This is a genomic window from Pseudoduganella flava, from assembly GCF_007830495.1.
GTDB lineage: Bacteria > Pseudomonadota > Gammaproteobacteria > Burkholderiales > Burkholderiaceae_D > Rugamonas > Rugamonas flava.
Window position 1 is genome coordinate 1 of sequence record NZ_VLKW01000014.1, and the last position, 56,677, is coordinate 56,677.

Annotated in this window: 52 protein-coding genes (1 of these 52 cut by a window edge); 29 read left to right on the top strand and 23 right to left on the bottom strand. The window is 67.1% G+C overall.

Features of this window, described 5'->3' with window-relative positions; genetic code table 11:
• On the bottom strand, positions 1-389 hold a 389-nt coding region (locus IP92_RS26835; RefSeq protein WP_145876619.1), incomplete at its 3' end, for a DUF4372 domain-containing protein.
• Positions 390-1,022: 633 nt separating this feature from the next.
• Here IP92_RS26835 and leuA point away from each other — a divergent pair.
• A complete protein-coding gene (gene leuA / locus IP92_RS26840; protein ID WP_145881159.1) occupies positions 1,023-2,720 on the top strand; it encodes a 2-isopropylmalate synthase in 1,698 nt (565 codons plus the stop codon).
• Between the two features lie 42 nt (positions 2,721-2,762).
• Here leuA and egtB read toward each other — a convergent pair whose 3' ends face one another.
• Positions 2,763-4,016: an ergothioneine biosynthesis protein EgtB gene (gene egtB / locus IP92_RS26845; protein ID WP_145881161.1), complete on the bottom strand. Its 1,254-nt coding sequence runs from the start codon at positions 4,014-4,016 to the stop codon at positions 2,763-2,765.
• Between the two features lie 9 nt (positions 4,017-4,025).
• Positions 4,026-5,039 (bottom strand): L-histidine N(alpha)-methyltransferase, encoded by a 1,014-nt coding sequence (egtD, locus tag IP92_RS26850; RefSeq protein ID WP_145881163.1) that lies wholly within the window; start codon positions 5,037-5,039, stop codon positions 4,026-4,028.
• Positions 5,040-5,193: 154 nt separating this feature from the next.
• Here egtD and IP92_RS26855 point away from each other — a divergent pair, with 154 nt between their 5' ends.
• From IP92_RS26855 to IP92_RS26895, 8 genes are all read left to right on the top strand, one after another.
• Entirely contained in the window at positions 5,194-6,060 is an 867-nt protein-coding gene (locus IP92_RS26855; protein WP_145881165.1) for a putative selenate ABC transporter substrate-binding protein, read from the top strand.
• A 15-nt stretch (positions 6,061-6,075) separates the two neighbouring features.
• Positions 6,076-6,936: a phosphonate ABC transporter ATP-binding protein gene (locus tag IP92_RS26860; protein ID WP_229418992.1), complete on the top strand. Its 861-nt coding sequence runs from the start codon at positions 6,076-6,078 to the stop codon at positions 6,934-6,936.
• The gene (locus tag IP92_RS26865) at positions 6,936-7,781 is read left to right on the top strand and encodes a PhnE/PtxC family ABC transporter permease (RefSeq protein ID WP_145881406.1); all 846 of its coding nucleotides are present in this window, start codon (positions 6,936-6,938) and stop codon (positions 7,779-7,781) included. The genes IP92_RS26860 and IP92_RS26865 overlap by 1 nt, the downstream gene beginning before the upstream one ends.
• A 2-nt stretch (positions 7,782-7,783) precedes the next feature.
• A complete protein-coding gene (phnE, locus tag IP92_RS26870) occupies positions 7,784-8,563 on the top strand; it encodes a phosphonate ABC transporter, permease protein PhnE (RefSeq protein ID WP_229419003.1) in 780 nt (259 codons plus the stop codon).
• Positions 8,564-8,585: 22 nt separating this feature from the next.
• Positions 8,586-9,266: an ABC transporter ATP-binding protein gene (locus IP92_RS26875; protein WP_145881169.1), complete on the top strand. Its 681-nt coding sequence runs from the start codon at positions 8,586-8,588 to the stop codon at positions 9,264-9,266.
• A gap of 197 nt (positions 9,267-9,463) precedes the next feature.
• Positions 9,464-9,751, top strand: a complete 288-nt coding sequence (locus IP92_RS26880; protein WP_145881171.1) for a hypothetical protein — start codon at positions 9,464-9,466, stop codon at positions 9,749-9,751.
• A 280-nt stretch (positions 9,752-10,031) separates the two neighbouring features.
• Positions 10,032-11,237, top strand: coding sequence for an efflux RND transporter periplasmic adaptor subunit (locus IP92_RS26890; protein WP_145881176.1), 1,206 nt, complete (start codon positions 10,032-10,034; stop codon positions 11,235-11,237).
• 3 nt (positions 11,238-11,240) lie between these two features.
• Positions 11,241-14,483 carry an efflux RND transporter permease subunit gene (locus tag IP92_RS26895; protein ID WP_145881178.1) on the top strand — a complete coding sequence of 1,081 codons (3,243 nt, stop codon included), beginning with the start codon at positions 11,241-11,243 and terminating at the stop codon, positions 14,481-14,483.
• Between the two features lie 16 nt (positions 14,484-14,499).
• On the opposite strand, the gene IP92_RS26900 is transcribed toward IP92_RS26895, so the two are convergent.
• From IP92_RS26900 to IP92_RS26945, 10 genes are all read right to left on the bottom strand, one after another.
• Positions 14,500-15,054, bottom strand: coding sequence for a TetR/AcrR family transcriptional regulator (locus IP92_RS26900; RefSeq protein WP_145881180.1), 555 nt, complete (start codon positions 15,052-15,054; stop codon positions 14,500-14,502).
• A 10-nt stretch (positions 15,055-15,064) separates the two neighbouring features.
• On the bottom strand, positions 15,065-15,532 hold the full coding sequence (locus tag IP92_RS26905) for a nuclear transport factor 2 family protein (protein WP_145881182.1): 468 nt from the start codon (positions 15,530-15,532) through the stop codon (positions 15,065-15,067).
• 106 nt (positions 15,533-15,638) lie between these two features.
• Positions 15,639-16,412, bottom strand: a complete 774-nt coding sequence (locus IP92_RS26910) for a GNAT family N-acetyltransferase (protein ID WP_145881184.1) — start codon at positions 16,410-16,412, stop codon at positions 15,639-15,641.
• A gap of 164 nt (positions 16,413-16,576) precedes the next feature.
• A complete protein-coding gene (locus tag IP92_RS30755) occupies positions 16,577-17,323 on the bottom strand; it encodes a hypothetical protein (RefSeq protein ID WP_307724877.1) in 747 nt (248 codons plus the stop codon).
• A gap of 84 nt (positions 17,324-17,407) precedes the next feature.
• Positions 17,408-17,869 (bottom strand): response regulator, encoded by a 462-nt coding sequence (locus IP92_RS26920; RefSeq protein ID WP_145881187.1) that lies wholly within the window; start codon positions 17,867-17,869, stop codon positions 17,408-17,410.
• A complete protein-coding gene (locus IP92_RS26925) occupies positions 17,866-21,267 on the bottom strand; it encodes a response regulator (protein WP_145881189.1) in 3,402 nt (1,133 codons plus the stop codon). The genes IP92_RS26920 and IP92_RS26925 overlap by 4 nt, the downstream gene beginning before the upstream one ends.
• Positions 21,264-22,124, bottom strand: a complete 861-nt coding sequence (locus tag IP92_RS26930; protein ID WP_145881192.1) for a substrate-binding periplasmic protein — start codon at positions 22,122-22,124, stop codon at positions 21,264-21,266. The genes IP92_RS26925 and IP92_RS26930 overlap by 4 nt, the downstream gene beginning before the upstream one ends.
• Before the next feature lie 147 nt (positions 22,125-22,271).
• Positions 22,272-23,726, bottom strand: a complete 1,455-nt coding sequence (locus IP92_RS26935; protein ID WP_145881194.1) for a Ppx/GppA phosphatase family protein — start codon at positions 23,724-23,726, stop codon at positions 22,272-22,274.
• Positions 23,727-23,817: 91 nt separating this feature from the next.
• Complete coding sequence (locus tag IP92_RS26940; protein WP_145881196.1) at positions 23,818-24,993, bottom strand: GGDEF domain-containing protein; 1,176 nt, start codon at positions 24,991-24,993, stop codon at positions 23,818-23,820.
• Position 24,994: 1 nt separating this feature from the next.
• Positions 24,995-25,270 carry a hypothetical protein gene (locus tag IP92_RS26945; RefSeq protein WP_145881199.1) on the bottom strand — a complete coding sequence of 92 codons (276 nt, stop codon included), beginning with the start codon at positions 25,268-25,270 and terminating at the stop codon, positions 24,995-24,997.
• 142 nt (positions 25,271-25,412) lie between these two features.
• On the opposite strand from IP92_RS26945, the gene IP92_RS26950 reads away from it, so the two are divergent.
• Positions 25,413-26,192 carry a spermine/spermidine synthase domain-containing protein gene (locus IP92_RS26950; RefSeq protein ID WP_145881201.1) on the top strand — a complete coding sequence of 260 codons (780 nt, stop codon included), beginning with the start codon at positions 25,413-25,415 and terminating at the stop codon, positions 26,190-26,192.
• A 153-nt stretch (positions 26,193-26,345) separates the two neighbouring features.
• Complete coding sequence (locus IP92_RS26955) at positions 26,346-29,204, top strand: bifunctional diguanylate cyclase/phosphodiesterase (RefSeq protein WP_145881203.1); 2,859 nt, start codon at positions 26,346-26,348, stop codon at positions 29,202-29,204.
• A 119-nt stretch (positions 29,205-29,323) separates the two neighbouring features.
• Here IP92_RS26955 and IP92_RS26960 read toward each other — a convergent pair whose 3' ends face one another.
• Positions 29,324-29,815 (bottom strand): acyl-CoA thioesterase, encoded by a 492-nt coding sequence (locus tag IP92_RS26960; RefSeq protein WP_371860989.1) that lies wholly within the window; start codon positions 29,813-29,815, stop codon positions 29,324-29,326.
• 63 nt (positions 29,816-29,878) lie between these two features.
• On the bottom strand, positions 29,879-30,412 hold the full coding sequence (locus tag IP92_RS30305) for a PEP-CTERM sorting domain-containing protein (protein ID WP_199271839.1): 534 nt from the start codon (positions 30,410-30,412) through the stop codon (positions 29,879-29,881).
• Between the two features lie 197 nt (positions 30,413-30,609).
• Here IP92_RS30305 and IP92_RS26970 point away from each other — a divergent pair, with 197 nt between their 5' ends.
• From IP92_RS26970 to IP92_RS26990, 5 genes are all read left to right on the top strand, one after another.
• Positions 30,610-31,926, top strand: coding sequence for a M16 family metallopeptidase (locus IP92_RS26970; protein WP_145881205.1), 1,317 nt, complete (start codon positions 30,610-30,612; stop codon positions 31,924-31,926).
• Entirely contained in the window at positions 31,926-33,332 is a 1,407-nt protein-coding gene (locus IP92_RS26975; RefSeq protein WP_145881207.1) for a M16 family metallopeptidase, read from the top strand. The genes IP92_RS26970 and IP92_RS26975 overlap by 1 nt, the downstream gene beginning before the upstream one ends.
• Before the next feature lie 242 nt (positions 33,333-33,574).
• Positions 33,575-34,165, top strand: coding sequence for a winged helix-turn-helix domain-containing protein (locus IP92_RS26980; RefSeq protein WP_145881209.1), 591 nt, complete (start codon positions 33,575-33,577; stop codon positions 34,163-34,165).
• Between the two features lie 131 nt (positions 34,166-34,296).
• Positions 34,297-35,388 carry an extracellular catalytic domain type 2 short-chain-length polyhydroxyalkanoate depolymerase gene (locus tag IP92_RS26985; RefSeq protein ID WP_199271838.1) on the top strand — a complete coding sequence of 364 codons (1,092 nt, stop codon included), beginning with the start codon at positions 34,297-34,299 and terminating at the stop codon, positions 35,386-35,388.
• Positions 35,389-35,399: 11 nt separating this feature from the next.
• On the top strand, positions 35,400-35,849 hold the full coding sequence (locus IP92_RS26990; RefSeq protein ID WP_145881214.1) for a hypothetical protein: 450 nt from the start codon (positions 35,400-35,402) through the stop codon (positions 35,847-35,849).
• A gap of 25 nt (positions 35,850-35,874) precedes the next feature.
• On the opposite strand, the gene IP92_RS26995 is transcribed toward IP92_RS26990, so the two are convergent.
• From IP92_RS26995 to IP92_RS27010, 5 genes are all read right to left on the bottom strand, one after another.
• The gene (locus IP92_RS26995; protein ID WP_145881216.1) at positions 35,875-36,546 is read right to left on the bottom strand and encodes a phytanoyl-CoA dioxygenase family protein; all 672 of its coding nucleotides are present in this window, start codon (positions 36,544-36,546) and stop codon (positions 35,875-35,877) included.
• A gap of 51 nt (positions 36,547-36,597) precedes the next feature.
• Positions 36,598-38,829: an SAM-dependent methyltransferase gene (locus IP92_RS27000; protein ID WP_158206839.1), complete on the bottom strand. Its 2,232-nt coding sequence runs from the start codon at positions 38,827-38,829 to the stop codon at positions 36,598-36,600.
• 8 nt (positions 38,830-38,837) lie between these two features.
• The gene (locus tag IP92_RS30030; RefSeq protein ID WP_158206838.1) at positions 38,838-40,688 is read right to left on the bottom strand and encodes a hypothetical protein; all 1,851 of its coding nucleotides are present in this window, start codon (positions 40,686-40,688) and stop codon (positions 38,838-38,840) included.
• A 70-nt stretch (positions 40,689-40,758) separates the two neighbouring features.
• Positions 40,759-42,480 carry a hypothetical protein gene (locus IP92_RS27005; protein ID WP_145881220.1) on the bottom strand — a complete coding sequence of 574 codons (1,722 nt, stop codon included), beginning with the start codon at positions 42,478-42,480 and terminating at the stop codon, positions 40,759-40,761.
• A gap of 308 nt (positions 42,481-42,788) precedes the next feature.
• Positions 42,789-44,189 carry a hypothetical protein gene (locus IP92_RS27010; RefSeq protein WP_145881222.1) on the bottom strand — a complete coding sequence of 467 codons (1,401 nt, stop codon included), beginning with the start codon at positions 44,187-44,189 and terminating at the stop codon, positions 42,789-42,791.
• 176 nt (positions 44,190-44,365) lie between these two features.
• Between IP92_RS27010 and IP92_RS27015 the strand changes: the two genes are divergently transcribed.
• The 6 genes from IP92_RS27015 (at position 44,366) to IP92_RS27040 (ending at position 48,687) form a co-directional block, all read left to right on the top strand.
• The gene (locus IP92_RS27015; protein WP_145881225.1) at positions 44,366-44,959 is read left to right on the top strand and encodes a DUF2589 domain-containing protein; all 594 of its coding nucleotides are present in this window, start codon (positions 44,366-44,368) and stop codon (positions 44,957-44,959) included.
• Positions 44,956-45,234, top strand: coding sequence for a hypothetical protein (locus IP92_RS27020; RefSeq protein ID WP_199271837.1), 279 nt, complete (start codon positions 44,956-44,958; stop codon positions 45,232-45,234). Before IP92_RS27015 ends, IP92_RS27020 begins: the two co-directional genes overlap by 4 nt.
• Positions 45,227-45,802, top strand: coding sequence for a hypothetical protein (locus IP92_RS27025; protein WP_145881227.1), 576 nt, complete (start codon positions 45,227-45,229; stop codon positions 45,800-45,802). The genes IP92_RS27020 and IP92_RS27025 overlap by 8 nt, the downstream gene beginning before the upstream one ends.
• A gap of 162 nt (positions 45,803-45,964) precedes the next feature.
• On the top strand, positions 45,965-46,645 hold the full coding sequence (locus tag IP92_RS27030) for a DUF2589 domain-containing protein (RefSeq protein ID WP_145881229.1): 681 nt from the start codon (positions 45,965-45,967) through the stop codon (positions 46,643-46,645).
• Between the two features lie 84 nt (positions 46,646-46,729).
• The gene (locus IP92_RS27035) at positions 46,730-47,383 is read left to right on the top strand and encodes a glycoside hydrolase family 19 protein (RefSeq protein WP_145881230.1); all 654 of its coding nucleotides are present in this window, start codon (positions 46,730-46,732) and stop codon (positions 47,381-47,383) included.
• A gap of 92 nt (positions 47,384-47,475) precedes the next feature.
• Positions 47,476-48,687 carry a hypothetical protein gene (locus IP92_RS27040; protein ID WP_145881233.1) on the top strand — a complete coding sequence of 404 codons (1,212 nt, stop codon included), beginning with the start codon at positions 47,476-47,478 and terminating at the stop codon, positions 48,685-48,687.
• 100 nt (positions 48,688-48,787) lie between these two features.
• Here IP92_RS27040 and IP92_RS27045 read toward each other — a convergent pair whose 3' ends face one another.
• Positions 48,788-49,147, bottom strand: a complete 360-nt coding sequence (locus tag IP92_RS27045) for a hypothetical protein (protein WP_145881235.1) — start codon at positions 49,145-49,147, stop codon at positions 48,788-48,790.
• A gap of 84 nt (positions 49,148-49,231) precedes the next feature.
• Entirely contained in the window at positions 49,232-49,354 is a 123-nt protein-coding gene (locus IP92_RS30680) for a hypothetical protein (RefSeq protein WP_260071846.1), read from the bottom strand.
• A 192-nt stretch (positions 49,355-49,546) separates the two neighbouring features.
• On the opposite strand from IP92_RS30680, the gene IP92_RS30310 reads away from it, so the two are divergent.
• Positions 49,547-49,720 carry a hypothetical protein gene (locus IP92_RS30310; protein WP_199271836.1) on the top strand — a complete coding sequence of 58 codons (174 nt, stop codon included), beginning with the start codon at positions 49,547-49,549 and terminating at the stop codon, positions 49,718-49,720.
• On the opposite strand, the gene IP92_RS30035 is transcribed toward IP92_RS30310, so the two are convergent.
• Entirely contained in the window at positions 49,721-49,891 is a 171-nt protein-coding gene (locus IP92_RS30035) for a hypothetical protein (protein ID WP_158206836.1), read from the bottom strand.
• A gap of 164 nt (positions 49,892-50,055) precedes the next feature.
• Here IP92_RS30035 and IP92_RS27050 point away from each other — a divergent pair, with 164 nt between their 5' ends.
• From IP92_RS27050 to IP92_RS27075, 6 genes are all read left to right on the top strand, one after another.
• Positions 50,056-50,901, top strand: coding sequence for an HTD2 family dehydratase (locus tag IP92_RS27050; protein ID WP_145881237.1), 846 nt, complete (start codon positions 50,056-50,058; stop codon positions 50,899-50,901).
• A gap of 17 nt (positions 50,902-50,918) precedes the next feature.
• Entirely contained in the window at positions 50,919-52,079 is a 1,161-nt protein-coding gene (locus tag IP92_RS27055; RefSeq protein ID WP_145881415.1) for an acyl-CoA dehydrogenase family protein, read from the top strand.
• Positions 52,080-52,088: 9 nt separating this feature from the next.
• On the top strand, positions 52,089-53,267 hold the full coding sequence (locus IP92_RS27060; RefSeq protein WP_145881240.1) for a CaiB/BaiF CoA transferase family protein: 1,179 nt from the start codon (positions 52,089-52,091) through the stop codon (positions 53,265-53,267).
• An 11-nt stretch (positions 53,268-53,278) separates the two neighbouring features.
• Positions 53,279-54,625 carry an MmgE/PrpD family protein gene (locus IP92_RS27065; RefSeq protein ID WP_145881242.1) on the top strand — a complete coding sequence of 449 codons (1,347 nt, stop codon included), beginning with the start codon at positions 53,279-53,281 and terminating at the stop codon, positions 54,623-54,625.
• On the top strand, positions 54,622-55,422 hold the full coding sequence (locus IP92_RS27070; protein ID WP_145881244.1) for an HpcH/HpaI aldolase/citrate lyase family protein: 801 nt from the start codon (positions 54,622-54,624) through the stop codon (positions 55,420-55,422). The genes IP92_RS27065 and IP92_RS27070 overlap by 4 nt, the downstream gene beginning before the upstream one ends.
• A gap of 280 nt (positions 55,423-55,702) precedes the next feature.
• Positions 55,703-56,677, top strand: partial view of a TRAP transporter substrate-binding protein gene (locus IP92_RS27075; RefSeq protein WP_145881246.1) — the 5' portion only. It continues 39 nt past the right edge of the window; the window shows 975 of its 1,014 coding nt (coding positions 1-975); the start codon lies at positions 55,703-55,705; the stop codon falls past the right edge of the window.

A 56,677-nucleotide genomic window follows, 5' to 3' on the forward strand; every position in this document is an offset into this window, starting at 1 on the left:
GAATCAAAGGCGTACACCGTCGCGTCGAGGTCCACGCCGAACGGATCGCTTGCGTACAGCGGCCTGGCGATGCCGATCAAGTGCTGGGCCAGATCGGCATAGATTTGCCAAGGTCTCGTCGCGTTGGCATTGGCCAGCGTATTACGGGAAATCGTCGAGCAGCGAAAGCCCATGTGATACAGGCGCGCCCCTTGAGCTCTGAGATTGAGCTCGATGTCACGAAGGGACTCACGGTACGTGAGCTGGGCGAACGCCATCGCGAAGAACTGGTCCAGGCAAGTGAATTCCTTCACCTTGAAGTCTCCGCGATGCGCGGCGACGCAGCGCCTAAACGTAGTAAGCGGCAGATGCGTCATGACCTGCGCGAAGACGAGTTTGCCCTTGTGCATAGGAGCCCTTCGCGGTTTCCCGCAAAGGCTCCAAGTCTGCGCCAGAAATTGAAATCGAGACCAGACTAAAAGGGCAAAATCCCTCTTCGAATCAGACGGTTACGGCGTCCGACCGCTGCTACGTTGGGACACTACTGGTGTCAGACACCAGTTTTCCGGCAACTGATTGCCTGGAAAACGGTGTCTGACACCGATTTTATCTTTTATCTTGACAACCGCTTTCATGTTCTCTTACATTGGGAGCATGTTCACGCATCTGCAACTATCCGCTTTCCTGCTATCGCTTGCCGGCCTACCGCTGGCAACGCGCCTACTAGCACGCGCCTGAGCTTCACCCCTGCGCGCGTCGCAACAAGCTGTACTCCAAGCCGGCCACGAGCCGCACCAGTCTCAACAGGAAAGATTGCACCGATGTTCATCACGGCCATCCATAGTCCATCCGTCGCACCCGTCGTGCCTGCTGCACGCGTGGCATCGCGCGCCCTCGCGCTATCGCTACCGATCGGTTGCCTGGTCTAGCGCCCCGTGGCCCACCAGGCAGCCCGCCGCCACACGCACTACAGCAATCCGGATTGAAGCAATCGCAGGACCGTCCGCGGTCCTCCCCCCCATTCGAGAACTCAGGAGTACACCATGATGTTGCAGAACCCTGCCGCGAAATACCGCGCCTTCCCGCCCGTCCAGCTCACCGACCGCACGTGGCCGAACAATACGATCACCAAGCCGCCGGTCTGGATGAGCACCGACCTGCGCGACGGTAACCAGGCGCTGATCGAACCGATGAGCATCGAGAAGAAGCTGCGTTTCTTCGACCTGTTGATCAAGACGGGCCTGAAGGAAATCGAAGTGGGCTTCCCATCGGCGTCGCAGACGGACTTCGATTTTGTCCGCAAGCTGGTCGAGGAAAACCGCATTCCGGACGACGTGACGATCATCGTGCTGACGCAGTCGCGCGATGAACTGATCCGCCGCACGGTGGCCGCGGCCGCGGGCGCGAAGCGCGCGATCGTCCACCTGTACAACTCGGTGGCGCCGGTGTTCCGCAAGGTGGTGTTCAACATGTCGCGCGAGGAGATCGTCAACATCGCGACGACGGGCACGAAGCTCGTCAAGGAACTGATCGCGCAGCACCCGGAAACCAACTGGGGCTTCGAATACACGCCCGAATCGTTCTCGACGACGGAGCTGGACTTCTCGAAGCGCATCTGCGATGCCGTCACGGCGATCTGGCAGCCGACGCCGCAGAAGAAGATGATCATCAACCTGCCGTCGACCGTCGAATGCAGCACGCCGAACGTGTACGCGGACCAGATCGAATGGATGTCGCGCAAGCTGGAACGCCGCGATTCGATCATCATCAGCGTCCACCCGCACAACGACCGCGGCACGGCTGTCGCCTCTGCCGAACTGGCCGTGATGGCGGGCGCCGAGCGCGTCGAGGGCTGCCTGTTCGGCAACGGCGAACGCACCGGCAACGTCGACCTGGTGACCCTGGCGCTGAACCTGTACACGCAGGGCGTGCACCCGGGCCTGGACTTCTCCGACATCGACTCGGTACGCAAGGTCGTCGAGGAATGCAACCAGTTGCCCGTGCACCCGCGCCATCCGTACGTGGGCGACCTGGTATTCACAGCGTTCTCCGGTTCGCACCAGGACGCGATCAAGAAAGGCTTCGCCCAGCAGAAGGAAGGCGCGCTGTGGGAGATCCCGTACCTGCCGATCGACCCGCAGGACCTGGGCCGCAGCTACGACGCGGTGATCCGCGTGAACAGCCAGTCCGGCAAGGGCGGCATGAGCTACCTGCTGGAGCAGGACTACGGCCTGGTGCTGCCGCGCCGCCTGCAGATCGAGTTCTCGCGCGCCGTGCAGGCAGTGGCCGACGAGACGGGCCTGGAGATCACGTCCGAAGGCATCCACGCGATCTTCGAGCGCGAATACCTCGCGCAGTCGGCGCCGTATGCCTACGTGTCGCACAAGATGACGGAAGACACCAGCAGCGACGAGCCGGTGCAGATCGACATCGCGCTGCTGCACCGCGGCGCCGCGATGGCGCTGCAAGGCGGCGGTAACGGCCCGATCGACGCGTTCGTCGACGCGCTGGGCCTGGACGTGAAGCTGATGGACTACCACGAGCACGCGATCGGCCATGGCGCCAATGCGAAGGCGGCCTGCTACGTCGAGCTGCGCCTCGATAACGGCCCTACCCTGTTCGGTGCGGCGATCGACAGCAATATCGTCACCGCGTCGTTCAAGGCGGTGCTGTCGGCGGTGAACCGGCAGTTGCAGCAGAAGGAAGTGGCGGGTGCGCCGGCGGCGAGCGCCGCGGCCTGATCGCACTACTAGCGCTAGTGCCGGTGCGGCGCACCGGCACCTTTACCGCGCCAGCCGTATCCCCGTGAACTGCCAGCGCGCGCCGGCAGGGAAGAAATTCCGGTAGCTGGCGCGCGTGTGGCCGGCCGGGGTCGCGCACGACGATCCCCGCAGCACGTACTGGTTCACCATGAACTTGCCGTTGTATTCGCCGATCGCGCCGGCCGCGGGCTTGAAGCCCGGGTACGGCGTGTAGCTGCTGCTGGTCCACTGCCAGCAGTGGCCGAACATCTCTTGCAAGCCTTCCGCAAGCCGCTCCCCGCCGGGATGCGGCAACTGCAGCGGCGCGCCCGGCACCACGCCGGCGACGCGCACCGCGTGTTCCCACTCCGCTTCGGTCGGCAGCCGCGCCCCGGCCCAGTGCGCATACGCGTCCGCTTCGAACAGCGACACGTGCGTCAATGGCCGGTTCAGGTCCAGCGGCTGCAAGCCCGTCAACGTGAATTCAAACCAGTTGCCGGCGTCGTCCCGGCGCCAGTACAGCGGCTGCTGCAAGCCCTGCGTGCACACCCAGTCCCACCCTTCCGCGAGCCACAGGCCCGGGTCGCGATAGCCGCCCGCCTCGATGAACGCCAGGTAGTCGCCGTTCGTCACGAGGCGCGAGGCCAGTTCGAAAGGTTCCACGTATTGACGGTGGCGAGGCAGCTCGTTGTCGAAGCAGAAGCCGTCGCCTTCATACCCGACGTCCGTCACGCCGCCGTCGAACGGCAGCCACGTCAGCGCCGACGCCGCGGGTGCGGGTGGCAGCGGCACGTCCAGGTAGGCCGGGTTCAGGCCATTCTGCGCCAGCAGGTGCTTCACGTCCGTCAGCATCAGCTCCTGGTGCTGCTGTTCGTGCTGCATGCCCAAGGTCAGCAACGTGGCCAGGCGGGCGCGCGCATCGCTATCGAGGCCGCTGCCGATCAGCGCGGCGATGCGCGCATCGACGTCGGCCCGGTAGGCACGCACCTCGTCCAGCGACGGCCGCGTCAGCAGGCCCCGCTGCGGGCGCGGGTGCTTCTCGCCGACGCCGTTGTAGTAGGAGTTGAACAGCACGCGGAACGCCGGGTGGAACGGCGCGAAGTCGCGCTCCATCGTCTCGAGGATGAAGGTCTCGAAGAACCACGTCGTGTGTGCCAGGTGCCATTTGATCGGACTGGCGTCCGGCATCGACTGGGCGCAGCAGTCCTCGATGGACAGCGGCGCGGCCAGCGCCAGCGAATGTTCGCGCACGGCCCGAAAGCGCGCGCTCCAGATGGCGGGATCGTTCAGCTGCATGGGCGGCTCCTATGCGGCGGCGGCACGCGCGTGGATGACGGCGAACCAGTGCGCATCGTCCGTCCACACGGTGTCCGTCGTGAAGCCGGCCTGCGCCAGCACGTCCGTGAAGCTGGCCGGCGTATACTTGTAGCTGTCTTCCGTGTGGATGCGTTCACCGCGCTCGAAGTGGCGCTCGCCGCCGCACCAGCGCACCGTCAATGCCGTGCGCGCTTCCAGGTGCATCTCGATGCGGCTTTCCTCGGCATTGAAGAAGGCCACGTGGCGCCACTGGCGCACGTCGAAATCGGCGCCGGCCAGGTGGTTCAGGTGGCGCAGCATGTTCAGGTTGAACGCGGCAGTGACGCCGATCGCGTCGTCGTACGCCGCGTCGAGCACGGCCGCATCCTTGATCAGGTCCACGCCGATCAGCAGGCCGCCGTCGGCGGACGTGTTCTCGCGGATGCGGCGCAGGAACGCGATCGCTTCGTGCGGCGCGAAATTGCCGATCGACGAACCGGGGTAGAAGAACACGCGGCGCCGCGCGTCCACCGATGCCGGCAACGCGAACGGCTTGGACAGGTCCAGCGCCAGCGGCGTCATCTCGATGCGCGGGAAGCGCTGGCGCAGCCGGCTCACGGCCTCGTTCAGGAAATCGCGCGAAATGTCGATGGGAACGTAATGTTTCGGCTCGAGCAAGGGGAACAGGCTGGCTGCCTTCGCGCAGTTGCCCGCGCCCAGGTCGACCAGCGTACTGCCCTGCCCAACGTGGCGGGCGATGTCGGCGCCGTAGCGGGCGAAAATCGCCGCTTCCGTCCTTGTGGGATAATACTCGGGCAGTTCGCAGATCGCTTCGAAGAGCCGCGAACCCAGGCTGTCGTACAGGTATTTCGGCGATGTCGCCGCGTGCGGCGCCAGCAGGCCGGCAGTGATTTCCGCGATCGTCGCGGCATCGCCGGCGGGTTGGCAGTGCTGGGCGTCGGATACTTCGGCCGGGACTACGCGCAGGGCCGAGGTTCCGCGCAAGGTTCGGGTCGGTGGCATGGCGTCTCTTTCTTTTGGTGTTACTGACAGTCAGGACCGCGAAGGCAGTTTTGCTATGATAGCCCATTACCGAAAGTCGGGCGCCCCGCAGAAGAGCGAGACGCGCGGCGTTCGCGAGCAGCACTTTCAATAATAATCTTTTACTTTCTTACCAATGACTTCCATTTCCCGTCGCGCGTTCGGCGCCGTTGTCGCCGCTGGCGCCCTCCTCCTTTCCGTTCCATCCCATGCCCAGCAGGTGCTGCGCGTTTCCGCGATTCCCGACGAAGCGCCGACCGAACTGCAGCGCAAGTTCAAGCCGCTCGGCGAATACCTGGAGAAGAAGACCGGCATGAAGGTCGAGTTCACGCCGGTGACCGACTATGCCGCTTCCGTCGAAGGCCTGATCAACAAGAAGCTCGACATGGTGTGGTTCGGCGGCTTCACGTTCGTGCAGGCCAAGGACCGCAGCCACGGCCAGGTCGTGCCGCTGGTGCAGCGCATGGAAGACGAAAAATTCCGCTCCGTGTTCATCACCACGTCGCCCGCCATCAAGTCGCTGGCGGACCTGAAGGGCAAGACGCTGTCGTTCGGCTCCGAGTCGTCGACGTCCGGCCACCTGATGCCCCGCTCGTTCCTGCTGGCCGCGAAGATCGATCCGGACAGCGACCTGAAACGCATCGCCTTCTCCGGCGCGCATGACGCCACCGTGGCAGCCGTCGCCGGCGGCAAGGTCGATGCGGGCGCGCTGAACATCTCGGTATGGGAAAAGCTCGTCGCCGAGAAGAAGGTCGATACGAACAAGGTGCACGTGTTCTACACGACGCCGCCGTACTACGACTACAACTGGACGGTGCGTGCCGACATGCCGGCTGACCTGAAGAAGAAGATCACCGACGCCTTCCTGGCGCTGGACGCGAACACGCCGGAAGGCAAGGAAATCCTCGCCCTGCAGCGTGCCACCAAGTTCATTCCCACCCGTGCCGAGAACTACACCGCGATCGAAGCGGCAGCAAAGAACGCCGGCCTGTTGAAGAAGTAATCCGGGAAATAAGCAATGATGCAAGACCGCGCCGCCCCCACGGCTGCCGCCCCTGCCCACCCTCCCGTCTATCGCCTGGCGGGCGTCACCGCCCGCCACCAGGGCGGCACCCGCGCGCACGCGCTGCACGACATCGCGCTCACCGTGCATGCCGGCGAGCAGATCGCGCTGATCGGCCCTTCCGGGGCCGGCAAGACGACCCTGCTCGCCACGCTCGCCTGCAGCCACCGGCCCGACACGGGCACCTTCGAGGTGTTCGGCACCGATCCGTGGACGCTGAACGAGCGCGAGCGCCACAAGCTGCGCGGGCGCCTGTTCCTGGCGCCGCAGACGCCGCCGCTGCCGCCGCGCCAGCGCGTCGTCACGGCCGTGCTGGCGGCGCGGCTGCCGCAATGGAGTTTGTGGCAGGCGCTCGTCTCGCTCGTCAAGCCGGCCGACCCGGAAAGCGCGTGGCGCGCGCTGTCGCGCTTCAACCTGGGCGACAAGCTGTATGCGCGCGTCGACCGCCTTTCGGGCGGGGAACGCCAGCGCTGCGGCCTGGCGCGGCTGCTGCTGTCCACCGGCCAGGCTCTCCTGGTCGACGAGCCGCTGTCCGCGCTCGACCCCGCGCTGTCCCAGCTGACGTTGACCACGCTGCAGCAGGAAGCGGCCGCCCGCAACGCGGCGCTCGTGTGCAGCCTGCACCAGGTGGACCTGGCGCTGGCGTACTTCCCCCGCATCGTCGCGCTGAAGGATGGCCGCGTCGCGTTCGACCTGCCGCGCGAGCGCGTCACGCAAGCGATGATCGACGAGTTGTACCTGAACGAACAGCCGCCGGCCAATACGCCGGCGCCTGGCGACCTGCCGGCGAAACTGGCCGTCGGTGCCTGCCTGTGATGCACCCGATCGCCACCGCCCCCTATTCCGCCCGCCACCCCGACCCCGCCTGGCGCGGCCGCGTCACGGCCACCGTGCTGGCGCTGCTGATCCTGTGGCCGATGGTCGTGGCCAGCGAATTCAAGCCCGCGACACTGTTCGACCGCGACAGCATCGCGGCCACGCTGCACTTCCTTGCCGCGTTCGTGCCGCCGGCGCACGATCCCGCCTTCCTCGCGCTGGTGCTGCGCGAGACGTGGCAGACGGTCGCCATCGCCACGTGCGGCCTCACCCTCGCCCTGGCCGGCGCCATTCCCGCCACGTTGCTCGTCACCGAACGGTTGTCGATCTCGCGCCTGGGCACGGGCCGCATGGGCCGCCTGCCGGGCGCCGTGCGGCAAGCCGTGCGCTGGCTGCTCGTGCTGCTGCGCAGCGTGCCGGAACTCGTGTGGGCGCTGCTGTTCGTGCGCATCATCGGCCTGGGCCCGACGGCCGGCGTGCTGGCCATCGCGCTGACCTATTGCGGCATGCTGGGCAAGGTGTATGCGGAAATCCTCGAATCGTCCGAGCGCCATGCCAGCGACACCTTGCTGGCCAACGGCAGCTCGCGCCTCGCGGCGCTGCTGTATGGCGCGCTGCCGGAATCGGCGTCCGAACTGGTGTCGTACACCGTGTACCGCTGGGAGTGCGCGATCCGCGGCTCCGTCGTGATGGGCTTCGTCGGGGCCGGCGGCCTGGGCCAGCGGATGGATGAATCGATGAAGATGCTGGCCGGCGGCGAAGTGGCGACGATCCTGCTCGTGTTCGTGCTGCTGGTGGCCGGCGCCGACTTCGTGTCGAAGCAATTGCGGAGGCGCCTCGGATGACGATGCCTTCGCCGCCGCCGCGCCGCTGGTCCGGCGCGCTGTTCGCGCTGCTGCTGGCCGGCCTCGTCGTGGCCAGCTTCGCCAGCCTGCCGCTGCATTTCGGCGCCTTCTTCACGGCCGACGCGCTGGGCAGCACGGCCGAGTTCATCGCCGGTTTCGCGCCGCCGGAAATGGCCAGCGGCTTCCTGATGAAGACGGCGACCGCCACGGCCGAGACGCTGGCGATGTCCGCGCTCGGCACGCTGCTGGCGCTGGCGGCCGGGCTGCTGCTGGCGATCCCCGCCGCGGGCCGCTTCGGCCGGCCGCTGCGCGGCTTCGTGCGCGCCGTGCTGAACGTGCTGCGCTCGATTCCGGAACTCGTGTGGGCCTCGGTGCTGCTGATCGCCGCCGGGCTGGGGCCCTTCCCCGGCACGCTGGCGCTGGCCGCGCACACGGCCGGGGTGCTGGGCCGGCTGTTCGCGGACGCGCTGGAAAACGCCGCGCCGCTGCCGGAGCAGAGCCTGCGCACCAACGGCGCCTCGCCGATGGCCGCGTTCTTCTACGCGACCCTGCCGCAGACGTTGCCGCAGATGCTGTCGTACACGCTGTACCGCTGGGAGAACAATATCCGCGCGGCGGCCATCCTCGGCGTCGTCGGCGCCGGCGGGCTGGGGCAGATGCTGAAGTTCCACCTGTCGCTGTTCCAGATGCAGAAGGCGGCGACCGTGATCCTGGCGATGCTGCTGCTCGTCGCGCTGGTCGATGCGATCAGCTTCGCGCTGCGGCGCGCGCTGACGCGCTAAGCCCCACAAATTGGACTCCCCCATGCTCGAACTGCGCCACCTCAGCAAATCCTACGCGCCAGGCCACCCCGTGCTGGCCGGCCTGTCGTACCGCTTCGACGCGGGCGAATTCGTCGCGATCATGGGCGATTCCGGGGTCGGCAAGTCGACCTTGCTGAACCTGATCGCCGGCCTGGACCACCCCGATCCAAGCGCGCAGCCGGCCATCCTCGTCGACGGGGTGGCGATGGCGGCGCTGGACGACGACGCGGCCACGCGGCTGCGCCGGCAGCGGATGGGCTTCATCTTCCAGGCCTTCCACGTGCTGCCCCACCTGACCTTGCTGCAGAACGTGGCGCTGCCGCTGCTGCTGAACGGCCTGCCGCGCCAGCGCGCCGCCGAGATGCTGGCGGCCGTGGGCCTGGCGGGCCGCGAACAATCGTATCCGCATGAGCTGTCCGGCGGCGAAATGCAGCGGGTGGCGATCGCCCGCGCGCTGGTGCACCGCCCCGCCCTCGTGCTGGCGGATGAGCCGACCGGCAATCTCGATCCGGAAACAGCGCATGCCGTATTGGCATTGCTGCGCACGGAAATTCGCGCCAGCGGCGCCTGCACCATCATGGTGACGCATTCGGAAGCGGCCGCGGCAATGGCCGACCGTACTCTCATCCTTACGCGCGCTGGATTACAAGACGCTTCAGTCGTCAAGCGCCAGCGTCATTAACGCGTCATATTTTTCGTCTAGAACGCGCGCTTTTTTTCGCAGCCGTAGTATGATTTAAATAACTTGCTTGGTTATTAATACCACTGTATTTTCCATCAAGCCAACGAAAGTAGCCACTAAGTCAGCAATTCAGTCGCAAATCAAAGTGGCCGACAAAGCCTTCTTCACGCATTTTTCTTTTATCAGGGAGGAGCAAAATGAGCGTAAGGCAAAAAAAGCTGGAGTTAATTGAGGCAATGAACCGGGCACGGGCACTGGAGCCGCCGAGCTTCGTCCCGAACAAGCTGCTGGACACGCTGATCGAACGGATGAATCTGAAGAACGACGCGGAACTGTGCCGCGTGCTCGAGGTGCAGCCGCCGATCATCAGCAAGATCCGCCACCGCAAGCTGGCAGTCGGGGCGACGATCCTGCTGAGGATGCATGAGAAATCGGACATGAGCATCCGCGAATTGAAAGAACTTTCCAATGCGTCCGTGCATTGAACAGCAATCGCTGATCATGCAATGCCTGGCGCCGGCATCGCACCCCCGGCGCCCCTGATTCCCCTCCGCTTTACTCTGCCGCTGCCGCTTCCACCGCTTCTTCCACTTTCTCTGCCGCTTTCTCTTCCGCTTTCCCTGCCGCTGCCCGTTCCGCCGCACCCTCCACTGTCCCGTTCATTGTTTTCCCGGCTGCTCAACCTCTCACTTTAGGGAGATGCTTGCATCCCCCACCGTGCCTACACTGGCCCATTGGCATGCCTGCCGTATTCGGAGGGTAGCAATGACGAAGCGAGTCCACCGTGCGCTGCGCCTGTGCGCCGCGCTGTCCCTGCCGTTGTCGCTGGTCCTTGTCGCCGGCTGTGACCAAGCCAAAAGCGAGGCCGGCAGCACGGCCGCCGCCGGGGCGCCGCAGGCCGCCCCCGTGTCCGCCGCGACCGTCGTCGAGAAGGAAATCGTTGAGACGCAGGAATTTTCCGGGCGCCTCGAAGCGATCGAGCGGGTCGAGATCCGCCCGCGGGTGCCCGGCTACATCACGGCCGTGCAGTTCTCGCCCGGCGCCCTCGTCAAGAAGGGCCAGCCGCTGTTCACGATCGATGCCCGCCCCTACCAGGCCGAGCTGGCGCGCGCGGAAGCGAACGCGAATTCGGCGCGCGCCCGCGCCGGCCTCGCCAAGGTGGAACTCGAGCGTGCCGAACGGCTGCTGGCCGACCGGGCCATCGCGCGGCGCGAGTTCGACGAGCGCTCGGCCGGCCTGAAGGACCTGGAGGCGGCCGCCCGCTCCTCGCAGGCCGAAGTCGAGACGGCGCGGCTGAACCTCGCCTATACCCGCGTCACGTCGCCGATCGACGGCCGCGTCAGCAAGGCCGAGATCACCGTCGGCAACCTGGTCGACCAGACCGCCGTGCTGACATCCGTCGTGTCGACCGACCGCATCTACGCCAGCTTCGACGGCGACGAGGACACCTACCTGCGCGTGCGCGGCCGGGCGCAGGGCGGCAAGCCGGTGGCCGTGAAGATCGGCCTCGCCAACGAGACGGGCTTCCCGCACGAAGGCAAGCTGGAATTCATCGACAACCGCCTCGACACGGCCACCGGCAGCGTGCGCATGCGCGCCACGTTCGCCAACACGGACGGCACCCTGGTACCGGGCCTGTTCGCCCGCGTGCAGCTGTCCGGCGGCAGCACCGGCGCCGGCGGCACCTCGCGCGCCCTGCTGATCCACGACCGCGCCGTCGCCACGGACCAGGACCGCAAGTACGTGTTCGTCATCGGCAAGGACAACAAGGCCGAGTACCGCCCGGTGACGCTGGGCCCGGCCGCCGACGGCTTGCGCGTCGTGCGCAAGGGCCTGGCGCCGGGCGAGAAGATCGTTGTCGGCGGCCTGCAGCGGGTGCGCCCCGGCGCGCCGGTGGCACCGAAGCTCGTGCCGATGGATGCGGACCCGGATGCGCCGGCCCAGGCAGGCGCCGCGCCGAAAGCGGGGTAAGCGATGAACCTGTCGCGCTTCTTCGTCGACAAGCCGATCTTCGCGGCGGTCCTGTCGATCATCATTTTTGTCGCCGGGCTGATCGCGCTGACCCGGCTGCCCGTGTCCGAATACCCGGAGGTCGTGCCGCCGTCGGTCGTCGTGCGCGCGCAGTACCCGGGCGCGAACCCGAAGGTGATCGCCGAGACGGTGGCCGCGCCGCTGGAAGAGCAGATCAACGGCGTCGAGCACATGCTGTACATGGACTCGAAGGCGACGTCCGACGGCTCGCTCGCGCTGACGATCACGTTCAAGGTCGGCACCGACGTCGAACAGGCCGAGACCCAGGTGCAGAACCGCGTGCAGCGCGCGCTGCCACGGCTGCCCGAGGAAGTGCGGCAGATCGGCGTGACGACGGCGAAAAGCTCGCCGAACCTGACGATGGTGGCCCACCTGGTGTCGCCGAAGGGACGCTACGACGACGTCTACCTGCGTAACTACGCGGTGCTGAACGTGAAGGACCAGCTGTCGCGCATCCCCGGCATGGGCGAGGTGATCCTGTTCGGCGCCGGCGACTACGCGATGCGCGTGTGGATCGATCCGCAGAAGCTGGCCGCGCGCGGCATGACGGCCAGCGACGTCGTCGACGCGGTGCGCGAACAGAACGTGCAGGTGGCGGCCGGCGTCATCGGCGCCTCGCCCACCAAGGGCGCGGAGTTCCAGCTGACCGTGAACACGACGGGCCGGCTGCGCACCGTCGACGACTTCGGCGCCATCATCGTGCGCACCAACGCCGACGGCGCCGTGACCTTGCTGCGCGACGTGGCGCGCGTGGAACTGGGCTCGAACTCGTACGCGCTGCGCTCACTGCTGAACAACAAGTCGGCGGCGGCGATCGGCATCTTCGAGGCGCCCGGCGCGAACGCGCTGCAGCTGTCCACCGATGTGCGCAACACGCTGGCCGCGCTGCAGAAGGACTTCCCCGAGGACGTCGAGTTCCAGATCGTCTACGACCCCACGCAATTCGTGCGCGAATCGATCAGCGCCGTGATCCACACGCTGCTCGAAGCGGTGGCGCTCGTCGTGCTCGTCGTGATCGTGTTCCTGCAGACGTGGCGCGCGTCGATCATTCCGCTGCTGGCGGTACCCGTGTCGATCGTCGGCACATTCGCCGTGATGCTGCTGTTCGGCTTCTCGATCAACACGCTGTCGCTGTTCGGCCTCGTGCTGGCGATCGGCATCGTCGTCGACGACGCGATCGTCGTCGTCGAGAACGTCGAGCGCAATATCGCGTCCGGTCTGTCGCCGCACGACGCGACGATCCAGGCGATGCGCGAGGTGTCCGGACCGATCGTCGCGATCGCGCTGGTGCTGTGCGCCGTGTTCGTGCCGATCGCCTTTGTCAGCGGCCTGACGGGCCAGTTCTACCGCCAGTTCGCGCTGACGATCGCGATCTCCACCGTGATCTCGGCCGTGTGCTCGCTGACCCTGGCGCCGGCGCTGTCGGCCGCGCTGCTGAGGAGCCACGATGCGCCGAAGGACAAGCTGACGCGGGCGATGGACAAGGTGCTGGGCCCGTTCTTCGGCTGGTTCAACCGCTTCTTCCACCGCGCGTCCGAATCGTATGGCCGCGGCGTCAAGGGCGTCATGGCGCGCAAGAGCGTCGGCATCGGCGTCTACCTGGCGCTGACGGTGGCCGCCGTGTTCGCATTCCGCGCCGTGCCGTCCGGCTTCGTGCCGCAGCAGGACAAGCAATACCTGGTCGGCTTCGCCCAGCTGCCCGATGCGGCATCGCTGGAGCGCACCACGGAAGTCATCCACCGCATGTCCGACATCGCCAAGGGCGTGCCGGGCGTCGAGGCGTCGGTGGCGTTCCCCGGCCTGTCGATCAACGGCTTTACCAATGCGCCGAATGCCGGCATCGTGTTCGTCACGCTGAAACCGTTCGACGAGCGCCGCTCGAAAGACCTGTCCGGCCCGGCGATCGCGGCGGAGGTCAACAAGCGGATGGGCGCGATCGAGGAAGCGTTCATCATGATGTTCCCGCCGCCGCCCGTCAACGGCCTGGGCACGATCGGCGGCTTCAAGATGATGGTCGAGGACCGCGGCAACCTGGGTTACGACGCGCTGTACCAGGCCACCCAGGCGCTGCAGGCCAAGGCGTGGCAGAACCCGCAGCTGGCCGGCGTGTTCTCCAGCTACCAGATCAACGTGCCGCAGCTGATGGCGGACGTGGACCGCACCCGCGCCAAGCAGCTGGGCGTGCCGCTGCAGAACGTCTACCAGACCTTGCAGATCAACCTCGGTTCGCTGTACGTGAACGACTTCAACCAGTTCGGCCGCACCTACCAGGTCGTCGTGCAGGCCGATGCGCCGTTCCGCTCGCAGCGCGAGCAGATCGCCCAGCTGAAGGTGCGCAACGACAAGGGCGAAATGATTCCGCTGTCATCGCTGATGCGCGTGTCCGATACGTACGGGCCGGACATGGTCAACCGCTACAACGCCTACCTGGCGGCGGACCTGAGCGGCGGCGCGGCGCCGGGCGTGTCGTCCGGGCAGGCGCAGGCGGCGATGACGGCGCTGGCCCGCGAGGTGCTGCCGAAAGGGATCGGGTTCGAATGGACCGACCTGACATACCAGGAGATCCTGGCCGGGAACACGATGGTCTACGTATTCCCGCTGTGCGTGCTGCTCGTGTTCCTCGTGCTGGCCGCGCAGTACGAGAGCTGGAGCCTGCCGCTGGCCGTGATCCTGATCGTGCCGATGTCGATCCTGTGCGCCCTCCTGGGCGTGAAGCTGACGGGCGGCGACAACAACGTGTTCACGCAGATCGCGCTGTTCGTGCTGGTGGGCCTGGCCTCGAAGAACGCGATCCTGATCGTCGAATTCGCCCGCGAGCTGGAAGACCATGGCCGCAGCGTCGTGCAGGCCGCGCTGGAAGCGTGCCGGCTGCGGCTGCGGCCGATCCTGATGACGTCGATCGCGTTCATCATGGGCGTGCTGCCGCTCGTGTTCTCCAGTGGCGCGGGTGCCGAGATGCGCCATGCGATGGGCGTTGCCGTGTTTGCCGGCATGCTGGGCGTGACGTTCTTCGGCCTGTTCCTGACGCCGCTGTTCTACGTGATCCTGCGCGGCCTGGCGCTGCGCTTTGCCGGCACGCCGCACAAGCGGCACCATGCCGATACGGGCCTTGGCGGCGCCGGCGACCCGGGTGCCGGCGGCGGTGCGCCGATCCATTCGCCGATGGGGCGCGACGCCGGGCGCTGAATCACAGGAAGCGCGCTCAGAGGAGGCGCTCGCGCAATCGCGCCAGCGCGTCGCTGAAGACGGCAGGCCGGTCCAGCGCGCGCGCCAGCACCAGCGCGCCCTGGATGCCGGCCACGGCTTCCTCGGCCAGCGCGGCGGCCGACTGCACGTCCCGGCCGGCACGCACCAGCGCCGCCGTCAGCGCGCCGATCCACTCGGCGAAATAGCCCTGCACGCGGGCCGCGAAACGGTCACGCTCGTTCCCCAGCGCAAACATGCCGACCAGGCAGACGCGCTTGCCGGCATCGAAATAGCGCTCGACGGCGTCGAACATCGCGGCGATACCCTGGCGCGCATCGCCCGCCGCGCGCAGCGGTTCGAACACCTGCTCGCGGAACCATCGATCGATCTCGGCCAGCACGGCGGCCGCCATCTCGTCCTTCCCGCCGGGGAAGAAGTGATAGATGCTGCCCTTGCCCAGCCGCGTGCCTTCGCACAGCCGCGTGAGGCTGGCGCCTTCGAAGCCATGGGTACGGAACACTTCCGCCAGCAGCGGGATCACGTCGCCGCGTTCGGCCACGATGCGCGCCATCTGTCTTCCTTCAGAAGCCCAGCGCCGTCAGGCCGGGATGGTCGAGCGGACGGGGGCCGCTGGTATCCCACAGCAGCTTGCGTTCGTCCGCACGGATCGGGTGCTCGTTGATGCTGGCATGGCGATGATGCATCAGGCCCGCGTCGTCGAACTCCCAGTTCTCGTTGCCGTAGGCGCGGTACCACTGGCCGGAATCATCGTGGTATTCGTAGGCGAAGCGCACGGCGATGCGGTGGCCGTCGAAGGCCCACAGTTCCTTCACGAGGCGGTAGTCCAGCTCGCGCGTCCATTTGCGGCGCAGCAAGGCGACGATCTGCTCGCGGCCCTGCACGAACTCGGCGCGGTTGCGCCACCAGCTGTCCGGCGTATAGGCCAGCGACACCTTCTCGGCATCGCGCGTGTTCCAGGCGTTTTCCGCGAGGCGGACTTTCTCGATCGCGCTCTCGCGCGTGAAGGGGGGATACGGAGGACGGGACATGGCGGCACCTTTCATGGATGTACCGATCGATACACAATGTACCGATCGGTACACACAGGATACGACAACGACCGGCGCGGCACAAGCCCCCGGCCGCCCTGCCCCATCAGGCCGCGATCGCCAGCTCGCCGACGCCGTAGTGGCGCGCGTAGCGCACGTCCAGGTTCGCCAGCGGCATCAATACGAACAGGTCGGCGCTGTCGAAGTCCGGGTCCCAGGCCGGGTCGCCGCAGACCCACGCGCCCGAGCGCATATAGCCCTTCAGCAGGGCCGGCACGGAAGCGTCCAGGGCGGGCGCGATCTTCTCGTGCGGGAACGGCAGGTGTGGCGTGACGCGGTATTCCGGCGGCGCCAGGCGCGTTTCGCGCAGCTGCCGGTAGACGGCGACGGCATTGTGGCCGCCATCGGCCAGGCTGATGCTGGCGCAACCCACCAGGTAGTCGCAGCCCTGGCGGCGCATGTAGTCGGCCAGCGCGGCCCACAGCAGCATGATGACGCTGCCGCCCCGGTAGTCCGGGTGGATGCAGGCGCGACCCGCCTCCACCATGCGGCTGCGCAGGGCGTTCAGGCGGCCCAGGTCGAATTCGTTTTCGGAGTAGACGCGGCCGAGACGGCGCGCACCGGCCGGCGGCAGAACGCGGTAGGTGCCGACGACTTGCAGGCTGCTCGCGTCACGCACCAGCAGGTGGTCGCAGTGTTCGTCGAACTCGTCGCAATCGAGGCCGTCCGCGCGCTCCAGTGCGGTCAAGCCCATGTCCTCGATGAAGACGCGATAGCGCAGGCGCTGCACTTCGCGCAGTTCCTCCGCCGTGTTGGCGATGCTGGTTACGAGGCGGGGGCGCGGGGTGCGGCCGGCCATCGCCGTAGTCGTCTGCTGCATGCTTCGTCCTCGGTGAAGTGGAGACGAGGCACAGCGTAGCGGCCGATTGCTTCAACAACGTGACAGGCAGGTGTCAGAAAGATGACTGCGGCGGCGGCGCAACAGCCGCCCCGTGCAGCGCATCGCGCGATGGTTGCGCGATGGTTGCTGGATGATTGCCGGGCTCAGTCCTTCTTCGGGCGGCCCGTCTTCAGTTGCGGCAGCGAGGCCAGCACGTTCTGCAACGTGGCCATGTCGATCTGGCTGATCAGCGCGACGCCGATGCGCAGCAGCTCGCTCTTCTTGATCTCGAAGCCGGCCTTCAGGCACGCCTTCTTCACCTGGCCCAGCACCGCGTATTCCGCTTCCGGCATCGTGAAGCTGTCGCGCACCAGGCGCTCCTTGCGGGGCTTTTCCTTCAGGATGTCGGTGGCTTTCTCGACGGGTTTCGCGGCCTTCGCGGGCTTGGCGGCGGCCTTCGTGGCCGGCTTGGCGGCGGGCTTTGCGCCTGCTTTCGCGGCGGGCTTCGCTGCCGGTTTTTCAGCCGCTTTTCCAGCGGCTTTCGCCGTCGTCTTCGGCTTGGCGGCCTTGGCAGGCTGCACCGCTTCCTTCGCCTTGGCGGCCGGCTTGGTGCTGTCCTTGGCGGCGGTCTTCGTGCCCTTGGCCGTGGTGGCCGCGGCCGGCTTCTCCGCCGCCTTGGCCGGTTTCTTCGCGGGCGCTGCCGGCTGCACCGCCGGCGCCGTGTCCTTCGCGGTGGCGCTCTTGCGCGCGGTCTTCGCGGCCGGCTTGTCGGCTTGCTTACTGGTTGCCGGCTTCTCGGCCGCCGGCTTGTCGGCCAGCTTTTCGGCCTGCTTGTCAGCCTGCTTGTCGGCCGGTGCGGCTTTCGTGAGGGTGTCGGCGGAGGTCTTGATCACGTCGGTCTTGGCATTCATGGATGCTCCTGAAAGTTGAACTATATAAATAATATATACGATTTTCCCGGAAAGAGCACCAACCCTTACATTTCTTAAGAAACGTCAAACTTCCGGTACTTGCCCGTGGCTGCGTTGCGCCAGCAGCGCTTCCAGTTCCGCGTTGCGCCGTTCCAGCTCGCGCCGCGCGTCGCGCAGCGCCAGGTGGGTGGACACGCGGGCAAACAGGATCGGTGGGCTGATCGGCTTCGTGATGTAATCGACGGCGCCCGCCGCCAGGCCTTTCGCCTCGTCCTCCGGCTGGCTCTTCGCCGTCAGGAAGATCACCGGCACTTCGGCCGTGCGCGGCTCGTGGCGGATGCGCCGGCACACTTCATAGCCGTCCATGTCCGGCATCATCACGTCCAGCAGCACCATGTCGACGCCGCCCGCCAGCAGGATCTGCAGCGCCACATTGCCGTTGGTGGCGACTTTCGTGTTGTACTTCTCCTTCAACAGCGCCGACAGCAGCATGATGTTGTCCGGCGTGTCGTCGACGATCAGGACGGTGGAACGGGGTGCATTCATGAAGCCTCCTGGGCGGCGGCGTCCAGCACCTGCCGGGCCGCGTCGAACTCGTAATTGGCGATGTGCGCGGCCAGGCGCTCCAGCGCGGCGGGCGCCAGCACGTCCGCCAGCGCGGCGCGCACGCCGGCGAAGTATTCGGTGCTGTCGCCGTTGTACTCGGCCAGCAGCGTGCGCAGGCGGGCCAGCGCCTCGCCCGCTGTCACGTCATCCGCGCCGGCGCCCGGCACGCCGGCTTCGATCGTGGCGAAATGCACGTCCAGGCTGCCGATCGTCGTGCACAGCGTGGCGGTCAGCTCGCTGACGAGGGTGGCGGCAGGCACCTCGCCCCGCTCCAGCAGCTCCTCGACGGCGCGGGCGGACGCCTCGACGCCGTTGGCGCCCACGTTGCCGGCCACGCCCCGCAACGTATGGGCGCGCCGGCGCGCGGCAGCATGCTCGCCGCGCGCCAGCTCCGCCGCGATGGCGGCGGCGGCGTCGCGCTGCGACAGGCGGAAGCGGTCCAGCAGCTGCAGGTACAGCTCCTGGTTGCCGGCCACGTGGCGCAGGCCGCGCGCCGTGTCGATCCCCACCAGCAGCGGCGCGCCCCCCTCTTCACCGTCGCGCGGCGCACGCGGCGCCACCGGCGGCATCGGCCGCCCCAGCCAGCGCGCCAGCGTGGCATACAGCAGGTGCGGGTCGATCGGCTTCGTCACGTAATCCTGCATGCCTTCGGCCAGGCAGCGCTCGCGCACGTCGGCCAGCGCGTGTGCCGTCATCGCGATCACGGGCAGGCTGTCGAAGCGCCGGTCGCGGCGCAGCTCCGACGTCGTCTCATGGCCGTCCAGCGCCGGCATCTCCAGGTCCATCAGCACCAGGTCGTAATACGCCGGGCCGGCGGCGGCCAGCAGGTCGAGCGCCTCGCGGCCGTTGCCGGCCGTCTCGACGGCGATGCCCTGCACCTGCATCAGTTCCGCGGCGATCTGCTGGTTGACGGGATTGTCCTCCACCAGCAGCACGCGGCCCGTCACCTCCAGCCGCGTGCCGTCGTCGGGCCGGCCCGCATGCCCGGGAGGCGCGGCCAGCGTCACGAGCGTATCGACGAGCGCGGACTGGGCGATCGGCTTGAAGAGGTAGCCGATGAAGCCCGCCTCGTCGGCCTCGCGCTGCACGTCCTCGTTCCCGAACGCCGTCACCAGCACCATGCCGGGCCGGCGGCGCAGGGGTTCCGCCGCGATCCTGCGCGCCAGCTCGATACCGTCCAGGCCGGGCATCTGCCAGTCCGTCAGCACCAGCGCATACGGGTCGCCGGCCGCATCGGCCGCGCGCACGTCCGCCAGCGCGGCCTGGCCCGATCCCGCCGTGCCGACCCGCAGCGGCAGCGCGCGCACCGCCGCGGCCAGCACGTCCAGCGCCACCGGGTTGTCGTCGACCAGCAGCACGCGGGCGCCGTGCAGCGCCGCCGGCACCACCGCCGCGCGCTCGGCCTCGCCGGACATCCCGAACTCCAGGTCGAACGTGAACACGGAACCCTTCCTTTGTTCGCTGTGCACGGTGATCGTGCCGCCCATCAGCCGCACCAGCTGCTGCGAGATCGACAGGCCCAGGCCCGTGCCGCCGAACTGCCGCGCGGCGCCGCCTTCGCCCTGGCTGAACGCGCGGAACAGCTTGCCCATCTGCTCTTCCGGCATGCCGATGCCGGTGTCGCGCACGGCAAAGCGCAGCGCAACGCGGTTGGACTGCGGGCCGGACGCGGGATCGGGCAGCTGGGTGCACGACAGTTCCAGCTCGCCCTGGGCCGTGAACTTGACGGCATTGTTGACGAGGTTGATCAGCACCTGCCCCAGCCGCAGCGGATCGCCGACCAGCCGGCGCGGGATCGCCGGTGGCACGTTGAACAGGTATTCGAGCTGCTTGTCGGCCGCCTTCTGGCTCGTCACGCTGGCCACGTTGGCCAGCACGTCGTCGAGGAAGAACGGCACCTCCTCCACTTCCAGCCGGCCCGCCTCGATCTTCGAGAAGTCGAGGATGTCGTTGATGATGCCCAAGAGCGCCAGCGCGGCGCGGTGGATCTTGCTGACGTAGTCGTGCTGCTTGGCGTTCAGGTCGGTGCGCAGCGCCAGGTAGGCCATGCCGATGATCGCGCTCATCGGCGTGCGGATCTCGTGGCTCATGTTGGCGAGGAATTCCGATTTGGCGATATTGGCCGCCTCGGCGCGCACGTTCGCCGCCACCAGCTTCTGTTCGCGCTCGCGCCGCTCGGAGATGTCGCGGATGAAGCCGCAGAATTCGAAGTCCTCGGCATCCAGGTCGATGCGGGTGATCGACAGCTCGATGGGAAATTCGCTGCCGTCCGCCCGCAAGCCTTCCAGTTCGATGCGCCGGTCCAGCACCGCGCCGCTGCCCTGGCCGGCCAGGTAGCGCTCCATGCCCTTGCGGTGGTCCATCCGGTAGCGCGGCGGGATGATCAGCGTATCGAGCGGCTGGCCCAGCGCCTCGTCGCGCCCGTAGCCGAAGATGATCTCGGCCTGCCGGTTCCAGCCCACCACGCGGCCCTTGCGGTCCATCGTCACGACGGCGTCCAGCGCCGTGTCGACGATCGCGCGCAGCTTCCGCTCGCTGTCGCGGGCCACCTGGATCGTCGTCTTCAGCTCCTGCGTGCGGGCGTCGATCTTCTGTTCCAGGTCGCCGTTCAGTTCGCGCAGCTCGCTCTCGGCATAGCGCAGCCGGGTCAGCGTGTCGCGGAAGCTGCGCACGGCGATCGACAGCCGGCCCACCTGGTCGGTCCGGCCGATGCCGGACAGCTCGATCTCCGTCTTGCCCTGGGCGAGCTTTTCCAGCGCCTTCTGGATGTCGGCGAACGGCCGCACGGTCTTGCGTGCCACGAGGAAGATCGAGACGACGATCGTCAGCGCCAGCAGCAGGTTGATGCCGAGCGCCTGCAGCAACTGGCGGCGCAGCTCCTCGTCCGCGCCGCGGCGCGAGTACGACAGGTCGATCGCACCGACGAGGAAGGTGCGGCTGCCGTCCTGGAAGCTGATGTCGCGGTGCACGGTGACGGCCTTCTTCTCGTCGATCTTCGTCGTCGTGAAGCTGGCCAGCTCGGCGCCGTTCGGCGCCAGCACGCGCAGCATCAGCACTTCGGGGGTGGCGCGCATCGCGTCGACGACGCTGGTGATCGCCGCGCCGTTGATGTCGAACAGCGGCCGCGCCAGCGCCTGCGACAGCACGGTGACGAGCCGCTCGGAGCGTTCCTGCAGGTGCAGCTCCGCCTCGGCGCGCAGGGTGCGCACCGCATACGTGGTGTACGCCGCTGTCGCCAGCGCGACGGCCAGGAAGATCGACACCGCCAGGCGCAGTACGATGTCGCGTTGCCAGACGTCGCGCAGGCGGCGCAGCGCGTTCAAGCCTTTGTGCGTCAAGGCTGCTTGCCCTTGCCGGCCTCCGGCACCTCGAGCTTCTCGAGCTTGCGGTAGGCCGCGCTGTTGCGTGCAGCTTCCACCGCATCCCAGATGCGCCGCGCCAGTTCGGGGCGGCGTTCGACCATCTGGTGCGACAGGAGCAGGAAATACGGTTTCTCGATCAACGGCCGCGGCAGCGCTTCGATCTGCGGGCCATACGGGCCGGCCAGCAACGTGCGCGCATCGCTGCCGCCGACGGCCGCGGCGGCCACCCGGCCCGCCAGCAGCTTGCGCACCAGTTCATCGGCGCGCTGGCTGCCTTCGTCGACCGTAACGTTCAGGCTGCGCAGCACGTCGGTGACGGAATAGCCCAGCTGCGCGCCGATGGCGCCGTCGACGTTGTACAGCGCCTTGCCGTCCCACTCGACGTTGCTGCCCTTGCGGCGCAGCAGCACGTATTTGTCGATGTGCATGCGCTTGGCGACGTCCGGCGTGGCGCCGCCCGGGTATTCGCCGATCTCGCGGCGGTCCGTCTTGAAGCTGACGGCGAACGCGCCATCCACCGCATTGGCCTTCAGCTGCGCAAGGCAGCGCTTGAACGGCATGCTCTGGAAATCGAAGGTGACACCGGCGCGCTCGCCGGCCAGTTTCAGCAGCTCGAAGTTCAGGCCGCGGCCATCCTCGGTGCGCCACGGCCGCACGTCGGCCCGTTCGTAGCACAGTGTGACGACCTGGGCGGCCTGCGCCGGCACGGCCGTCATCACGGCCATAAGCGCAGCCGAAAGCGCGCCGGCCACGCCCAGCGCCACCGCGATGATCGCCCTGCCCGCGCGCCCCGGCGAATGTGCCGCCCGGTGCGCCGCTCCCTGTACCGCCATGCCCGTCTCCATGCTGCGCCGCCGATGTGCGGCTACCCTATAGTGTAAGCAAAAGTGCAAGGCAGGGGTACATTCTGATTAACAATATTTTTGCCGAGCTGCAATCGGCGCAACAGGTGCCAGGTCAGGTGTCTGACACCGGCTGCTTCAGGTGCTGGTGCGCACGCTGAGGTCCACGCCCACTTCGTCCCACTGTTCCTGTTCCTTCTCGATCCAGTACGACAGCGTGGGGTGGCCGGCCACCCATTCGCGGCGCAGTTCCAGCTCGATGCGGTTCTTCATCCTCAGCTTCGGCTGCACTTCGTCGGCCGTGACGCGGGCGTGCATGAACACGATCGCCAGGCGCAGCGCGACGACGGCGCGGGCGAAGTCGGTGTCGGCCAGGAACTCGCCGACCTTGCGCAGATTGCCCTTCTGCGCCATCAGCAGGCGGCTCATCATGCGCTGCTCGCGCGTCGTGAAGCCCGGCAGGTCGGCATTTTCCACCATGTAGGCGGCGTGCTTGTGGTGGCCCGTCTGCGAGATCGCCTGGCCCACCTCGTGCAGCAGCGCGCTCCAGTACAGCAGCCGCGGCGTGGCTTCGCTGGCGGGCTTCAACTGTTCCAGCAGCGCCAGCGCGTCGTCCGCCACGCGGGCCGCGCGCGCCTCGTCGACGTGGAACTTGCGGGCGAAGTCGCGCACCGACTGCTCGCGCCGGTCGCGCCGCATCTCGCGCAGGTACAGGTCCCACATCACGCCGATGCGCAGGCCCGCTTCGATGGGGAAGATCTCGTCGATGTCCAGCTCGTGCATCACGCCGATCAGGATCGCCAGGCCGCCGATCACGGTCGACGCGCGGTCCGGGCGCAGGCCCGGCATGTCGATCTTCGACACGTGGCCGAACGCGATGAAGCGCTGCTGCAGCGCGGCCAGGCTGTCCGGCGTGATGCCCTTGCCCAGGCCGTTCTTCTCGATCGCCTCGGCGATCGCGCGGATCGTGCCGGACGAGCCGTACGCGCGCTTCCAGTACTGCGGCATGTACGGCGGCGCGCCGTCCTCGAAATGGCTGCGCGCGGACAGGATCGCCGCCTCGAACGACGGCGCGTCGACGTAGCCGCCGATGAAGAACGACAGGCTTTGCTTGACGCTGCCGACGCTGAACGACTCGACCCGCTCGATGTCCGGGCCGCGGCCCAGGATCAGCTCCGTCGAGCCGCCGCCGATGTCGACGACGAGGCGCCGCTCGGCCGGCTGGGCCAGCGCATTCGCCACGCCCATGTAGATCAGCCGCCCCTCCTCCTCGCCGGAGATGATTTCAATCGGATACCCGATGGCCTGCTCGGCCAGCGGCAGGAACGCCGCGATGTTGCGGGCCTGCCGCATCGTCGACGTGGCGACGACCCGCACCGCGTCGAGCTGGTAGGCCGCCAGCAAGGCGGCAAAGCTCTTCAGGCACGCCAGGGCGCGCTGCTGGGCCGCCTCGGTGAGGTTGCCGGCCGCGTCGAGCCCCGCCGCCAGCCGGATCGGCTCGCGCATGCTCTTGGCCACCCGGATCGTGTCGCCGTCGTGCTTGCCTATCGAAAGGCGGAAACTGTTCGATCCCAGATCGACCGCTGCGTACATCGGGTATTCCATTTATATTGTTTATATCGAAAATCCTATCACATTAGTCCGTCATGATGACCGGATGATGACAGGATCCCGTGCGGCGCCGTCAGCTGTCGGTGCCGGTGCCCTCGGCCGCGGGCGGCGGCGCCGCCACGACCTGGTTGCGGCCGCGCAGCTTGGCGGCCTGCAGCGCCTCGTCGGCGCGCTTGAACAGGCTGACGGTGGAATCGTCGGCGCGGATCGTCGTCACGCCCAGGCTGGCCGTCAGGTTGATCACTGCGCGTTCCGCCTTGACGGGCAGCGCCTCGAGCGCCGCGCGGATGCGCTCGGCCACGTTGACGGCGTCCGCCAGCGTCGTGCGCGGCAGCAGGAGCGCGAATTCGGCACCGCCCAGGCGGCCCATCTGGTCGCTGTCGCGCAGCTGGCGGCGGCAGGCATCGACCATCGCTTTCAGCACCTTGTCGCCGACCGCATGGCCGTAGTGGTCGTTGACGCGCTTGAACTGGTCCAGATTGAGGATCACCAGCGCGGTCGGCTGGCCGGGCCGGCGCGCCAGCGCCAGCCACGGCGCCAGCGCCTGGTAGAAGCCGCGCCGGTTCGGCACGTCCGTCAGCGGGTCGACCACTTCCAGCCGCGCCAGCTGCTGGCGCAGCGATTCGCGCTCGAGCAGCAGGTAGCCGCCGGCCGCGAACAGCATCGCCAGGTAGAAGGCCGCATAGCCCAGCCCCTGCAGCTGGGCCGGGCCGACGCCGGGCCAACCCTGCGGCAGGGCCCACGTCAGCAAGCCGCGGCCGGCGATGGCCAGCGCCAGCACGGCGGTGGCCACGGCGAGGAAGCGGCGCAGCATGCTGGCCTCGCGCCAGCCGACGGCCAGCGCGGCGGCGCCGGCCAGCAGGAAGGCGCCGGCAATCGCCGAGCCGGCGGCCACGCGCAGCGCCGGATCGATGTCGAGCACATAGCAGGCCACGAACGCGGCGCTGGCCAGGCCGAGGGCGGGCAGCAGGATGCGGCGCCAGCCCGGGCGGCCGGCGCGTTCCCACAGTGCGCCCGCGTCCAGCGCGATGCCGGCGAACAGCGCCACGTTGGCGACGGGGCCGGCCAGCAGTTCGGGGATCACGCCGCGGAAGTACAGCAACAGCCACGCGCAGGCCTGGACCTGGCGCGCCAAGGTGAACGTGGCGAAGCGGCCGCGGTGACGGTTGTCGATGTCTTGAAAGAAGAGCGCCGCGGTGAGCGCCAGGTTGCCAAGCGCCAGGGTCAGGACCAGCGTCTTGACGTCCACGTCAGATCTCGTGCTCGACGTTCGTGGTGCCGTCGCCCACTTTCGAGGCCCAGGCTTTGGCGAAGATCTCCTTCTCGTCCTCGGTGGGCGCCTCGTGCCAGAACACGATCAGCGTGCCCTTGTGGTCGTGCAGCTGCGAGAACTTCTGGATGAAGAATTCCTTGCCCGCCAGGTCGGCCAGCGCGGCTGCGTAACCGTACACGCGGTTCAGGCGTTCGATGCGGTCAGGCTCCGTGAAGCTGTTGGTCGCGGTAATGGTCGGGTGATCCAGAAACATTCGATTCCTCCATCGGGGCCGGCCGCCCGGTGACGGCAATGTACCCACAAAACGATTTCATGTAAATCCAGCCGCCGGGGTACACTCTTGCGGCGAACCCGAGAGCTTAGCAGAACCTCGCCCCCGATAACAAGTTGGCACCATGTCTTCCACCATCGACAACCGCAGCGCGCCCGCCCTCGGCCGTCCCATCCTCAGCCGCCGCGACGGCCGGCTGACGCTGGAGTTCGTCCCCGGCGAAGTCCAGAGCCAGATGGACCTGGCCGATCCGGACCGCCTGGTGCTGGCGTATGCCCGGGCGATGATGTGCTTCACGCTGTTCAAGCCGCGCCCCGCCCACATCGTGATGGTGGGCCTGGGCGGCGGCTCGCTGGCCAAATTCTGCCACCGCTACCTGCCGCACGCCCGCATTACCGTGCTGGAACTGTCGGCGGACGTGATCGCGCTGCGCGAACACTTCGCCGTGCCGCCGGACAGCGAGCGCTTTCGCGTGATCCATGCCGACGCCGCCCGCCACATGCCGCAGCTGGCCGACAGCGCCGACGTGCTGCTGGTCGACGGCTTCGACTCCTCCGGCCTGCCGCCGGCGCTGGGCAGCGCACGCTTCTACGCCGACTGCCGCCGCGCGCTGAAAGCCGACGGCCTGCTGGTGGCGAACATCTTCAGCTACGACCCGCACTACCGCCCGATGCTGCGCCGCCTGCGGCAGACGTTCGGCGACAACGTCTGCCAGTTCCGTGGCATCGCCGGCAACAACCATATCCTGTTCGCGCTGCGGCCGGCGCCCGGCCCGGCAACGCCCGCACTGCGGCTCTTGCAGCGCGTCGCCTGCGCCGGGGCGCTGTGGCCAGGCCTGGCCCCGCTGAACCGGCTGCTGGCCCGCTGGGTCGTGGCGCGGCTGCGCCGCAACAGTCCGGCATGAGCGCCAAGCACCAGCACAAGACAATAAGCGTGCAATAAGACAACGGTCGGTTCAATTCCGACACGTTCCGTTCGGAAACTTTCTGGATTTGTGACACACTAGCGGGCGCGGACAATTCCGCACGGCAAGTATTGTTCAAACGACAGGAGCTTCATGGCACGCACAACCAGGGTATCGCTTGCAGCGGCAGTGACGCTGGCGGCCGGCCTCGGCGTCACCGCCGCCCTGTTCGTTGCCGTCAGCGCGCTCGAGTACGGCAAGATCGCGGACAGCTTCCAGCAGCGCGCCAACCTGCGCGTGGCGGCGATCCGCAGCGGGCTGGAGGATGCGGTCGAAGTGTTGACCGTCACGAACCAGCTGTTCCGCACCGTGCCCGGCGTCACGCAGGAACAATTCGGCCACTTCGCCCGCCCGCTGCTGCAGCGCTACCCGTTCGTGCTGTCGTTCGTGCACCAGCGCGCGATGACGCATGCCGACCGCCTGGCGTTCGAGGCGCGCATGCAGGCCGAGCACCCCGGCTTCACGGTACGAGAGCGCCGCGACGGCCGCTTCCAGCCGGCGCCGGCGCGCGACCTGTACGTCGTCAACGAATACCTGGCCCCGCTGCACGGCGCCGAGTCGGGCCTGGGCCTGGACGTGTGGCCGCTGGCCTCGACGCAGCCCACCGTCGACCGCATGCTGCGCACCGGGAAAGCGTCGGCGACGCCGCTCGTCAGCATCGCCGCCGCCCCGGCGCAGCGCAACAGCTTCGTGCTGCTGATGCCGCTGTACCGGCCCGGCATGCCGGCCGGCACACCGCAGGAACGCCTGGCGGCATGGATCGGCCAGACGGCGGCGATGGTGCGCGCGCCGCACCTGGTGCACACGATCCTGCAATACGGCGGCCTGCTGGACGACCCGTACCTGCTGCTGCGCGTGTACACGGGCGAGCGGCTTGACGACGGCCAGCTGATCTACTCGACGGGCCAGGAACCGGCGCCACCCGGCTGGTGGGCTTACCTGCCGCGCTGGCTGTCGTTCTACTTTGTCGAGCAGCAGACGAAGAGCATCGACCTGCTGGGCCAGACGTGGCACGTGCGCATCGACGCGCTGCCACGGCCCTTCCTGACGGACCATGCTGGCTCGCTGATCGCGCTCGTCGGCGGCCTGCTGTTCTCCGTGCTGGCCGGCGCATTGGTGCACACGCTGGAGCAGCGCTCGCGGCGCGTCCAGTGGCTGGTGGAGGCGCGCACCGCGGATCTGCAGCGCAGCAACGAGCGGCTGAACGCCGACGTGGCGGCACGCAAGCGCACCGAGCGCGCGCTGCAGGAAAGCGAACACCGCTTCCGGCGCCTGCTCGCGCTGTCGTCCGACTGGTACTGGGAGATGGACGTCAACTACTGCTTCACCAGCATCACCAACGGCTTCTTTGAAAAGGCGCACGTCGACCGCGACGACTACATCGGCCGCACGCGCTGGCAAGTCAACCCGGAATTCCTGAACACGAAAACGGGCCGCGACCACTTCGCACAGCTGGAGGCGCGGCTGCCGTTCACGGAGCTGGAGCACGAGATCACGGGCAAGGACGGCGTATCGCGCTGGTTCCAGTCCACCGGCGAACCGGTGTACGACGCGCAGGGCGAGTTCCGCGGCTATCGGGGCACCGGCACGGAGATCACGGAACGCAAGCTCACCGAGCAGCGCATCCGCCACATCGCCCACCACGACGCGTTGACGGGACTGCCGAACCGGATGCTGCTGCAGGACCGGCTGGCGCAGGCGATCGCGTACGCCAACCGCACCGGGCGCCAGATGTGGGTCCTGCTGATCGACCTGGACCGCTTCAAGTTCGTCAACGACAGCCTGGGCCACAAGGCCGGCGACCAGCTGCTGCAGACCATCGCCGGCCGCCTGCGCGCATCGGTCCGCGAGACGGACACGGTGGCGCGGCTGTCCGGCGACGAATTTGTCGCGATCCTGTCCGAGCACCCGGACGAGACGCTGTCGCCGGAGGTCGTGGGCCGCATCATGCGCAGCCTGGCGCAGCCGATGACGCTGGAGGGCAAGGAGTTCTTCGTCACGTGCAGCATCGGCGTGGCGGCCTATGCGGCGGACGGCACGCCGGCGCAGCACCTGATCGAGCATGCGGACATCGCGATGTATTCGGCCAAGAAGCTGGGCCGCAACTGCTGGCAGTTCTACCAGAGCGCGATGAACGACGAAGCGCAGGAACGCCTGCGCATCGAAGGCGCGCTGCGCAGCGCCGTGGAGCGCAACGAGTTCGTGCTGCATTACCAGCCGCAGGTGGACCTGGCCACGGGCCGCATCGTCGGCATGGAGGCGCTGCTGCGCTGGCAGCACCCGGAACTGGGCATGGTGCCGCCGCAGCGCTTCATCGGGCTGGCCGAAGAGACGGGCCTGATCGTGCCGATCGGCGCGTGGGTGATGCGCACCGCCTGCGCGCAGGCGAAGGCGTGGCAGGACGCCGGGCTGCCGCCGCTGCGCGTGGCGGTGAACCTGTCGGCCCGGCAGTTCGCGCAGCCGGACCTGGTGGCATCGATCGAAGCGGTGCTGGCGGAGACGGGCCTGCCGCCGGCCTGCCTGGACCTGGAACTGACGGAAAGCCTGTTCGTCGACGACGTCGCGCAAGCCGTCGAACTGCTGCACCAGCTGAAGGCGCTGGGCGTGAAGATGTCGATCGACGACTTCGGCACGGGTTACTCGAGCTTCTCGTACCTGCGCACGTTCCCGATCGACGTGCTGAAGATCGACCGCTCGTTCATCGCCGACATCGCCAGCGACGCGGACGAAGCGGCGATCGTCGTCTCGATCATCGCGCTGGCGCGCAACCTGAAACTGCGCGTGATCGCCGAAGGCGTCGAAGCGCAAGGCCAGCTGGACTTCCTGCGCGCGCACGGCTGCGACGAGATGCAGGGCTACTACTTCAGCCGGCCCGTACCCGCGGGCGAGTTCGAGCAACTGTTGAAAAGCGGGCGCGAGCTGGATGGCATGCAGCAGTTGCTGCGGGCGTAATCACAACAGCGGCCGAGGCCGTGTCACTGGTGCCAGGCACCAGTGACACGGCCTGAACTGTAGTGGCTGTCGAGCTTGTCACCGTGCCTGGCAGCGCGGACACAAGCTCATGCATAGCCTTACTGCCCCTTCCCCTTGTTCTTCGCGCCATGCAACGCGAGCCGGGCTGCCTTGCGGGCCTTCGCCTGCTCGAAGCGAGCGATCTGTTCGGGGGTTTCGGGGACCAGCGGGGGCACCGCGACCGGCTTGCGGTCCGCGTCCACCGCCACCATCGTGAAGTAGCAGCTGTTCGCGTGGCGTACCAGGCGCTGCTGGATGTTTTCCGTCACCACGCGAATGCCCACCTCCATCGACGTGTTGCCCGTGTAGTTGACGGAGGCGAGGAACGTGACGAGTTCTCCCACGTGGATCGGCTGCAGGAACATCACCTGGTCGACCGACAGCGTGACGACGTAGCTGCCCGAGTAACGGCTCGCGCACGCATACGCCACGCTGTCGAGGAATTTGAGGATCGTGCCGCCGTGGACGTTGCCGGAGAAATTTGCCATGTCCGGCGTCATCAGGACTGTCATCGTCAGCTCGTGGGCCGACCAGTGCATTGCGCTTTCCATATTGCCTTTCAATCGGAGATCGGAATCGCCGATTGTAACGGCATTACGTCAAGCGTTGGCGACTCAGCGGCGGCGGCGCGCGGCAGCACCCAGGCCCAGCAGACCGACACCGAGCATCGCCCATGTGCCGGGTTCGGGGACGGGGCCCACCGTCACTGTCTGGTCCGTCCAGCGATACCTGTGGTAGTACTCTCCGAGCCACGGCGCCCTGGAACTTTCGACGTAAAAATCGCCACTCGTGACACTGACTTCGCCACCGTATTCCTCGCTGGATCCAGTGGACGCGGAGAATACGGGTAAGCTGCCCGGGGTATAGCTGAAACTCATCAGGCAACTCCAGACATAGCCCGCTCCATAGCACGTCGGAGGCTGCTGCCGGAACCCGCCAAAGCTGAAGTAACTCAACTCTTCGAGGGTGTAGGCGCCGTCGCCGTTGAGATCCTGGCCTTCGAACTGCAACGTCAGCCGGTAATCGGGATTGAACGCACCGTTCCACTCTTCGTAGAAGCCCTGATACAGGAAGGTCACGCGTTCGGAAGCGGCGTAAGCGGTGGAGCACGCGGCGAGTGCGGCGGCGATGGCGGCTTTCTTGAGCATTATTCCCCCGTCTGGAAAGTCAATGGGTACCCGTCAAATCAGCAATTAATTTAATTTTAACTTTCGCGAAAATCGCAGGTCAATCGGCAATTTGTAAATAGATTAACTCTCCATATGGTAGCGACGCGTGGGCTGGGCGGCGCTGCCGCGATGACGTATGCTTGCGCCCCAGGCTTTAAAAACAGAAAGGGCAATCCATGAAATGGAAGCTAATCGCCACACTGGCCGGCTACGTGCTGGCCAGTTCGGCCCAGGCCGCGTTCACGGCCGACCAGGTCAAGTCCTTCACCCTCGCCAACGGGATGAAGTTCATCGTCTTCGAAAGCGGCACGATCCCGAACGCGAACATGTACACGTTCTGGAAGGTCGGCTCGCGCAACGAGGCACCCGGCACGACGGGGCTGTCGCACTTCTTCGAACACATGATGTTCAACGGCTCGCAGCACTACGGGCCGAAGATGTTCGACCGCACGATGGAAGCGAACGGCGGCAGCAACAACGCCTACACGAACAGCGACGTGACCGTGTACCAGGACTGGTTCCCCGCCACGTCGCTCGAGACGATCTTCAAGCTCGAGAGCGACCGCATCGCCCACCTGACGATCGATCCGAAGATGGTCGAGAGCGAACGCGGCGTCGTGCTGTCCGAGCGCAGCACGGGCCTGGAGAACTCGAATACGCGCATGCTGATGGAAGACCTGAACAGCGTCGCCTACTCCGCTCACCCGTACTCGTGGCCCGTGATCGGCTTCGAGTCCGACATCAAGGCGTGGACCCAGCAGGACCTCGTCAACTACTTCCGCACCTACTACGCGCCGAACAACGCCGTGTCCGTGATCGTCGGCGACGTCAAGGCCGACCAGGTCAAGGTGCTGGCGACGAAGTACTTCGGCGCGATCCCCAAGCGCGCCGCGCCGCCCGCCGTGAAGACGGTGGAGCCGGAACAGAAAGGCGAGCGGCGCCTGTTCGTCGCCAAGCCGTCGGCCACGTCGGCGAACCTGATGGTGGCCTACAAGGTCCCCCGCGCGGACAGCCCGGACCACTACGCGCTCGACGTGCTGCAAAGCGTGCTCACGGAAGGCAAGACGTCGCGCCTGTACAAGGCGCTGGTCGAGAAGCAGCTGGCCACGTCTGTCGGCGCCGACGCGACCGACGGCTTCGATCCGGGCCTGCTGTACGTGTTTGCCGTGGCGGCGAACGGCGTCGACGGCGCGAAGGTCGAACAGGCCATGCTGGCCGAGATCGACAACGTCGTGAAAAACGGCATCAGCGATGCGGAACTGCAGGCCGTGAAGAACAAGAAGCTCGTCAACCTGTACCGGCTGCAGGAAACGATCAACGGCAAGGCCCAGCAACTGGGCAATTACGAAGTGTTCTTCGGCGACTGGCGCAAGCTGTTCACGGCCCCGGCCGAGTACGAGAAGCTGACGGCGGCCGACATCCGCGCCGTGGCCGAGCGCTACCTGAAAAAATCGCAGCGCACGATCGGCATGCTGGCCGCCAAGGAGGATTGATGAAATACGCATTACTCACCACTGCGCTCGCCGGCACCACGCTGGCCGCCGGCGCCGCCGACTTCAAGCTGCCGCAATTCGATACGACGCGCCTGCCGAACGGCCTGACCGTGATGCTGATGGAACGCCACGAAGTGCCGCTGATCGCCGTGCGCGCCGTCGTCAAGGCGGGCGCCGTCAACGACGGCACGCAGGCGGGCCTCGCCAACCTGACGGGCGATGCGATCCTGCTGGGCAGCACGCGCCACAACAAGGCCGCGATCGACGAGGCCTTCGACTTCCGCGGCGCCGTGCTGGCCGGCGGCAGCGCCACCGAGCAGACCACCGTGCAGGCGAACTTCGCGAAGAAGGATGCCGATGCGCTGCTGCCGCTGTTCGCCGAGATCGTCCAGCAGCCGAGCTTTGACGCGGCGGAGCTGGACAAGCTGCGCACCCGCAAGGTCAGCGGCCTGAAACAGGCGAAGGAAAGCCCGCGCCAGGTGGCAGGCCTGTACTACCGCAGCATGCTGTATGGCGACGCGCCGTATGCATCGCCCGCGCCGGGCACGGTGAGCGCGCTGTCGGCGCTGCGCCGGGATGACGTGCAGGGCTTCCACCAACGCTGGTTCAGGCCGGACAACGCGGCCATCATCGTTGTCGGCGACTTCGATCCGGCCGCGATGCGCCAGCGGATCGAAGCGCTGTTCGGGCAGTGGCGCGCCGACGGCACCGCCGCACAGCCGCACGCCGACTACGGCAAGCCGGTGGCGGACAAACCGCGCGTGTGGCTCGTCGACAAGCCCGATGCGATCGAGACGACGTTCGTCATCGGCGGCGCCGGCATCGCCCGCAACGATCCGGACTACGTGCCGCTGCAGGTGCTGAACACGGTGCTGGGCGGGCGCTTCACGTCGTGGCTGAACGACGAGCTGCGCGTGAACTCCGGCCTGACCTACGGCGCCAACAGCAGCTTCGGCACGCTGGGCCAATCGGGCACGTTCGCGATGTCCAGCTTCACCGCGTCGGCCAAGACGCAGGCGGCCCTTGAGCTCGCATTGAAGACGTACGACCGGCTGTGGAGCCGCGGCATCGACAAGGCGACGCTCGATTCCGCGAAGGCATACGTGAAGGGCCAGTTCCCGCCTCGCTTCGAGACGAGCGAACAGCTGGCGAGCCTGTTGGGCGACATGTATGCGCTGGGCGTGGAACGCAGCCAGATCGACAACTTCATGCGCGACGTGGACGGCTTGACGCCGGCCCGCGCCGCCCAGCTGGTCGAGCGCCACTTCCCTCGCAAGAACCTGCAGATGGTCTTGATCGGCAAAGCCGCCGACATCCGCCCGATCGCCGCGAAGTATGGCGACGTGACGGAGCTCGACATCAGCGCGGACGGCTTCAAGCCCGCCCGCAGCAAGCCCACGCAGTAAGCCCGCGCAGCCGCGCCGCAGCCGCGCTATTCTGTGCGCGGTGCGGCTGCCTCCTTCCTCTCCTCCTCTCCCCCGTTCGACCTCCCGGTGCCGCGTCCGCGGCGCCGCGCTTCCGCCCCGTCCTCGCCTAAATCATTGATTGCAAAACGATATTCACGGATTGTCACGGCCAGAAAATGTCAGGACACAAAAATTGCCCCTCGCCATAATCAAGACTCACTTGCAGCACAGGGGGAGGACACATGACGGAATTTCTCTTGTTAGGCCACGATGCGGGCGCCACGCACGAGTTGCGGTCCATACTGCTGCAGGCCGGCTACGAAGTGATCGAGATCTGCGATATTGCCGCGAGCAGCCGCGAGGCGGGGCTGGACGAAGCGGAAGCACCGGCCCGCCCGGACGAACGGGGCGGCCAGCGCGCCGTGCTGGAAAAGCACCACGGTATCGCCGTACTGAAGACGGGCGGCGGCGTGCGCGAAGCGCAGTTGCGCGAATCGATCCTCAACCTGGCCCGCCAGCTCACGCCGGGCTGGCGGCTGAACATGCGCCACCACCGCCTCGAAGCGCCGAACGGCCAGGCCGTCCAGCTGACGAGCCTCGAGTACAACTTCATCAAGATCTTCGCGCTCGTCGAAGTGGGCGAGGCCGTGTCGCGCAAGCAGATCGTCAAGGCATTCGGCGAGGACTACCTGAGCTACGACCAGAACCGCATCGACACGATGGTGCGGCGCCTGCGCAAGAAAGTGCTGAGCCAGTTGCGCATCAAGCTGCCCCTGAACACGGAGCGGGTGCGCGGCTTTTCGTTCGGCGACGTGCTCATCATCGATCCGTGACCGGTCTCGCGTGCTCCTTGCGGATGAACAGGCAGGTACGCTGTCAACAACCGCCAGCTTTCCCCCCCACCGCACCCTATAGTCGACAGGCACACGACCGTTCTTCCACTTCCATTCCAGAAAGGCCCATCATGAAACGACATGCACTGGCGGCGCTGCTGTTCAGCGCCGGTATCGCGGCACTCCCCGCGCTGGCCAAGCCACCCACCCCGCCGTTGCCCGCCATGGGTGCGGACCTGAGCGCGACCACCGTCTCGGGCATCTCGTCCGGCGGCTTCATGGCCGCTCAGCTGGCGACCGCGTATTCGGCCCGCTTCGTCGGCGTGGGCGTGATCGCCGCCGGCCCGTACTATTGCGCCGGCACCTATCCGTCCCTGTCCATGTTCCAGAACGCGACGACAAGCTGCATGACGCCGGCCATTGCCGCCACCGCCGCCAACGGCGCCACGTCGTTCGCCAACGCGCGGCGCTTCGCCGCCGAGGGCCTGATCGATCCCGTGCAGAACCTGACCCGCCAGCGCGTATATGCGTTCAGCGGCGCGGGCGACCGCACCGTCAAGACGATCGTCGTCGACCAGGTCGAGCAGTACTACCGGCTGGCCGGGGTGCCGCCCGAACGGATCCTGTACCGCAAACACCCGGAGGCGGGCCACTCGATCGTCATAGATGACGACGACGACGTTCCCTGTGCCACCACGGCGCCGCCCTACATCAACAACTGCGGCTTCATCCAGTCGCATGAACTGCTGGCGCACCTGTACGGCCCGGGCAAGCCCGCCAATACGGGCGTGCCGGCTGGGCAGATCATCGTCTTCGACCAGCGCGAATTCATCAAGGGCAGCCAGACCAGCATGAACGCGAACGGTTATGCCTACGTGCCGCGCTACTGCACCACCAACGCCTGCAATGTGCACGTGGCATTCCACGGTTGCCAGCAGGGCGCGCACGTCATCGGCGACCAGTTCTATCGGGGTACCGGCTACAACGAGTATGCCGACACCAACCGGCTGATCATCCTGTACCCGCAGGCGGGTGTCTCGAAAGGCATGCCGGTGAACCCGCAAGGGTGCTGGGACTTCTGGGGCTATTCGAACACGCCGGGCTTCCCGCCCTTCTACGCCAAGGGCGCGCCGCAGATGGCGGCCGTGATGGCGATGATCGACCGCCTCGGCCAGCCGCGTGGCGCGGCCAATGCGGCCCCCGCCGGCAACCCCCAACCGTGAAGGAGATCGTCATGCCCATCCATCCTCTCGCGCCCTGGTGCGCCCTCGGCAAATCGGCGCTGCTGATGGCCCAGCAATGGCAGGATGCGAGCGCCGCCGCGATGACGGCGCTGCTGAAGACCCAGCTCGACATGATCGACACGCGGCAGGCCGTGCAGTCGCTGCAGGGCTACGCCGACCTGTATCAGGGCGTGGCCGACAACCTCGCGACGCAGCGCCACGAGCTGTCCAAGGCCGTCATCGAACGGGCCGCCGCCTGCGTCGAGGACCTGCGCCGGGCCGGCAGCCAGGACGACGTAGCCATCGTGCTGAACGGCTTCCTGCAGGACGTCGGCGCGCGCGTCAAGGAAAACACCGAGCAGGCCGCGACGGTGTTGAATGCGGCCCAGTCGGCGTCGGTCGTGCTGGCCCACCAGGCGCTGGACGGCGCGGCGGGCGATGGCGCCGCGCCGTCCCCCTGAGCGCAGTATACGGCCGCATGCTCCTTCATTCGACGGCGCGCATGAAGGGGTCGCCGCCCAGGCGCTCAGGCCTGCCGTTCAGCACTGTCGACCACGGCGGGCGTACCAGGCCGACGTCCGTCGGCGCGAAACGGAAATCCAGGCTGCAGCGCGACAGCTGCGTGTCGTTGGCCACCGTTCCGTGTTCCAGGTAACCGCCGTCGAACAGGAAAACCTCTCCCGGTTCGAGTTCGATCGGCGCGTGATCCGCGGCCCCATAGTCCGACTCGCACCACAGTGCATTGCCGCCGAAGCAGCGCGTGAACGGCAGGAACGCATTGACCTGGTCCGGCCGGCCGGTGATGTCGGCATCGCGGTGCCACGCGCTGACGCCCGGTGTGCCGGCGAGGTGGACGCGCATTTTCGGCCGATTCGAGTAGCTGACCCGTTTTCCGTAGCGCGGCGCGATGACCTCGCGCACGAAGCGGTGATACAGCTGAAGAAACGGCGAATCGTCAGGCAGATTCTGCATCAGCGCGCGCCAGGCCAGATTGTCCTGGTAGCCCAGTTCGGCGCCCGGCAGGCGCCGCCCGCGCGCCTGCCGGGCGCGTTCGTGCAGCGCGCTCAGCGGGCTGACTTTGAAGACGCGCCTCTCCAGCACCTCGATGAACGGGAACCGCGACAGATCGTAACGGAGAACGACTGCATTGCTAAGCATGTGGCGCCACCCCAGGTCCGATGTGCTTTCCGGCCCCTTCCATCGTCCCGGTCATGCGGCTTTCGCGCCCGGCGAATGGGCCGCCAGGTTGTTCACGACGCGGTTCGTCAGGTGCAGCTTTTCCCATTTCTGCCACAGGAACGGCGGCGCCACCGCGGCCTGGCGCGCATACATGGCCGTCAGGTGCTCGAACAGCCATGGCGGCAACACCGTTTGCGGCGGGTCGGCGGGCCGTACCTGCGTGCCGGTGCGCGCGCCGTAACAGGCGGCCGGCGCGGCGCCGCGCTGGCCGACCCGGCCGTGGAATTCCGCCAGACCGGAGAACGGATTGCACAGGAAGGTCAGCTCGCCCTCGTCCAGCTCGGCCTCGTCGTCCGACCACGTCAGGCGGCCCGCTTCTTCGTGCGGCAACCGCAACTCCCGGCCGCCCAGGCTGACCACGCCGCCTTCCAGCTGCAGGTCGAGCTGACGCCGCGCGCCCGGTCCGGACACCGTCAGCCGGTAATGGCCATCGAGTTCGCCCGCGGCGGCGCCGTCGCGGAAACGGTTGACGTAGGCCGCCAGGTGCTTGCGGTCCGGATCGACCTCCGGCGCCTCGAAGAACTGCATGGCGGGGCGCGGATCGGTGGCATCCCAGATCTGGCCGATGATGCGCCGCCCCGCAGCGCCGATGTCGAAGCGCAGGAAACCGTTGCAGCGGTTGCCGCCGCCCGCGCGCCATTCCAGCACGCCGCGCCGGTAGCCGAACGCCCGCACCGGCGCGCCATTCACGTACAGCTGGCCGCCATTGCCGTGCGAGTTGGCGAAGATCGCGATCGACAACTGGCGTTCGCGCGCCGCATACACGCCGGTCCACGGCAGCAGCACATGGCGGCGCAGGTTGGCCAGGTCGACGCGCAGCCGGGCATGATCGAAGCTTACTTCGTGGCGCGCGGCATAGCGTGCCAGCCAGTCCCGCATGCCGGCATGGCCAGCCTTGCCCCGGCGTACCAGGTCGGTACAGGCGGCGCGGTCGCGCAGCAGCATCAGCAGGAGCGGCTGGTTCGAACCCGCCTGCCGCTGGATGCCCTTGGCCGCCACCTGGATTCCCCCGGCGTCGCGGCTGGCGAGCAGCTTGCGTTCGGACGGGCTGAGCGCGTCGAAGCGGGAATCCTGCAAGGCCGCCACGGGATCGCTGGCGTAGCGATGCTGCAGTTCGATATCCTGGCGCAGCTCGATCAGGAAATCGGCGGCCCCCGTTTCCGCTTGCCACTGGTAGTCGGCCGGCACGTCGAAGCGGGCGAAGTCGTCGAATGCCTTCATCTCGCGCACGTCGTAATGACCGATCTCGCGCAGCGCGCCCTCGGGAACCTTCAGCCGCTGCCCCGGTTTGAGCAGCCCAAGCTGCTCGACCATCGCGTAGTCGGCGGTGACGGCATCGCGCGGGGCCAGGTAGAACGTCGACAACCCGGTGATGCGGATCTGCACCGCCGGGTCGTGCAGGTCCGCGAGCCGGTATTGCTCGACCAGGGGCGCGATGGTCGGATAGCGCGACGCGACGTAGTGCGTGATCGGGTAGTCCGCGCCGTAGGCCGCCTGCAGGTAGTCGACCAGCATCGAGAAGTTGCGGTTGATGTAGCCCTGGCGCCGGAAGCCCATCTCGCCGATCAGGCCCACTTGCCACAGCACCACGTGAAGGGACGTGTCCGGCTTGCGCTGGCGCACCAGCATGTCCGTCGCCTCGTGCGTCTGCATGCCGGGATGGCATGGGTCCACGCCGAGGTCGGCGCACAGGCAGTCGAGCGCGCTGACGGCCGGGCGCATCACGGCCCGGTGCCCTTCCCGCCGCGCAATCATGATCGCACGGTGGGTGGACAGCACGAACACGCCGGGATGCCCGTAGAACACGCAGACGACGCGCTTGCCCTCGCGCACGAAGTGCAGCATCGACTCGGCCATCTGCATGTACGTCACGTAGCGCGGCTTGCTGTCGTCGTACAGCACATACAGGTCGTACGCGTCGGGCCGGATACGCTTGAGCCACACGATCGTCGCCGGATCGGCAACGCAGAAGAACACCTTGTCGGCGGCGCGCAGCAGTTCCTCGTCGCCGAGCATGAAGCCGACGGTCTCGATGCCCGATCCGATGATGTTCAATTCGCCGACGCGCTCCGGCGCCGGCGCCGTCGGGTGCTCGCCGACCGTCTCGCGCCGGGCGGCGATCGCGCGGGCGAGCTCGCGCCATGCGTGCCGGTGGCCCTCTTCTCCGGGGAAATTCGCCCTGCTTCTGACTGGCTGATCCATTGCTTTCCTCACGAAATGATGGCGAGATATCGGTTGGCGACGCCGGCGGCGACCTTGACGGGCAGCGCCTGCCCCTGGTAAGTCGCCTGGGACAGCTGGAGGTATGCCTGGTACTGCTGGGCAGGCGCCGACTGCTGCGCCATGTGCTGTTCCAGCGCGGTCTCGACATCCTGCGGCCATTTCCAGGCCGCCAGCTGGGCGTCCGCCGTGGCGTTCTTGAACATCAGGATCGAGGTCAGCAGTATCTGCTGGGTCTTGATGTCGGGCTGCTGCTGTTGGACGAAATCGGCGAAGGTGCTCCAGCGCTCCTGTTCGCTGACATTCTGGTTCAGCATGTAGTTGAGCAGGAGGCCGAAGCCGGTTGCCTCTTGCGGCGACATGTTCTGCAGGTCCTCCTGGTCGCTCTTCTGCCACACGCGCAGCAGTTCTTGCGTACCCATCATCGCGCCCATGATCGCCAGGTTCTTCACCAGCGCCGGGAAGCCCTTCGTGATGATCCAGCTGCCGAGCTTGGACAGCGCCGTGCGGATCGAGCCCGGCGGAACATCCACGTCGGTATCGATGTCGACGTCCACGTCCACATCCACGTCGGTATCCGTCACGTTGTCGGTGTCGGTCACCACGTCGGTATCGATGTCCACGTCCACGTCGATGTCGACATCGATCACCGCGAAGACGTCGTCGTCGATATCCACGTCGATGTCGATGTCGACGTCGACGTCCGTATCGGTCACATTGTCCGTGTCCGTCACGACGTCGGTATCGATATCGACATCGACATCGACGTCCACATCGACGTTGACCGGATCGACGTCCTCGCCCGCCGCGGCATCCGGGTCGGCGCTGTCGCTGGTCGATTCGAGCTTGCTGCGCACGTTCTGGTAGAGCTTGGCGGCATTCGCCTGCAGCCACTGGAGCCCGGTGGCGACGCCACCGAGCACGTGGACGGCCATGTCCACCGTCATGGCGATCTGCACGCCCAGGAAAGCGGTAAATGCGAGGTTGTAGGCTCCCACCCACCACGGCAGGCCGGCATCCTGGTAAGGCTGGAGAATCAGTTGATTGCCGTCGCGCGTGCCGACCCAGAACATGCCGGCCTGGTCCGGATGGCCCTCCCACGTCATGGTGCGGTACACCCCGCGCACCGACAACCCCGTACAGGTGCTTGCGCCTGGCGAACTCAGCTCGCCCGACGCGTACCCGAGCGAAGGATAGGAACTGCCGCCGTCGCTGGCGCTGAAGCTGGCCTTGCCGTCCGCGATCGTCAGCGTCCCGGCGGGCACCGGCGGGGCGATGAATCCGTCGCTGTTCAGGCTCGACACGGTGTAGCAGTAGTACGTTCCGGGCCATGCAGACAGGGCGTTGTTGGCCCAGTAGCTGACCATGGAAAAGCCGAAATAGTCGGCGCCGGGGTAGCCATTGCCGACCAGCAGCGCCGAGACCTGCGCGTCGAGATTGCCGACGTTGGCGCTATCGAGGACGATTTCGTTGAACTGCAGCGCCACCGGCGAATAGGGCTGCGCGATGTAGTCGTTGTAGAACTTGAGCGCCGCGGTGGTGCCGTCGAGGTCGGCCGTGCCGACGCTCACCGGCTGGGTCAGCGGGCCGAGAATGTCCGGTACGAACAGCTTGACGGGGAAACTGTCGCTTTGCCGCGCGATGACGATGCGCGACAGCAGCGTGCCGGTATCGAGGGTGTTTTCACTGTTCGCTGCGACCGTGCCGAGGACCGTGTAGATCGGCGTGTAGGCATCCGGGTCGGTCGATGGCGGATCGCTGACCGGGGGCGTGGTGGTGGTGTAGACGGTCAACGCTTGCGGGAGCGTATTGGTAACGTGGATCGAGATCGTGTCGGCCATGATGGTGTCCTGTGGATGTGAATGGAGCACGGACGCGGGCAGCGCCCGGGATCCGCTGCTTGCCCCGGTATCAGACGTCGACGCCGCCCTCGATCGGGTCCTCGCCCTCGCCGCCTTCGCCGTCGCTCGCTTCCTCGGCCGCCTTGGCCCGGTCTTCGGCGATTTGCTCGGCTTCGGCCTGCACCTGCTGCGACGCCTTGATATCGGCCGCGTCGCCTGCGCTCAGTTCGTTCTCCACGTTGCTGACGACCTCGCTGAGCTGCGGCTTGATATCGGCGATGTTATTGGCGGCCTGCTCGACCGCGCCTTGCAGCTGCTCGCTGCCGCTGTTGGGCGGCATGGCGCCTTGCAGGTCCTGGGCGCCATTGCGGACACTCTCGGCGACGTTTTCCAGTTGTTGATTGACCCCGTATCGGGCCGCCACCTCGACCTGGTCGCCCATGGCCTCGAAGTTGTCGAGCTGCGCATCGCCACGCGCCACGTTGTTCGCATCCGCCGCCTGCACCCGCCCCGCATCCTGCGCCGCCGGCATCGCCGCATCGTCGGGCACCGCGGCATTGCGGTCGCCCAGCTGGTCCAGCCCGCGCTGCTGGCCGGCCCGCACCTCGTCGCCCTGCTGGTCCAGCTGGTCGCGCATCTGCTGCTGCTCGTCCGGCGACGGGGGCTTGTTGCGTCCCTTGAACCAGTCGACGGCCGCCTTGCCTTTCGCGCCGATCCATTCCAGCCCCATGGCCAGGCCGAAGAAGGTCGTAATCAACGTCAGATACTGGCCGAACGTGGTCGGGTGGAAGAAGGCCCAGAAGCCGCTGTCCGAACCGCCGCCGCCGGAAGTGTCCTGCTTGGTGGTCGTGCCCATGACCTGCACGCCGTTCACCGTCCCGGACAGGACCGGTACGATGACGTTATCGCTGGCGTTGTTGGTCAAGGAGCTCTTCAGGACGAACGTGCCGCGCAACGCGACGCTCGGGAAGTCGGAATCGTCTGAGACGAATTGCCCGTTCTGGAAAGTCATCGGGGTTGCCGCGCCCTGGGCCGGCGTGAAGCTGATCTGGTAGGCGCCGCTGCGATCGGTCGGGTCGGCCGGATTCGGCGGCGCCGCGTTCCTCGTCATCGCCAGCGTTCCCTGGAAGGTCGGCGCGGCCGTGTTGCTGCCGCTTGCCGCCGTTCCGGGGCTGTACAGGTAATAGGTGATCGCGCTGTTGAACGACGCGAAGTTCGCGGTGAAGCCGGCCCAGATGAACGGGAAGCCGCGCGCATAGGTCTGCGCGGTCACGACCGAATTGAGGTCGAGCGTCTTGAAGTTGGTGGTCGACTTGAAGAACTCCGCGACCGACGATTCGATATCCGATGCGGACGAGCCCTTCGCGGCCGCGTTGGACACCGCCGCGTAATATTGCGTGGCGGTGGTCGAAGTGGGATACGCCAGCAGGTTGATGTAGAAGGACAGCGCCAGCGAGAGCTGGGCCGGGCTGGTGGCGGCGACCGTCAGCGGCGGATACTGGCCCGACAGGACGTCGGCCATCAGCGCTGAGTTCTGGACCGGGAACAGGTCGGCAGGACGAACGAAGATCAGGTCGTACACGATGCGATTGGCATCGAGCGTCACGGTGTCCGTCGACGAAGCCGCGATCGTCTTCGATCCCGATGCGGTCGTGCGCAGGGTGAGTGGCAACTCGAAAACCTGGGTAGCCTCGGGGGCGCCCGGCGTGGTCGAGGGATCGTAGGCGTCGAGAATCGCCAGGGCGCTGCCGACGTTGTTGGTGATCGAAACTTGGCTTGCGGTGGCCGCCATTTTTGTCTCCTAGTAGGGTGCAAGTGTGCACTGACGAGAAAAAAAAACGGGTGCTGCCAAGCGCTGTCGATGACATCGCAAGTCGGGATGCCCTGGTCCGGCGGGCGAACCGTCCAACCTCCTTTCGATAAAGTGCGGTGACGAAGACTTCACTTTGGTCGCAGACCGGTTCGACTGCAAGGTAAGAATATTTGTGTGGCTAAAAACTAACGTGGACGGTCTGCGCGGGTCGCGATATACAATCCGATCGACCCGCATAAGGTTGAAGCGGTGACGTTCGGGTGACAGCGCCGTTCCATCGCGGCGTCTTATCCCTCCAGACCCGGCACCGGATTCGCCCCGGCATCGACCGGCATCTCCAGCAGATAGTCCGGCACGACCCGCCCGAACACGCTGCCGAACATCGCCGCGGCCTGCGCGGCGGCCAGGTGAAAGCGCCGCGCCAGTTCGGCGCGTACGATGGGATCGGTGCCGGCGAGCCAGCGCTGCTGCAGGCTGTGCATGCCGCGCAGCTGGTCCTGCAGCGGCGCCAGCGTATCGACCGCGCGCCCGCCGATGTAGGCGCCCTGGCTCATTCCCATCAACGTCAACAGCGTCGCCGAGATCTGGATGTTGCCCAATTCATCCGCCCCGCCGGCGATTACATAGACGGCGATGACGAAGGTGAACACCAGCATCTGGAACTTGTAGATGTCGAAGCGTTCGTTGGTCATCAACAGCTCGCTCGGCCTGCCCGGCGCGTGCGCATCGGCCAGCGGTGCGTTGAACCAGCCGAGTGCCTGCACGTAGCGATGGATCGGCGCATCGAGATCCTTCTTGATCGCCCCGGCCAGCTGGCTGCCGGCCGCTCCGGCCGTCGAGATGCCGATCAGGTACAACAGGTCGGTGGAGATCTCCTGCAGCAGCCCGGTGCGCAGCCACTGGTAGAACAGCAGCGTGGCGACGATCAGCGTGAACAGCAGCATCTGCAGTTGCGCCAGGCTGGAGCGGCCGGTGATATTCCACGGCAGCAGGCGTGCCAGCCGCACGCGCCAGCGCAGCCGGCCGGGCGCCTGGCCGGACGGTACCGGAACGGCGGCGCCGGCGATGACGTAGAACGTCGCGGCGAACAGCACCGCCGCCACGATGCAGGTGGGCTTGCTGGAGATTTCGATGCGCTCGATCCTGCCGAAATAAGCGGTGCCGCGCTGCCCGTCCGCGTAGGCGAAGGCGGCGATCTTCAGGTGCAGCGACTGGTTGCGCCGCCACAGCTGCCATGGCTCCCGGGCCGCCGACGCATCCGCGAATTCCTCGATGGCCGGCGTGCGGAAGTAGATCCGCGCCGTGTCCACCAGCTTGGTCTCGTCGTGCGGATGGGCGGCCTTGACGACTTCCACGTGGTCGACCACGAGCGGCATCACGCGGGCGCGGGCGCCGCTCAGTAATTCGAAATACCCGAGCACGCAGACGCTGTCGAGCCGGTCGACGAAGTTCGGCCAGATGTTCAGGTACGTCAGGTTGCCGCTGGCCAGGCTGGGCGACGGCAGCGAGATCTTCGAATTGTCGAGCGTCGCGATGGCCTCGTCGATCGGTCCGCGCAGCGCTGCCACCTGCCGCAGCGGCAGCTGGCCCGAGAAGCGCGCCGAGCAGATGTCCGGCTCCGCAGCGCACGCCGCCGCGGCCGCGCCGGCGGCCAGGCCGGCGACCAACGCGTACCACAACACGTTCATGACGGCCTCCCGCACGCAGTGTCAACAGGCCATCGTAAGCACGGGCGCGTGCGGCCGGCTGACCGTCGCTGGCAACGCACCGCGGCCGGCCAGGCATGGTCAGGAAAGCCCCGTCCTGCCTCGCTATGCTGGGCCGTGCTGACCTGTCGTCCCATCAACTGCCCCCGGGAGATCAAATGGCTATCATGACGAGTCTTGAAGACATGGTGCGGGCAATCGCCGGCTCCGTGATGAATGCACAAAACATGGTGGAGAAGGCGCAGCTGGCCAACATCTCCTCCTTTTTCGACGAGCAGCACCAGCCCACCGTCGTCGACCTGGAACTGCCGGCGATCCACAGCACGGCCGAGCCGGGGTCGAATTACCTGTACCGCGTGCCGCTGATTTCGCTGGTGCCCCACAGCTCGCTGGTGATCGGCGAAGCGGAGGTGGAACTGGATGTGGAGCTGGGCGGCTTCGCCGAGCAGGACCGCGAGGACATCCACGAGGGCATCGTGGACCAGATGGGGCTGGCCCGCCCGCTCGACACGAAGGCCACGCTGATGGTCGACCCGGCCGGCGGCGGCATGGCCAGCAAGAACGGCAATGCGGCCCACATCAAGCTGCGGCTCGTCGCCTCCGACAAGTCCGAAGGCCTGGCACGCCTGATCAACGACGTCGTCAAGGCGCAAGGCCCGGCCGTCGTCGTCGCACCGCCGCCCGACCGGGCCGACACGCCCGTGGTTTCGCCCGGGGTTTCACCGGGACCGGCGCCGGGAGTGACGCCGTGAGCGGCAGCCAGTTCCAGCTGACGAGCATGCGCTTCATCAAGCGCATCGTCGTCGGGAACGACAACCCGCAGGCGATGCGCACGGAAGCGGAAGTGGGCCAGGCGATGGACCTCGTCAACCGCTGCCTGTCCGGATCGCCGCGAGGCTACCTGCTGAACGTCGAAAAGAGCTTCGGCCTGTACAACATCGGCGAACACCAGATCGTGCTGCAGTACGCCGTGTACCACGTCGGCTTCGAACGCAAGCCGCTGTTCCTGGACGAAGCCGATGGCTGACGCCACGCTTCACTACGACGTGGCCCGCCTGCGCGCGGCGCTCGATGCGGCGCGGTGCGACGCCGCCGACATCTGCGGCCCCCGTGCCACCACGCCCGCGGCCACCGACTTCCGCTATGTCGACCTGCGCGACGGCACGCTGCAAACCATCCCGGCAGCGGCGTTCGGCCGCCAGTACGGGCTGTGCCTGCACAGCCTCGAGCTGACGATCCATGGCTATGCCGTAAGCCGGCGCGTCGGCTTCGGCCAAGCGCGGGAGATCGCGTTCAGCACGCGGCCACCGCCGCGCTGGCGCGGCGTACCGCCTTTACTTGCGCTGCGCGTCCAGACGGGGCCAGGCGGCAGCGCCGTCAGCATCGCCGCGGCGCGCGGCCCGGCCGGCATCAGCCGCCAGCACCTCGTCGTGCATCTCGATGCGGCGCTGCAGGAGCAGGTGCTGCGAGCCGTGGGCGCGCCGCCTCCCGACGATGCGGACGATGACCCCATGAGCCCCCCGCCGCGTGCATCGCTGCTCGCCCGCGTGCGTGCAAGCCTGGGCCGGCTGTTCCGGCGCCGATCCGCCCGGTGACCTGGCCAAAGGGCGGCCAAACCCCGGCGTCAGAAACCGACACGAAGCGCCGTTTGCGCGCCCCTAATCTGACCAGGTCGCGACGCAATTCGATGGATGCGCGCCGCCGACGTCCACGCAGTTTCCGGCACCCGTCAGGGTGTAACCCAACAGGAGTACAACATGGCTGAAATCATAGACATGGCGTCGCAATTCAAGGGCTTGCCGATGGGCGACCTGATCGGCGGTCCGCTCACCGCCGCCTGCGACGCGCAGGTCCGGCTTGCATCGGCGACGGCCGACTTCATCAAACACGTGGGCTTCCTGCCACCGAAGGGCAACGATCCGGACGGCATCGGCGACACCCGGCTCGCGCACTTCGCGTTCACCCGGCCGGTGGCGGACCGAAACGATGCCACCCGCACCGTCGAGGAATCGGTGACGCTGGACGTGCCGCTGCTGGCCATCGTCAAGATCCCCAGCCTGGCTATCACGAAGGTCGACATCACGTTCGACATGGAGGTGAAGTCGTCGTTCGCGTCGCGCGAGACGGAAGACAAGAGCGGCAAGTTCGGCGCCGACATCAGCGTGGGCTGGGGCCCGTTCAGCGCCCACGTGCACCTGGAAGGCTCGGTCTCAACGCACAAGGAAAACACGCGCACCTCCGACAACTCGGCGAAGTACCACGTGCAGGTGCTGGCCGAGGATGGCGGCATGCCCGAAGGGCTGGCGCGCGTGATGGACATCCTGCATACCGCGATCCAGCCCCGCACGGCCGCGCCGGCCGCAGGTACGGGCACTTCCACCACGGCGACCACGCCGACCACGCCGCCCGCCCCGGTCGCTCCGCCGCCCGGCCCGTGATCCCGACATAACGCACCGCCGGCAAGCCCGGGCAACCGGGCCGCCGGCGGCCCGCAACCGCATCGCATCGACAGGAGCTCCCACATGACCCCCATCACAGAGCAGCAGTTGCAGGACATTCTCGCGGCCGGCGCCGGCGATCCGCGCCCGCCATTATGGACCGCGCCCCTGAACCAGGGCATGGCCGCGGGCGCGATCGATACGCCGGTGCGCCAGGCCGCGTTCCTGGCCCAGGTGCTCGTCGAATCGGCGCAGCTGCGCCAGCTGGTCGAATCGCTGGAGTATTCGGCGCCGCGGCTGCGGCAGGTCTGGCCGCGGCAGTTCCCCACCGACGCCGACGCGCAAGCCTGCAGCCACGCGCCGGAAAAGCTGGCCAACAAGGTCTACGCGAACCGCCTCGGCAACGGCGACGAGGCGAGCGGCGACGGCTGGCGCTATCGCGGCCGCGGCCTGATCCAGCTGACCGGCCGCGCCAACTACGCCGCGCTGGCGGCCGCGATGCACATCGACGCGGTAGGCAATCCCGACATGCTGGCCGAGCCGACGGGCGCCGTGCTGTCGGCCGTCTGGTTCTGGCAGACGAAAGGCCTGAACGCGATCGCGGATCGCACGGCCGGCAGCGACGGCGACGAGCACTTCACCGAGCTGACACGGCGCATCAACGGCGGCATCAACGGCTTGCCGGAGCGGCGGGCGTATTGGGAACGCACGCGCCAGGTGCTCGGCGTGAACCGCTGACCGCCCCGCCACCCTTTTCACATTTCACATCGGGTTCGCCTGCCTGCCCCGGCAAGCGGGGACGAACTCGCCCTTCATCCATGGAGACCATCATGAGCAACTACAGTAAAGTCCAGTTCATTTCCTGGGAGGTGTACACCGGCCCGATCATCGTCGACCAGCAGGCAGGGATCGGCCTTTACCCCGGCCTGCGCGATCAGGACCAGGACAAGCGCACCGGTGTGCTGGGCCAGTGCCGGGACATCGATGCGCGCGTGGCATTCACGGCCGACGCCCTCGCCAAGGCCGAAGCCGCGAGCGACCGCAGTCCCTCGACGCTGAAGATCTTCATGGCGCCCGAGTTCCTGTACCGCGGCGCCGGCGGTGCCTATCTGAACGACCTGCTGAACGGGTGGCAACCACCGGGTGCGCCGGCCGAGTTTGGCCTGCCGGCGCCCTATAACGGCCCCTGGCCCGGCCTGTTCGGCGCGCTACGGGCCCTGGTGGCCAGGAGCGCCTTTGAAGACTGGGTCTTCGTCTTCGGCACCGCCATCAGCGCATCGTTCCCGACCCGCAAGGCGACATCCGGCAAATACGTGCTCGATCCGTCCCAGCCTGGCGAGATCTACAACTCGGCGCTGATCCAGCGCGGCGGTACGGGCCACACGGCCGATGCCTACGTTTCGCGCAAGCAGTACATCTCCGGCATCGACTTCATCAACTGGTATGGCGCCGTGCAGCAGCACATGCCGGGAACGGTCGAGCCGGCCGATCCCGAGGCAGTGGTGCCCGAGGATGCGATGGGCGTGCCGGAAGGATCGGCCGTATTCCGGCTGCCCGCCGTCAATGACGGCACTGGCGCACCGATCGATTTCGGCATCGAGATCTGCCTCGATCACGCAAGCAGCGGCGGCAACCATGCCAACGCCTTCGGGCGCATACGCACGGCGAACCAGTACGTGAAGATCCAGCTGGTGCCGTCGGCCGGCATGCGCCTGAAACCCGAATCGATTCGCCTGCAGCCGGCCGGCGGCCCCACGCCGAACTCGTACGCGTTCAATTGCGACGGCCTCGCCACGATGGCCGGCAACGAATACGGCAGCCATACCCAGGTGTGGAACGGCGCCAATGGCGCGATCCCCGCCGCGGCCAACAGGCTGATCGAGATCAGCGGGGGCACGCAACTGGCAAACACGGTGGTGCAGGCCGTCGCCCCCACCGTAGCCACTCCGCTTGGGCAGGTGGCAGCCAGCATGTTGTGGAACAACGGGGGCGGGGTGCAAGGCGCCGGCAACGTGCGGGTGATGGCGCCGCGCGACCTGTAGGCTGATCGCCTGGTACAAACGGCGCGCCCGCGCCGGTCGATGAAATACCTGCTCGTAAAAAGAGCCGGCTTGCCGGCTCTTCTTGTTGCCAAGATATTGCTTACCTTCCCTGCGCGTCGATATCGGCCAGCGTCTCCAAACCCTTCGGCGTGACGGTGTACCCGCCTTCGGTGGCGACGATATGGGATTTCTTGCCGAGGAAAGCGAGCACGTCGCCATCCAGCACAGTGGCGGGATCGGCGGCGAGGGAGCGCAGGCCGACGATGCAGCGGCGCAGGAACAGGATTTCCTTGCCCTTGTCGGTCAGCGCGATGCGGCCGTCGCGGGAGACGGACAGCATCTTCAGGCCGGCCAGCCGCTTCGTATTGCGCGCCACGCAGGCGCTGGGCCTGCCCTGCACGCCGCGGCGCACTTCGTCCAGCGCGTTGTATTCGTCGGTGGTGAGTTTTTCGTCTTTCATTCAAACAGGTCCATGATGGCGCAAGGCCGCCATGGTACGCGGGGCGCGCGGGACCGGCAAGCGCCCCACTCGCTTATTTCCCTCTTATTTGAACGCCTTCACCGTCAGCCACAGCAGGCCAAGACCGGCCACGACGCCGGCCCATGCCATGCGGATGTGGTTCATCCGGCGGCCCAGGTAGATCTTGTTATGTAAGGAATTGCCCATGGCACTCTCCAAAATAAATCATCAGGTCTTGGAATCGATTATAAAAACAGTTCGGTGACGCTCATGTGACAACCGCCACAAAAACAACACGATGTATCCACACAGCAACAGCTATTTCTAAGCATCAATGCGGCGCCGCAGCATGAGCCGTCCTGTTAGCATTTGTCCATCCCACACCAACAGGAGAGAGCGATGGCAACGACGCAACGACCCGAGTCGCCTGACGAAGCCAAGGGCGGCCACATGATGAACGAGCCGGATATCGGCAGCGGCGAGAAATCGCCGGGCGAGCAGGAAACGGACGAACAGATTCGCCAGATCCCGCAACGTACCCCGCCGGCGCCGCAGTCGAACCCGCAGCGCTGATCACATCTTCATCGGTGGCGGCGGTGCCGTTGGTTCCTTTACCGGCGGCACCTCCGTCGGCGGTACCTCGGGCGCGGGCGGCTGCGCCGGCGGATCCTGTTCGGGTTGTGGCAGATCCGGATCCGGCGTGATGTGCGCGCGGATGCCCGAGTCCTTGCTGGTCGGCTGCATGCTCATGCTCCTCAGTAAATATTGACAAAAAGCTTATCACTTCCGGCGCAATCGTGTCGCCGGGCATGACTCAAGCGGAACGCAAGCCCCCCTTCCAAAATCGCAAATTGTGGCGCCAAACGGTGCCCCCTACACTGGCTCGAACGACAACAACCGAGCCAGCCATGCCCGCTTTCGATCTCTCCCTGTTGCAGCAATGGGTCGGCAAGACCGAGACGCTGCACGACACCGTCCACCCCGGCACCATTGCCGCCCTGGCCGCCACATTGGACCTTCCCGCTCCCGCCGCCGCGCTGCCGCCGCTGTGGCACTGGATCCTGTTCTGGTCCGCCGCGCCCGGCGCGCAGCTGGGCGAGGACGGTCACCCGCGCCGCGGCGGCTTCCTGCCGCCCGTGCCGCTGCCGCGGCGGATGTGGGCCGGTGGCCGGCTGACCTTTATCCACCCGGTCCCCATCGGTGCGGACCTGACGCGCAAGTCGACGATCCGCGACGTGCAGGCCAAGGATGGCGCCACCGGGCCGCTGGCGTTTGTCACCGTGCGCCACGAGATCGCCCATGACGGCGTCACGGCCATCACCGAGGAGCACGACATCGTCTACCGCGGCCTGCCCGCGCCCGGCACACCGGCACCGGCGGCGAAGGCCCCACCGGGCGGCGCCGAGTGGTCGCGCACCATCGTGCCGGACCCGGTGCTGCTGTTCCGCTACTCGGCGCTGACCTTCAACGGCCACCGCATCCATTACGACCGCAGCTACGTGACAGACGTGGAAGGCTATCCGGGCCTGATCGTGCATGGCCCGCTGATCGCCACGCTGCTGCTCGAACTGCTGCGCGCCCGCCTGCCGGACGCGAAAGTGGCGTCGTTCAGCTTCCGCGCCGTCGCGCCGCTGTTCGATACCGCCCCGTTCACGGTGCGCGGCAAGCGCGGCCCGGACGGCACCGTGCTGCTGTGGGCCGAAACGCCCGACGGCGCGCTGGCGATGCAGGCCGAAGCGCAACTCACTGAATGACGCACTGAATGACGACCATGCTCAACCACCAGGACCAATACCAGGACATCCGCGACGCGGTACGCGCGCTGTGCGCCCAATTCCCCTCCGCCTACTTCCGCGAAGTCGACGAACGGCGCGGCTACCCGGAAGCCTTCGTCGACGCACTGACGGAGGCCGGCTGGCTGGCCGCGCTGATCCCGCAGGAATACGGCGGCGCCGGGCTGGGGCTGACGGAAGCTTCCGTCATCATGGAAGAGATCAACCGCAGCGGCGGCAACTCCGGCGCCTGCCACGGCCAGATGTACAACATGGGCACCTTGCTGCGTCACGGCTCCGAGGAACAGAAGCGCACCTACCTGCCGAAGATCGCCAGCGGCGAACTGCGCCTGCAATCGATGGCCGTGACGGAACCGACGACGGGCACGGACACGACGAAGATCCAGACCACCGCCGTCAGGAAGGGCGACCGCTACGTCGTCAACGGCCAGAAGGTGTGGATCTCGCGCATCCAGCATTCCGACCTGATGATCCTGCTAGCACGTACCACACCGCTGGCCGACGTGGCGAAAAAGTCGGAGGGCATGTCGATCTTCCTCGTCGACCTGCACGCGGCCATCGGCAATGGCATGACGGTGCGGCCGATCGCCAATATGGTCAACCATGAAACCAACGAAGTCTTCTTCGACAACCTGGAGCTGCAGGCGGAGAGCCTGATCGGCGAGGAAGGCAAGGGCTTCAAGTACATCCTGGACGGCCTGAATGCCGAGCGCACCCTGATCGCCGCCGAATGCATCGGCGACGGCTACTGGTTCATCGACAAGGTGACCAAATACGTGGGCGAACGCATCGTGTTCGGCCGCCCGATCGGCCAGAACCAGGGCGTGCAATTCCCGATCGCGAAAGCGTACGTGAACCTGGAGGCCGCCAACCTGATGCGCTACCAGGCGTGCGCGCTGTTCGACGCGCACCAGAGCTGCGGCGCGCAGGCGAACATGGCGAAGATGCTGGCCGCCGACGCGTCGTGGGAAGCGGCCAACGCCTGCCTGCAGTTCCACGGCGGCTTCGGCTTCGCCCACGAATACGACGTCGAGCGCAAGTTCCGCGAGACGCGGCTGTACCAGGTCGCGCCGATCTCGACGAACCTGATCCTGTCCTACGTGGCCGAGCACGTGCTGGGCATGCCCCGTTCGTTCTGAGGAGGCACCATGCGACCATTGGAAGGCATCACCGTCGTCACCCTCGAACACGCGATCGCCGCGCCGTTCTGCACCCGCCAGCTGGCCGACCTGGGGGCCCGCGTCATCAAGGTCGAGCGCCCCGGCGTCGGCGACTTCGCGCGCGCCTACGACAGCCGCGCGCGCGGCCTCGCCTCGCACTTCGTGTGGACCAACCGCTCGAAGGAAAGCCTCACCCTGGACGTCAAGCACGAGCAGGCGAACGGCGTGCTGCACAAGCTGCTGGCCGATGCGGATGTGCTGGTGCAGAACCTGGCGCCCGGCGCCGCGGCGCGCCTGGGCCTGTCGTACGACGCGCTGCGCGCACGCTATCCGCGCCTGATCGTCTGCGACATCTCAGGCTATGGCGCCGATGGTCCGTACCGCGACAAGAAAGCCTACGACCTGCTGATCCAGAGCGAGGCGGGCTTCCTGTCGATCACCGGCTCCGGCGACGAACCGGCCAAGGCGGGATGCTCGATCGCCGACATCGCGGCCGGCATGTATGCGTACACGAACATCCTGGCGGCGCTGATCCGGCGCGGCCGCACGGGTGAAGGCTGCCGGCTCGACGTGTCGATGCTGGAAGCGCTGACGGAGTGGATGAGCTACCCGCTGTACTACGCGATGGATGGCGCGGAGCCGCCGCCGCGCGCCGGTGCCGCGCACGCGACGATTTACCCTTATGGCCCCTTCCCCGCCGGCGACGGCAAGACCGTGATGCTCGGCCTGCAGAACGAGCGCGAATGGGCCGTGTTCTGCGCCAGGGTGCTGCTGCGTCCGGAGCTGGCCACCGATCCCCGCTTCGCATCGAACGCGGCGCGCAACGCGGCCAGAGCCGAGCTGCGCGAGCTGATCGACGACGTATTCATGGCCCTCACGGCGGAACAGGTGATCGAACGGCTCGATGCGGCGCAGATCGCCAACGCCCACCTGAACGACATGCACGACGTGTGGCACCACGCCCAGCTGGCGGCGCGGGCACGCTGGACCGAAGTGGCGACGCCCGCCGGGCCGATGCCGGCCCTGCTGCCTCCCGGCGTGCCGGCCGACTTCGCGCCGCGCATGGATGCGGTGCCCGCACTGGGCCAGCACACCGACACGATCCTGCAACAGCTGGGCTACGCGCCCCTCGATATCGCCGCGCTGCGCGCAGCGGGCGCCATCTGAAAGGACATCCAATGAATCATCCGAGCCGCGACCTGGCGGCCTTCGCCGCGCAACTGCGCTACGACGACATTCCCACGCCCGTGTTGCGCCGCGCCGAAGACCTGTTGCTGGACTGGGCAGCCTCCGCGCTGGCTGGCAAGGGCGCCCGTCCTGTCGAGACGATCGCCCGTTTCGCCGCGCAGATGGGCGGTCCCGGCACGGCGCAGGTGCTGATCTCGCGCACGCACACGACGCCCCTGTTTGCCGCGCTGGTGAACGGCGCCTCGTCGCACTACGCCGAGCAGGACGACGTGCACAACGGCTCCGTGTTCCATCCGGCCGCCGTCGTGTTCCCGGCCGCGCTGGCCGTCGCCCAGGCGCAGGGCAATTCCGGCCGCGAACTGCTGTGCGCCGCGGTGGCCGGTTACGAGGTCGGCATCCGCGTCGGCGAATTCCTCGGCCGTTCGCACTACCGCATCTTCCATACGACAGGCACCGCTGGCACGCTGGCCGCCGCCGCGGCAGCCGGCCGCCTGCTGGGCCTCGACGCCGGCCAGATGCTGCACGCATTCGGCTCGGCCGGCACGCAGGCGGCCGGCCTGTGGGAATTCCTGCGCGACGCTGCCGATTCCAAGCAGCTGCACACGGCGAAGGCGGCAGCGGACGGCTTGACGGCCGCGTGGCTTGCCCGCGATGGTTTTACGGGCGCACAGCACATCCTCGAAGGCCCACAGGGCATGGGCGCCGGCATGTCGCGCGATGCCGATCCGGCCCGGCTGACGGACCGCCTGGGCACGCGCTGGGCGCTGCCCGAAACGTCGTTCAAGTACCACGCTTCGTGCCGCCACACGCACCCCGCCGCCGACGCGCTGCTGCAAGTGATCCAGGCGCACGGCCTGCGGCCGGCCGACATCGCGCACGTGGAAGCGCGCGTGCACCAGGCCGCGCTGGACGTGCTGGGCCCTGTCGAACACCCGCGCACGGTCCACCAAGCCAAGTTCTCGATGGGCACGGTGCTGGGCCTGATCGCCACTTGCGGCGTTGCCGGCCTGACGGAGTTCGCAGAGCGGTTCGATGCAGCGGGCATCGTTGCCTTCCGCGGCAAGGTCCGCATGGTGCTCGACGCCGAAGTCGATACCGCCTACCCGGCGCGCTGGATCGGCAAGGTGACCGTCACGACGACGGACGGCCGTGTGCTGCACGGCCGCGTCGACGAACCGAAGGGCGACCCGGGCAACACGCTGTCGCGCGCCGAGCTGCGCGACAAGGCGTTGCGGCTGGCCGCGTTCACGCAAGCGGCAACGCCTGCCGAGGTGGACGCGCTGGTCGAACGCATCTGGTCCATCGCGCAGCTCGATCGGATCGGAGACTTGCTGTGAAGCCGCCGCGCAGTTACCTGTTCGTGCCCGCCACCCGGCCGGAGCGCATCGCCAAGGCGCTGGCCAGCGGCGCCGATGCCGTCATCGTCGACCTGGAAGACGCCGTCGCGCCGGCCGACAAGGAACCTGCCCGCCGCGCGCTGTCCGGCTGGCTGGACACGCATGCCACGCCGGTGTACGTGCGCATCAATGCCGCCGACTCGCCATGGTTCGCCGGCGATCTTGCGCTATGCGGCCGGGCCGGGATTGCGGGGATTGCCGGCATTGTGCTGCCGAAGGCCCAGTGGCCCGAGGACGTGGCCACTGTTGCCGCGGTTGCCCCCGTGCTGCCGCTGATCGAATCGGCGCGCGGCATCGACAATGTGCGCGCCCTCGCTGCCGCACCGCGCGTGCAGCGACTGCTGTTCGGCGCGATCGACTTTGCTCTCGATCTGGGCATCGCCGACGAGCGCGAGGCGCTGCTGCCGTATCGCGCGCAACTGGTGCTGGCGTCGAAGCTGGCCGGGCTGCCGGCACCAGTGGATGGCGTGACGACGGCCACCGACGACGACGCCCTCGTGGCGGCCGACACGCACTACGCGCGCCGGCTCGGCTTCGGCGCCAGGCTGTGCATCCACCCGCGCCAGGTCGCTCCCGTGCACGAGGCCTTCGCGGCCACGCCTGCCGAAGTGGCATGGGCCCGCCGCGTGCTTGCCGCCGCAAGCGCATCGGGCGGCGGCGCCGTGCAGCTGGACGGCCGGATGATCGACCGCCCCGTGATCGCCGCCGCGGAAAAAATTCTTGCTTCGCTATCGTAACCGGCCGATGGGTCAGACCCGGCGGGGCTTTGCAGGGATTTCAAGGAGCACCGCTCCTTGCCTGCAAAGCGGTGCCGGCTTACAAGCCGGCACTCCCCCCTGACCCAAGAACTTGGGTTCTGGGTTGTAGCTTGAATGAACCCAAAAACCAGAAGCTTGGGTCAGAAAGGAGTTCGGCCTTGCAGGGCCGAACCGTTCGGCCGGCGCGAAGCGAGGCTTCACGAAACCCCTGCCTCACCCCAGCGGGTCTGACCCGAACCGACAAAACCAGGAGACAACCATGAAACTCAAACCGCTGTTCGCCGCCGCCCTCCTCGCGGCATCCGCCGCCTGGGCCCAGGAGCCCATCGTCATCAAGTTCAGCCACGTGACCACGGCCGATACGCCAAAGGGCAAGGGGGCGCAGAAGTTCAAGGAGCTGGCCGAAGCGGCCACGCAAGGCCGGGTCAAGGTCGACGTCTACCCGAACAGCCAGCTGTACAAGGACAAGGAAGAGCTGGAGGCGCTGCAGATGGGCGCCGTGCAGATGCTGGCGCCGTCGCTGTCGAAGTTCGGGCCGCTGGGCGTGAAGGAATTCGAGGTCTACGACATTCCGTACATCCTGCCCAGCAAGGCGGCGCTGCGGCGCGTCAACGAAGGGCCGGTCGGCAAGGCGCTGCTGAAGAAGCTGGAAACCAAAGGCATCGTCGGCCTGGCGTACTGGGACAACGGCTTCAAGGAAATGACGTCCAACAAGCCGATCGCCCAGCCGGCCGACTTCCGCGGCCAGAAGATGCGCATCCAGTCATCCAAGGTGCTCGATGCGCAGATGCGCGCGCTGGGCGCCAACCCGCAGGTGCTGGCGTTCTCCGAGGTGTACCAGGGCATGCAGACTGGTGTCGTGGATGGCAGCGAGAACACGCCGTCGAACATCTACACGCAGAAGATGCACGAGGTGCAGAAGTACATGACCGTGTCCGACCATGGCTACATCGGCTACGCGGTCATCGCCAACAAACGCTTCTGGGATGCGCTGCCGCCCGACATCCGCACGGCGCTGGACGGCGCGATGCGCGAAGCCACGCGCTATGCGAACACGATCGCGCAGCAGGAAAACGACGCGGCGCTGGAAGGCATCAAAAAGGCCGGCAAGACGCAGGTGCGCGAACTGAGCCCGCAGGAAAAGGCGGCGTGGCGCAAGGCGCTGCTGCCGGTGCAGGCGACGGTGGCGCCGCGCGTCGGCAAGCCGCTGATCGATGCGTTCAACCGCGAGGCC

Bases quoted from the DNA above. Each gene is read 5' to 3' on its own strand.
- IP92_RS27065 (WP_145881242.1), top strand. From the start codon at position 53,279: ATGAATCATCCGAGCCGCGACCTGGCGGCCTTCGCCGCGCAACTGCGC.
- IP92_RS26995 (WP_145881216.1), bottom strand. From the start codon at position 36,546: ATGCTTAGCAATGCAGTCGTTCTCCGTTACGATCTGTCGCGGTTCCCG.
- IP92_RS27045 (WP_145881235.1), bottom strand. From the start codon at position 49,147: ATGAAAGACGAAAAACTCACCACCGACGAATACAACGCGCTGGACGAA.
- IP92_RS30755 (WP_307724877.1), bottom strand. From the start codon at position 17,323: ATGAATGCCAAGACCGACGTGATCAAGACCTCCGCCGACACCCTCACG.
- IP92_RS26860 (WP_229418992.1), top strand. From the start codon at position 6,076: ATGATGCAAGACCGCGCCGCCCCCACGGCTGCCGCCCCTGCCCACCCT.
- IP92_RS26960 (WP_371860989.1), bottom strand. From the start codon at position 29,815: ATGGAAAGCGCAATGCACTGGTCGGCCCACGAGCTGACGATGACAGTC.
- IP92_RS26890 (WP_145881176.1), top strand. From the start codon at position 10,032: ATGACGAAGCGAGTCCACCGTGCGCTGCGCCTGTGCGCCGCGCTGTCC.
- IP92_RS26945 (WP_145881199.1), bottom strand. From the start codon at position 25,270: ATGTTTCTGGATCACCCGACCATTACCGCGACCAACAGCTTCACGGAG.
- leuA (WP_145881159.1), top strand. From the start codon at position 1,023: ATGATGTTGCAGAACCCTGCCGCGAAATACCGCGCCTTCCCGCCCGTC.
- IP92_RS27035 (WP_145881230.1), top strand. From the start codon at position 46,730: ATGACCCCCATCACAGAGCAGCAGTTGCAGGACATTCTCGCGGCCGGC.
- IP92_RS26900 (WP_145881180.1), bottom strand. From the start codon at position 15,054: ATGGCGCGCATCGTGGCCGAACGCGGCGACGTGATCCCGCTGCTGGCG.
- IP92_RS26985 (WP_199271838.1), top strand. From the start codon at position 34,297: ATGAAACGACATGCACTGGCGGCGCTGCTGTTCAGCGCCGGTATCGCG.
- IP92_RS30305 (WP_199271839.1), bottom strand. From the start codon at position 30,412: ATGCTCAAGAAAGCCGCCATCGCCGCCGCACTCGCCGCGTGCTCCACC.
- IP92_RS26855 (WP_145881165.1), top strand. From the start codon at position 5,194: ATGACTTCCATTTCCCGTCGCGCGTTCGGCGCCGTTGTCGCCGCTGGC.
- IP92_RS26880 (WP_145881171.1), top strand. From the start codon at position 9,464: ATGAGCGTAAGGCAAAAAAAGCTGGAGTTAATTGAGGCAATGAACCGG.
- IP92_RS26875 (WP_145881169.1), top strand. From the start codon at position 8,586: ATGCTCGAACTGCGCCACCTCAGCAAATCCTACGCGCCAGGCCACCCC.
- IP92_RS26950 (WP_145881201.1), top strand. From the start codon at position 25,413: ATGTCTTCCACCATCGACAACCGCAGCGCGCCCGCCCTCGGCCGTCCC.
- IP92_RS26905 (WP_145881182.1), bottom strand. From the start codon at position 15,532: ATGTCCCGTCCTCCGTATCCCCCCTTCACGCGCGAGAGCGCGATCGAG.
- egtD (WP_145881163.1), bottom strand. From the start codon at position 5,039: ATGCCACCGACCCGAACCTTGCGCGGAACCTCGGCCCTGCGCGTAGTC.
- IP92_RS27000 (WP_158206839.1), bottom strand. From the start codon at position 38,829: ATGGATCAGCCAGTCAGAAGCAGGGCGAATTTCCCCGGAGAAGAGGGC.
- IP92_RS26980 (WP_145881209.1), top strand. From the start codon at position 33,575: ATGACGGAATTTCTCTTGTTAGGCCACGATGCGGGCGCCACGCACGAG.
- IP92_RS30035 (WP_158206836.1), bottom strand. From the start codon at position 49,891: ATGCAGCCGACCAGCAAGGACTCGGGCATCCGCGCGCACATCACGCCG.
- IP92_RS27010 (WP_145881222.1), bottom strand. From the start codon at position 44,189: ATGAACGTGTTGTGGTACGCGTTGGTCGCCGGCCTGGCCGCCGGCGCG.
- IP92_RS26990 (WP_145881214.1), top strand. From the start codon at position 35,400: ATGCCCATCCATCCTCTCGCGCCCTGGTGCGCCCTCGGCAAATCGGCG.
- IP92_RS26865 (WP_145881406.1), top strand. From the start codon at position 6,936: ATGCACCCGATCGCCACCGCCCCCTATTCCGCCCGCCACCCCGACCCC.
- IP92_RS26970 (WP_145881205.1), top strand. From the start codon at position 30,610: ATGAAATGGAAGCTAATCGCCACACTGGCCGGCTACGTGCTGGCCAGT.
- egtB (WP_145881161.1), bottom strand. From the start codon at position 4,016: ATGCAGCTGAACGATCCCGCCATCTGGAGCGCGCGCTTTCGGGCCGTG.
- IP92_RS27040 (WP_145881233.1), top strand. From the start codon at position 47,476: ATGAGCAACTACAGTAAAGTCCAGTTCATTTCCTGGGAGGTGTACACC.
- IP92_RS27015 (WP_145881225.1), top strand. From the start codon at position 44,366: ATGGCTATCATGACGAGTCTTGAAGACATGGTGCGGGCAATCGCCGGC.
- phnE (WP_229419003.1), top strand. From the start codon at position 7,784: ATGCCTTCGCCGCCGCCGCGCCGCTGGTCCGGCGCGCTGTTCGCGCTG.
- IP92_RS27025 (WP_145881227.1), top strand. From the start codon at position 45,227: ATGGCTGACGCCACGCTTCACTACGACGTGGCCCGCCTGCGCGCGGCG.
- IP92_RS27005 (WP_145881220.1), bottom strand. From the start codon at position 42,480: ATGGCGGCCACCGCAAGCCAAGTTTCGATCACCAACAACGTCGGCAGC.
- IP92_RS27055 (WP_145881415.1), top strand. From the start codon at position 50,919: ATGCTCAACCACCAGGACCAATACCAGGACATCCGCGACGCGGTACGC.
- IP92_RS30310 (WP_199271836.1), top strand. From the start codon at position 49,547: ATGGCAACGACGCAACGACCCGAGTCGCCTGACGAAGCCAAGGGCGGC.
- IP92_RS27060 (WP_145881240.1), top strand. From the start codon at position 52,089: ATGCGACCATTGGAAGGCATCACCGTCGTCACCCTCGAACACGCGATC.
- IP92_RS26930 (WP_145881192.1), bottom strand. From the start codon at position 22,124: ATGGCGGTACAGGGAGCGGCGCACCGGGCGGCACATTCGCCGGGGCGC.
- IP92_RS27030 (WP_145881229.1), top strand. From the start codon at position 45,965: ATGGCTGAAATCATAGACATGGCGTCGCAATTCAAGGGCTTGCCGATG.
- IP92_RS30030 (WP_158206838.1), bottom strand. From the start codon at position 40,688: ATGGCCGACACGATCTCGATCCACGTTACCAATACGCTCCCGCAAGCG.
- IP92_RS30680 (WP_260071846.1), bottom strand. From the start codon at position 49,354: ATGGGCAATTCCTTACATAACAAGATCTACCTGGGCCGCCGGATGAAC.
- IP92_RS26920 (WP_145881187.1), bottom strand. From the start codon at position 17,869: ATGAATGCACCCCGTTCCACCGTCCTGATCGTCGACGACACGCCGGAC.
- IP92_RS27050 (WP_145881237.1), top strand. From the start codon at position 50,056: ATGCCCGCTTTCGATCTCTCCCTGTTGCAGCAATGGGTCGGCAAGACC.
- IP92_RS26975 (WP_145881207.1), top strand. From the start codon at position 31,926: ATGAAATACGCATTACTCACCACTGCGCTCGCCGGCACCACGCTGGCC.
- IP92_RS26955 (WP_145881203.1), top strand. From the start codon at position 26,346: ATGGCACGCACAACCAGGGTATCGCTTGCAGCGGCAGTGACGCTGGCG.
- IP92_RS26895 (WP_145881178.1), top strand. From the start codon at position 11,241: ATGAACCTGTCGCGCTTCTTCGTCGACAAGCCGATCTTCGCGGCGGTC.
- IP92_RS26910 (WP_145881184.1), bottom strand. From the start codon at position 16,412: ATGCAGCAGACGACTACGGCGATGGCCGGCCGCACCCCGCGCCCCCGC.
- IP92_RS26935 (WP_145881194.1), bottom strand. From the start codon at position 23,726: ATGTACGCAGCGGTCGATCTGGGATCGAACAGTTTCCGCCTTTCGATA.